Origin of the sequence: Microcoleus sp. AS-A8, from assembly GCA_039962225.1 — a bacterium.
Taxonomy (GTDB): Bacteria; Cyanobacteriota; Cyanobacteriia; order Cyanobacteriales; family Coleofasciculaceae; genus Allocoleopsis.
The window spans coordinates 1-57,671 of the sequence record JAMPKV010000009.1 but is presented as its reverse complement, the minus strand read 5'-3'; the positions used below and the strand labels follow the sequence as shown (position 1 = coordinate 57,671).

At 46.7% G+C, this 57,671-nt stretch carries 50 protein-coding genes (1 of these 50 running past the window's edge); 24 read left to right on the top strand and 26 right to left on the bottom strand.

All coding sequences use genetic code 11. From position 1 onward, the window contains the following. The 3 genes from NDI48_15800 to NDI48_15790 all read left to right on the top strand — a co-directional run. A protein-coding gene (locus NDI48_15800; protein ID MEP0832638.1) for a pentapeptide repeat-containing protein crosses the window boundary here: on the top strand, positions 1-3 show its end. The gene continues 1,080 nt to the left of window position 1, outside the view; only the last 3 of its 1,083 coding nucleotides appear in the window; its start codon lies off the left edge, out of view; it ends in the stop codon at positions 1-3. A gap of 419 nt (positions 4-422) precedes the next feature. Beyond that, positions 423-689 carry a hypothetical protein gene (locus NDI48_15795; protein MEP0832637.1) on the top strand — a complete coding sequence of 89 codons (267 nt, stop codon included), beginning with the start codon at positions 423-425 and terminating at the stop codon, positions 687-689. A 39-nt stretch (positions 690-728) separates the two neighbouring features. Further along, positions 729-2,108, top strand: coding sequence for an aminopeptidase P family protein (locus tag NDI48_15790; protein ID MEP0832636.1), 1,380 nt, complete (start codon positions 729-731; stop codon positions 2,106-2,108). A gap of 158 nt (positions 2,109-2,266) precedes the next feature. Here NDI48_15790 and NDI48_15785 read toward each other — a convergent pair whose 3' ends face one another. From NDI48_15785 to NDI48_15760, 6 genes are all read right to left on the bottom strand, one after another. Next, positions 2,267-2,893, bottom strand: coding sequence for a Uma2 family endonuclease (locus NDI48_15785; protein MEP0832635.1), 627 nt, complete (start codon positions 2,891-2,893; stop codon positions 2,267-2,269). A gap of 205 nt (positions 2,894-3,098) precedes the next feature. Further along, entirely contained in the window at positions 3,099-3,521 is a 423-nt protein-coding gene (locus NDI48_15780) for an FHA domain-containing protein (protein MEP0832634.1), read from the bottom strand. A 550-nt stretch (positions 3,522-4,071) separates the two neighbouring features. Next, positions 4,072-4,845 carry a PAS domain S-box protein gene (locus NDI48_15775; protein MEP0832633.1) on the bottom strand — a complete coding sequence of 258 codons (774 nt, stop codon included), beginning with the start codon at positions 4,843-4,845 and terminating at the stop codon, positions 4,072-4,074. A gap of 5 nt (positions 4,846-4,850) precedes the next feature. Continuing rightward, positions 4,851-5,378 carry a GTP-binding protein gene (locus tag NDI48_15770; GenBank protein MEP0832632.1) on the bottom strand — a complete coding sequence of 176 codons (528 nt, stop codon included), beginning with the start codon at positions 5,376-5,378 and terminating at the stop codon, positions 4,851-4,853. A 281-nt stretch (positions 5,379-5,659) separates the two neighbouring features. Then, positions 5,660-6,712, bottom strand: coding sequence for a pentapeptide repeat-containing protein (locus NDI48_15765; GenBank protein ID MEP0832631.1), 1,053 nt, complete (start codon positions 6,710-6,712; stop codon positions 5,660-5,662). After that, the gene (locus tag NDI48_15760) at positions 6,705-7,466 is read right to left on the bottom strand and encodes a hypothetical protein (GenBank protein ID MEP0832630.1); all 762 of its coding nucleotides are present in this window, start codon (positions 7,464-7,466) and stop codon (positions 6,705-6,707) included. Before NDI48_15760 ends, NDI48_15765 begins: the two co-directional genes overlap by 8 nt. Before the next feature lie 129 nt (positions 7,467-7,595). Here NDI48_15760 and NDI48_15755 point away from each other — a divergent pair, with 129 nt between their 5' ends. Beyond that, positions 7,596-8,048, top strand: a complete 453-nt coding sequence (locus NDI48_15755) for a DUF4332 domain-containing protein (protein ID MEP0832629.1) — start codon at positions 7,596-7,598, stop codon at positions 8,046-8,048. A 42-nt stretch (positions 8,049-8,090) separates the two neighbouring features. Here the strand turns inward: NDI48_15755 and NDI48_15750 are convergent, their stop codons facing one another. Further along, positions 8,091-8,705 (bottom strand): TetR/AcrR family transcriptional regulator, encoded by a 615-nt coding sequence (locus tag NDI48_15750; protein MEP0832628.1) that lies wholly within the window; start codon positions 8,703-8,705, stop codon positions 8,091-8,093. Between the two features lie 74 nt (positions 8,706-8,779). Beyond that, positions 8,780-9,385: a hypothetical protein gene (locus tag NDI48_15745; protein ID MEP0832627.1), complete on the bottom strand. Its 606-nt coding sequence runs from the start codon at positions 9,383-9,385 to the stop codon at positions 8,780-8,782. A gap of 68 nt (positions 9,386-9,453) precedes the next feature. Between NDI48_15745 and NDI48_15740 the strand changes: the two genes are divergently transcribed. Beyond that, on the top strand, positions 9,454-10,248 hold the full coding sequence (locus tag NDI48_15740) for an MOSC N-terminal beta barrel domain-containing protein (GenBank protein MEP0832626.1): 795 nt from the start codon (positions 9,454-9,456) through the stop codon (positions 10,246-10,248). Positions 10,249-10,293: 45 nt separating this feature from the next. Next, entirely contained in the window at positions 10,294-10,593 is a 300-nt protein-coding gene (locus NDI48_15735; GenBank protein ID MEP0832625.1) for a DUF3288 family protein, read from the top strand. 11 nt (positions 10,594-10,604) lie between these two features. On the opposite strand, the gene NDI48_15730 is transcribed toward NDI48_15735, so the two are convergent. From NDI48_15730 to NDI48_15710, 5 genes are all read right to left on the bottom strand, one after another. Then, a complete protein-coding gene (locus NDI48_15730; GenBank protein ID MEP0832624.1) occupies positions 10,605-12,074 on the bottom strand; it encodes an MlaD family protein in 1,470 nt (489 codons plus the stop codon). A 131-nt stretch (positions 12,075-12,205) separates the two neighbouring features. Beyond that, complete coding sequence (locus NDI48_15725; GenBank protein MEP0832623.1) at positions 12,206-12,988, bottom strand: ATP-binding cassette domain-containing protein; 783 nt, start codon at positions 12,986-12,988, stop codon at positions 12,206-12,208. 63 nt (positions 12,989-13,051) lie between these two features. Then, entirely contained in the window at positions 13,052-14,047 is a 996-nt protein-coding gene (locus NDI48_15720) for an RRXRR domain-containing protein (protein ID MEP0832622.1), read from the bottom strand. Between the two features lie 367 nt (positions 14,048-14,414). Beyond that, a complete protein-coding gene (gene bchI, locus NDI48_15715) occupies positions 14,415-15,485 on the bottom strand; it encodes a magnesium chelatase ATPase subunit I (GenBank protein ID MEP0832621.1) in 1,071 nt (356 codons plus the stop codon). Between the two features lie 61 nt (positions 15,486-15,546). After that, entirely contained in the window at positions 15,547-16,323 is a 777-nt protein-coding gene (locus NDI48_15710; GenBank protein ID MEP0832620.1) for a DUF429 domain-containing protein, read from the bottom strand. 175 nt (positions 16,324-16,498) lie between these two features. Here NDI48_15710 and NDI48_15705 point away from each other — a divergent pair, with 175 nt between their 5' ends. From NDI48_15705 to NDI48_15690, 4 genes are all read left to right on the top strand, one after another. After that, entirely contained in the window at positions 16,499-17,197 is a 699-nt protein-coding gene (locus NDI48_15705) for a hypothetical protein (protein ID MEP0832619.1), read from the top strand. Positions 17,198-17,261: 64 nt separating this feature from the next. After that, complete coding sequence (locus NDI48_15700) at positions 17,262-19,193, top strand: hypothetical protein (protein ID MEP0832618.1); 1,932 nt, start codon at positions 17,262-17,264, stop codon at positions 19,191-19,193. Next, a complete protein-coding gene (locus NDI48_15695) occupies positions 19,190-20,644 on the top strand; it encodes a DUF1802 family protein (GenBank protein MEP0832617.1) in 1,455 nt (484 codons plus the stop codon). The genes NDI48_15700 and NDI48_15695 overlap by 4 nt, the downstream gene beginning before the upstream one ends. Before the next feature lie 140 nt (positions 20,645-20,784). Continuing rightward, a complete protein-coding gene (locus NDI48_15690; GenBank protein ID MEP0832616.1) occupies positions 20,785-22,119 on the top strand; it encodes a PhoX family protein in 1,335 nt (444 codons plus the stop codon). 240 nt (positions 22,120-22,359) lie between these two features. Here the strand turns inward: NDI48_15690 and kaiC are convergent, their stop codons facing one another. The 3 genes from kaiC to NDI48_15675 form a co-directional block, all read right to left on the bottom strand. Continuing rightward, positions 22,360-23,919 carry a circadian clock protein KaiC gene (gene kaiC / locus NDI48_15685; GenBank protein ID MEP0832615.1) on the bottom strand — a complete coding sequence of 520 codons (1,560 nt, stop codon included), beginning with the start codon at positions 23,917-23,919 and terminating at the stop codon, positions 22,360-22,362. Between the two features lie 93 nt (positions 23,920-24,012). Next, the gene (gene kaiB, locus NDI48_15680; GenBank protein ID MEP0832614.1) at positions 24,013-24,327 is read right to left on the bottom strand and encodes a circadian clock protein KaiB; all 315 of its coding nucleotides are present in this window, start codon (positions 24,325-24,327) and stop codon (positions 24,013-24,015) included. A gap of 128 nt (positions 24,328-24,455) precedes the next feature. Further along, entirely contained in the window at positions 24,456-25,343 is an 888-nt protein-coding gene (locus NDI48_15675) for a circadian clock protein KaiA (protein ID MEP0832613.1), read from the bottom strand. A gap of 343 nt (positions 25,344-25,686) precedes the next feature. Between NDI48_15675 and NDI48_15670 the strand changes: the two genes are divergently transcribed. From NDI48_15670 to NDI48_15660, 3 genes are all read left to right on the top strand, one after another. Further along, positions 25,687-29,655: an ATP-binding protein gene (locus tag NDI48_15670; protein MEP0832612.1), complete on the top strand. Its 3,969-nt coding sequence runs from the start codon at positions 25,687-25,689 to the stop codon at positions 29,653-29,655. A gap of 285 nt (positions 29,656-29,940) precedes the next feature. Then, positions 29,941-30,297, top strand: a complete 357-nt coding sequence (locus NDI48_15665) for a DUF565 domain-containing protein (protein ID MEP0832611.1) — start codon at positions 29,941-29,943, stop codon at positions 30,295-30,297. 4 nt (positions 30,298-30,301) lie between these two features. Beyond that, positions 30,302-31,459, top strand: a complete 1,158-nt coding sequence (locus tag NDI48_15660) for a glycerate kinase (protein MEP0832610.1) — start codon at positions 30,302-30,304, stop codon at positions 31,457-31,459. A gap of 234 nt (positions 31,460-31,693) precedes the next feature. Here NDI48_15660 and NDI48_15655 read toward each other — a convergent pair whose 3' ends face one another. Both NDI48_15655 and NDI48_15650 read right to left on the bottom strand, forming a co-directional pair. After that, entirely contained in the window at positions 31,694-32,290 is a 597-nt protein-coding gene (locus NDI48_15655; GenBank protein MEP0832609.1) for a cytochrome b/b6 domain-containing protein, read from the bottom strand. Between the two features lie 74 nt (positions 32,291-32,364). After that, on the bottom strand, positions 32,365-33,006 hold the full coding sequence (locus NDI48_15650; GenBank protein ID MEP0832608.1) for a TMEM165/GDT1 family protein: 642 nt from the start codon (positions 33,004-33,006) through the stop codon (positions 32,365-32,367). A gap of 829 nt (positions 33,007-33,835) precedes the next feature. Between NDI48_15650 and gap the strand changes: the two genes are divergently transcribed. Both gap and pyk read left to right on the top strand, forming a co-directional pair. Beyond that, the gene (gene gap, locus NDI48_15645) at positions 33,836-34,834 is read left to right on the top strand and encodes a type I glyceraldehyde-3-phosphate dehydrogenase (protein MEP0832607.1); all 999 of its coding nucleotides are present in this window, start codon (positions 33,836-33,838) and stop codon (positions 34,832-34,834) included. Positions 34,835-35,309: 475 nt separating this feature from the next. After that, a complete protein-coding gene (gene pyk / locus NDI48_15640) occupies positions 35,310-36,731 on the top strand; it encodes a pyruvate kinase (protein ID MEP0832606.1) in 1,422 nt (473 codons plus the stop codon). A 200-nt stretch (positions 36,732-36,931) separates the two neighbouring features. Here pyk and recG read toward each other — a convergent pair whose 3' ends face one another. From recG to rpsB, 4 genes are all read right to left on the bottom strand, one after another. Beyond that, on the bottom strand, positions 36,932-39,427 hold the full coding sequence (recG, locus tag NDI48_15635) for an ATP-dependent DNA helicase RecG (GenBank protein ID MEP0832605.1): 2,496 nt from the start codon (positions 39,425-39,427) through the stop codon (positions 36,932-36,934). Between the two features lie 106 nt (positions 39,428-39,533). Next, a complete protein-coding gene (locus NDI48_15630) occupies positions 39,534-40,436 on the bottom strand; it encodes a hypothetical protein (protein ID MEP0832604.1) in 903 nt (300 codons plus the stop codon). Between the two features lie 308 nt (positions 40,437-40,744). After that, positions 40,745-41,404: a translation elongation factor Ts gene (gene tsf, locus NDI48_15625; GenBank protein MEP0832603.1), complete on the bottom strand. Its 660-nt coding sequence runs from the start codon at positions 41,402-41,404 to the stop codon at positions 40,745-40,747. A 39-nt stretch (positions 41,405-41,443) separates the two neighbouring features. Further along, on the bottom strand, positions 41,444-42,247 hold the full coding sequence (gene rpsB, locus NDI48_15620; GenBank protein ID MEP0832602.1) for a 30S ribosomal protein S2: 804 nt from the start codon (positions 42,245-42,247) through the stop codon (positions 41,444-41,446). Between the two features lie 219 nt (positions 42,248-42,466). Here rpsB and NDI48_15615 point away from each other — a divergent pair, with 219 nt between their 5' ends. Continuing rightward, on the top strand, positions 42,467-44,134 hold the full coding sequence (locus tag NDI48_15615) for an ATP-binding protein (GenBank protein MEP0832601.1): 1,668 nt from the start codon (positions 42,467-42,469) through the stop codon (positions 44,132-44,134). Here NDI48_15615 and NDI48_15610 read toward each other — a convergent pair. Next, complete coding sequence (locus NDI48_15610) at positions 44,131-45,096, bottom strand: glycosyltransferase (protein MEP0832600.1); 966 nt, start codon at positions 45,094-45,096, stop codon at positions 44,131-44,133. The genes NDI48_15615 and NDI48_15610 overlap by 4 nt on opposite strands. Positions 45,097-45,308: 212 nt before the next feature. Continuing rightward, positions 45,309-45,509 (bottom strand): hypothetical protein, encoded by a 201-nt coding sequence (locus tag NDI48_15605; protein MEP0832599.1) that lies wholly within the window; start codon positions 45,507-45,509, stop codon positions 45,309-45,311. Positions 45,510-45,560: 51 nt separating this feature from the next. On the opposite strand from NDI48_15605, the gene menB reads away from it, so the two are divergent. Next, positions 45,561-46,394, top strand: a complete 834-nt coding sequence (gene menB, locus NDI48_15600; GenBank protein MEP0832598.1) for a 1,4-dihydroxy-2-naphthoyl-CoA synthase — start codon at positions 45,561-45,563, stop codon at positions 46,392-46,394. Positions 46,395-46,699: 305 nt separating this feature from the next. Here menB and NDI48_15595 read toward each other — a convergent pair whose 3' ends face one another. Then, positions 46,700-47,017: a hypothetical protein gene (locus tag NDI48_15595; GenBank protein MEP0832597.1), complete on the bottom strand. Its 318-nt coding sequence runs from the start codon at positions 47,015-47,017 to the stop codon at positions 46,700-46,702. 967 nt (positions 47,018-47,984) lie between these two features. On the opposite strand from NDI48_15595, the gene NDI48_15590 reads away from it, so the two are divergent. The 7 genes from NDI48_15590 (at position 47,985) to NDI48_15560 (ending at position 55,916) form a co-directional block, all read left to right on the top strand. Further along, positions 47,985-49,430, top strand: a complete 1,446-nt coding sequence (locus NDI48_15590; GenBank protein MEP0832596.1) for a hypothetical protein — start codon at positions 47,985-47,987, stop codon at positions 49,428-49,430. Positions 49,431-49,525: 95 nt separating this feature from the next. After that, entirely contained in the window at positions 49,526-50,287 is a 762-nt protein-coding gene (locus NDI48_15585; GenBank protein ID MEP0832595.1) for a PspA/IM30 family protein, read from the top strand. Between the two features lie 427 nt (positions 50,288-50,714). Further along, positions 50,715-51,485: a PspA/IM30 family protein gene (locus NDI48_15580; protein ID MEP0832594.1), complete on the top strand. Its 771-nt coding sequence runs from the start codon at positions 50,715-50,717 to the stop codon at positions 51,483-51,485. Between the two features lie 377 nt (positions 51,486-51,862). Next, on the top strand, positions 51,863-52,198 hold the full coding sequence (locus NDI48_15575; GenBank protein MEP0832593.1) for a thioredoxin domain-containing protein: 336 nt from the start codon (positions 51,863-51,865) through the stop codon (positions 52,196-52,198). Between the two features lie 182 nt (positions 52,199-52,380). After that, the gene (locus NDI48_15570) at positions 52,381-53,586 is read left to right on the top strand and encodes an LL-diaminopimelate aminotransferase (protein MEP0832592.1); all 1,206 of its coding nucleotides are present in this window, start codon (positions 52,381-52,383) and stop codon (positions 53,584-53,586) included. Positions 53,587-53,727: 141 nt separating this feature from the next. Continuing rightward, positions 53,728-54,942, top strand: coding sequence for a transposase (locus tag NDI48_15565; GenBank protein MEP0832591.1), 1,215 nt, complete (start codon positions 53,728-53,730; stop codon positions 54,940-54,942). Positions 54,943-55,025: 83 nt separating this feature from the next. Further along, positions 55,026-55,916: a hypothetical protein gene (locus NDI48_15560; protein ID MEP0832590.1), complete on the top strand. Its 891-nt coding sequence runs from the start codon at positions 55,026-55,028 to the stop codon at positions 55,914-55,916. A 119-nt stretch (positions 55,917-56,035) separates the two neighbouring features. Here the strand turns inward: NDI48_15560 and NDI48_15555 are convergent. Beyond that, positions 56,036-57,671: M3 family metallopeptidase (locus NDI48_15555; protein MEP0832589.1), on the bottom strand; the 1,636-nt coding region annotated here is incomplete at its 5' end.

Below are 57,671 nucleotides of genomic sequence, written 5' to 3'. Positions count from 1 at the left end.
TAAAAATTAGAAGATACGGGAACATGGAGCTATTAGATTGAGTCTCAAACTCTGAAGTTGAAAATCTCTGGGTTTCGGTTAGGATTCATATTGAATCTGTTAGTATCGGAATATTATTTTTTTAACACAGAGGGATACCGAGGAAGGCGCAGAGGAACGCAGAGTTTTTAAAGGACAATTCCTGTTGATTGTTATTGCTTAGGAATTGGTATCAGTTAGCAAAAATAATAGACTAAGGACAACTCACTGGAGAGAGTGCATCTTCCACCGGACTGAAGATTAAACTTGAGTTCCCTATAAAAGACGTAACCTGAAACAAAAAGGAATTTTGGCCTTCAATGGGGGAGGAAAAAATCAGGCTATCAGTCTATCTCGAACTTAGGTATATAGGAAGTTAAAAATTTTAAGAGTAAAGGTGGCTGATGTTGGAAGCAAATAGGAAAATTCAAAAACCAATTTGGGCTAATTTAGTCGTTTTTGTCTTGTTACTACTCGTTAGCGGATTAACTCTTTCTGGTTGCCAAAAAATCTTTCCAGGGGGTAAAACCACTGAGAATACAACCCAAAAGAAGCCTACCCAGGTTGAGCAGCAAAAATCTAATAAACAACTCAAAAAAAAGCAGCCTGCTAAGTCTAATCAAAAGACAAACCCGGATGAGGATACCCAGAATGATGACGATCCGGAATAACTGCTGCTCTTTTTAGCGTCTCGTGCTACCCTCCTGATTATGGAGACTCTACAGCATAACAGTACGCTTGCAACAACCCTGCGAGAGCGCCGTCAACGCCTCGCTAAAGTGATCGATTTCCCCGCTATTCTCTGGTCGGGGCAGCGCAGTTCACGCAATTTTCCGGCCAATCTTTACCCGTTTCGGGCGAGCAGCCACTTCCTTTATTTTGCGGGTCTACCGCTAGAAAATGCGGCAATTTTCCTGCATGGTGGAAAGCTAGAACTGTTTATGGACGAGGCACCTCCAAGCAGTGCTCTCTGGCATGGGGAGATGCCCAAGCGAGAGGAAATCGCTCAAGAGATTGGGGCTGATGCGGCCTTTCCTCTGTCAGAACTGCCATCACGGGGCACAGAGGCGGCGACGATTGCCGTTCAAGATGCCATCACTTATGGGCAACAAACTCAAATCTTAAATCGATCCGTAGCACTAGCCGATGCGGCTCAAGGGATTGACTTGGAGTTAGCCCGTGCGATCGCATTTTTGCGATTTTGTCATGATGCAGGTGCTCTCTCCCAACTACGACAAGCCGCCGCCGTCACCGTAGAAGCTCATCAAGCGGGAATGAGGGCAACCCCGACGGCCAAGTTAGAAGCCGAAGTCAGGGGTGCGATGGAACAGGTAATTCTGGCTCACAACATGACAGATGCCTATGGTGGCATTGTCACGGTTCATGGTGAAGTATTACATAATGAGCAGTATCACCATCCCTTGCAACCGGGAGATTTGCTACTGGCTGATGTTGGGGCTGAAACATCGATGGGCTGGGCGTCTGATGTAACGCGCACTTGGCCTGTTACAGGAAAGTTTTCCTCCACTCAACGCGACCTCTACGATATTGTTTTGGCAGCCCATGATGCCTGTATCGACAAAATTCGCCCAGGAATCGAATATTTAGACATCCATCTGTTGGCGGCATCGGTGATTGCCCAAGGCTTGGTGGATTTAGGCATTCTGCAAGGGCAGGTGTCAGATTTGGTCGAAATGGATGCTCATGCCCTGTTTTTTCCTCACGGTGTGGGTCATCTGCTGGGCTTGGATGTCCATGATATGGAAGATTTGGGAGATTTAGCGGGTTATGAAGAAGGAAGAGTGCGAAGTTCGCGCTTCGGCTTATGCTACCTGCGACTCAATCGACCCTTAAAAGCGGGAATGCTGGTCACGATTGAACCAGGGTTCTATCAAGTCCCGGCAATTTTGCATGACCAACAACTACGCTCAAAATATCAGGAGGTGGTCAATTGGGAGCGTCTTGCCCAGTTTAACGATATTCGAGGCATTCGCATTGAAGATGATGTTTTGGTCACTGAGGAGGGTAGCGAAGTACTCACAGCCGCTTTGCCAACTCATGCGGATGCGATCGAGGAATTAGTCCAGTAAAGGATGAAGTCTAAAATTTTCTTCACCCTTCATAAGCTAATCGGCATTTAAATTGCATTATCGAGGAGGTAAGGCAGAGGGCAGAAGGCAGAAGGAATAAGAGTTTTTATCTCATCACCAAGGTATGCAATTTAGATGCATCTCAGCTTACTTCTTGATTATTGTTGTCGAATCTGGCTTTTAACCCAGCGTCGAAAGGAGCTAACTAGCTCTAAATAGTCCACGACTCCAGCCTGAAGCAGAAAATGGTCAACTTTGTCTATATACAAAGTTGGAAAACTAAGACTTTGCTGGGATGGAACATAGGTCTTATTTTGCAGCTTGTAGAGGGTCAGAAATATGCCGTCGTAGCGCCAGATTTCCGGAACACCGATATGGGCAAAAACTTCTAAGCGGCTTTTGGCACTACTGGTGATATCGATTTCGATCGCCAAATCAGGTGGCGGATCTTGAGTCAGGTCAATTTTCCTTTTGCCTTTAACCGCACTTTGATTCTGAATGTAAAAACATTCATCCGGTTCTAGACCCATAGTCAGGTCTGAACGGTTGAACGTCATGGAACCCAGAGGATAGATACTAATCCTCAGTTCTTCAGCGATGGTTTCGACAAAGCGACTAGCTAACTTTTTGTAAAGCTCATGCTCTGGTGAGGGAGCCATGATTTCGAGGATGCCACGATTGTAAGTAAGGCGTAATCGACGTTCGCTCAGTTCCGCTAACAACGTTTGATAGGTCTGCCAACTAATACCCGATAGCTGGATACATTGTTCTGGTTGCCTGAGCATGTTGCTGGTCATACCCTTATTTTCGGCGATGTGGGATCACGTCGTTATGCGGGTTCACATCCTCTAATCTCAAAATTGCTCCTCCCACGGTCACGCTAGCGTCACACCGAGCTGCGCTAATGCTACAACCGTGGGATACTCTATTCTACGTCCTGCTTGCCCTACTAGGGTTTCCTCAGCCGCGTAGAGACTAAACCTAGGTTTGTTAATCTTCAAACTCGTCTATCATTCCAGGACTGATCAGGGTAATGTCAAACTCATCAAGTGGCCCCGTTGGATTGATAGTTTGTCTGAGCAGGTAATATTTGGCACTCACCTGCGGACCAAACACAATCTCGTCCTCATTTTCAAGATCGTGGGCTTGGAGTTTGCGACCATTAATCAAAAGTCCGTTGGCACTGGGTTTCCCTTTGAGATTGCCATCCACAATCTGATAGTAGTGACCGCCATCTTCGCGCTGCCGTCGCACCAAAGTCGCGTGATGGCGAGAGACAAACTGAGAGAATAGACGGATATCAGAACTGGGGTCTCTGCCGATAGAATATACGGCCTCTTCTAAGGGAAATTCTCTACGTCCCTTCTCGTCTTCAATAATCAATAAATGGTTTTGATTGGGTTGTGTAGGCATCGAAGAATAATAAATAGTTGAAAAACGCTCACTGGGAGATTACTCAAAGATTACCCCTTGTTGCTTCTGTTGAAGTGAGAAGCTTCAACAGGAGTTCTCTTCCATTCCCTGAACAAGCCTTTAGGGTAATCATTCTCAGGCTCTGGCAACGGTGTTGCGGGGAGAGGATGTAGCATGGTTAAGATGGGAATTAGGGGTTCAGAGATTGCTTTCGCTACAAAGCTAGGCTAGCACGAGGCTTCAAGCGGTTGCCTAGGTATATGGGTGTAATGCCTCACCCTGACCTATTCCTAAATTCTTTCTAAGTTAGACACAGCAAAACTGGAATTAACCTGAGGGAAGAGATAAGTTAGCAGCCTAAGAGAATGCGCTCAGGCTTCGGTTGCTATGCTACGCGCTCCCCCTAGTTCATACCAGGACAGGTTTTGTTTTCCGTACCATCGCTGTAGCTTATGTATTTTCCCCTGCTCACCCGTTGCCCATGTTGATCAAGTCAAAATGATTCAGGGGATTAGGGGGCGTACTGTGCTGCTCTGGAATGCTTTTGGTTTCACTGGCGTTTGCTAATCTTCCGACCCACATAAATGTAGTCTGGGATGTTCTCTCTATTAGTTTGAATGGCTGAGCAGGAGAATGTGAGCGCGACCTGTGTTCCCTGTTTGGTCAGACCGACCACTTCTACCTCCCGCGAAAATTCTTGGGCTAAAAAATATTGTTGACTGGCTTCTAATAATAGATTGTATTCAATGATCAGCTTAGAAAGTTGCGTGCCAATCAATTCCTCTTTGCTATACCCAAATAAGTTGTTAGCCGATTGATTGACCATTTTAATAATTCCTGATCGGGTCGTTACCAATAAAGCATTAGCCAGAGATTGGAGGATTTTATTTAAATATTCATTGGAAGAATCCCAAGCCTCTAACAAAAGGGTGACTTCATTCGATCTTTGAACGAATTTTTGTTCCAAAACCATTCTGTCAGTAACGTTTTCAATAAAAATAACTAACCGATTCCCTAAATCTTGTATATTTTGAGGTTTAAGTACATAAAGATCCAGATACAATGAGTGGCCTTGTGGGGAGAAGCGTCCAATACCTTTTAACTCAAAACTATCCTTTCGCCCTTCCAGGATAGCAAGGAGAATATCTTCGACTCCAACCAGTTCTGGAAAGCCGAGACAGACAGGTTTTGTCGGTTTAACTTCCTGAGGACAATCGGCAAACTTCTTGACTCCTAAGGATGTCTCTAAAATATTCAACTCCCGATCCACAACCAAATATTCAATTTGGCGAAGAGATAATAGTTGCTGCAAGAGAGAATTCATTCGGATTAGAGCATTTGGTAGGCTAGTTTTTGGAAAATTTCATCAACGCATAAACCTGTCTTAGCTGAAGTTGAATAGGTGGCTATTATTTTATCGGGAGCCTTCATCGCAATACTTTCTAAATATTTTTTTCGAGTTTCTTCATCTATTAAGTCTGATTTGTTTAAAGCAACGATGACAAAACCCTTAGGGTTAACCGATAAAAAGCATTGGATATGATCGGAAATATGATCGATAGTTACCTGACGGTTAATATCTGCAACAACCACTGCACTACTAGCGCCCTGCAAATATGTAGGAGTCACTGCCTTAAATTTAGTATTTCCTTCTAAATCCCAGATTAGAAGTTGTATATTCACCTGTTTTTTCTGTTCAAATAATTGGCATTCAACCGTCTTTCTAGAAATTTTCACACCGACTGTGGAAAGATATTGATCACTAAATTGACGATCTACAAAACGGCGAATCAAGCTGGTCTTACCTACACTAAAATCGCCCAACATGCAGATTTTTTTTGATATTGTTGAAGTCATCGTAATTGCTCATTTCGGCTCGAGGAGAAACCTCTTGCTGCTATGCCTATAACAGCAAACAATTGCAAGTCTTCGCCAGGATACTCACGCTGTAAAACTGCGAAAAATAAAGCGTGTCCTCAGTCCTAGGGAAAACCTAGAATAACATTACCATGTAATATCTAACACTTCCTTGTGCAGAGAACAGGATGTCTGGTGGGGGGTTGAAGAATCAGGGATTTAATGAGCATAGGCATGAGTGTGTACCATGAGTTACACGCCATCGCCTCTGTTATGGATCTTCAACAAGGAGTCACCACCTGCGAACAATCGCCTGTCCTATCTTCAAAAATGGCTCCTCGTTGGATCAAATCCCGCCTCATTGCTTCTGTAATCCCCAAATTGTAAGCAAAAACGGTCTGGTTCACATCCGCAAGGGTCAGATTAGCAAGGCTGAGATTAGCCAGCTTAAAATCAGCACCACACAAATTAGCATTACTCAGGTTGGCACGGTTCAGGTTAGTGCTGCGGAGATTGGCACCATGGAGTTTAACGCCACTGAGATTGACACGGCTCATATTTGCGCCATTCAGGTTAGTGTTACGGAGATTGGCACGAGTTAGATTGGCCTTAAGCAGGTTAGCACCACTCAAATCTGCTTCACTCAGGTCGGCACCACTGAAATCAGCTCCGATTAGGTTAGCATCCCTTAAGTTGATACGGTTAAGGGTAGCGCTAATCAGAGTGGCACCCCTTAAGTCAGCCTCGTTCAGGTTGGCATCCCTCAGATTGGCACTGATGATCTTGGTATGAATTAGACTGGCATCTCTCAGGTCAGTATGGCTGAGGTTAGCGCCACTTAAGTCAGATCCGTTCAGCTTAGCATCCCTGAGATTGGCATTACTCAAGTTAACGCTGCTTAAGTTAGCCCCGATTAAGTTGACATTGATCAAGTTGCTACTGATTAAGCTCGCACCACTGAGATTCGCACCCCACAGATTGGCATCTCTGAAGTTGGCACCTCTGAGGTTAGCACCGCTTAGATTAGCATCCCTCAAATTAGCACCGCCCAAGTCGGCACCGCTCAAGTCGGCACCGCTCAAGTCCGAATGCTTAAGATCTGCACGATTGAGATTAGCACGGCTCAGATTGGTACCACTCAAATCGGCGCGGCTCAGGTTAGCGCCGCTCAATTTATCCCCACTCAAATCTTCACCGCTCAGATCAACGCCCACAAAATCTTCGCAAAGATTGACACCAGCAATTTGTGCTAATCGGGATAAGTCTTCTGTTCTCGCTCCCATAATTTGCTGGGTCAGGTGGTGAAATTGCAAAGCAAATGCTTCCTTAGTCATATCGCAGTTCGTATCGACTCAGATAGGACTTTAATTTTCGCTTGAGTAAGCGACGAACGAGCGCTCTTTCGAGAACTACCCTCTTCTTTTTACTGAGCGTGTGGGGTAACAGACCTGTAGCATCTGTGATACGTATATCTTGTAGCGATACAGAAAAAAAGGCTTCCACACGGCAGGGCTTGGCTGTTACCTTCAACGTTCCCAATAAGGTAGGCTGGAGTGAGCCTTGTAAAATACAATGATTCTGCTCTGCAAAGACAGCCCAGGTTAAGTTTTCCTGTGAACCCTGAGTGCTGACCTGAGAAATAGACAAGGGGTTTTGCTCTGCTTTTTCAGCTATTTTCTGGGTACCAAGACCCCCCTTGATTGCAGGTTTTTTCTCTTTTACAGAGACGGTTACACAGCTTTGTTCGTCACTGCCTTCCTGGTTTTGTCTTCCTTGTTGTCCAGACAGTTCAAAAGCTCCATTCAGTCCTGGGGATGCCAGGGAAATTACCCCATTTTCTACCCTTAACTGGAGTTCTCCCCCGGTTAGACCAAACTTAAGGCGAGCAAAGGGTAACGGCTGTTCCTGTTCCTTAAATTTTAGAGTCAAGTACAGTTTGATTTGGTCTGTTTGAGCCGATTGACGCTTGAGGTTGAAAATGCCCTGCTTTTCTGCTTGAACAAGTTTTCCTTCCAACTTGATGGATACGCAGGTTGGACATTTGTCCTCAGACAGAGTCTGAGAGGATGAGGGGAGAGATTGTGGCATTGCCAAACTGCTATCAGTCCTCAGGGGAATGACTATAAAGTTATCATGACTCTGAAACTATTTCCTCTTCCTAGATTGACTTTTTGTTTAACCTAACCTAGTACAAGAAAAATTTCCGAGGTCATTGGGATGTATTCCAAACCCAAAATTCAGCGTAAGGCAACCCAAAGCTGTAACTGGTCGATTGATCAACTACCGGGATTAAGCCCCCAGGATCACACCAAACTCAAAGGATTGGGCATTACAACCACTGGGCAACTCTTACAAACAGCGAACACTCCGCAACTCAGGCAATCACTGGCTAATCAGCTACAAATCAAGACTCAGTATGTGAACAAGTGGGTTGCCCTGGCTGATTTGGCTCGTATACCAGGGATTGGTTACCAATACTGCGGACTCGTACTCCATGCCGGTGTCTGTTCCGTGCATCAACTGGCTCAGACTCCTATCCACCGATTGCATCAACAAATTTTACGTCTGCAAGTGACCATGATGCAGCGCAAAGACCTCTGTCCTCATGTAGACCAAGTAGCATCTTGGATTAAGCAAGCGCGTGATTTAGCTCAAAAGCATGAAGTATAACCATAAATTGTATACTTCATGCCTTTGAGCCTTCATCGGTTCCTAATCTTTGGTTAACACGCCATTAAGGAAAATATCTGCAATCCCTTCTGCCATTTCTTGCATCTGTTTGGGGGATGCTCCTGGCTCCATAATCGTCTCATGACTGAAACCTGCAACGGCAAACATTCCCAAAAAGACCTGCGCGACTATTTTGGGGTTGACACGTCGATAAATGCCTCGATCCATTGCGGTTTGGAAAAAGGCTTCAGCAACATCTGTCATTTTAATAATCACTTCTGACTGAATGCGATCGCGCAACTCCGGATGAAACTGCGCCTCCATGAAGCAAACCTTCATCATATCGGCATTCTCATGCATTCGCATCATCCGCCGCCGCATCACCTGTGCCACCGCTTTATAGCTACCCATTTCGCTGAGTTCTGTCAGCAAATCGGTAAGAATTTCTATCCAGCCTTGAGTGGCTACCTCAATTAAGATTGCCTTTTTGTTCTCAAAATGGCGAAATAGGGTACCTTCTGCTACTCCTGCTGCACTTGCTAAGTCACGGGTTGTTGTACCGTCATACCCCCGCTTCGCAAATAAATGCTGTGCCGCTTGGAGGATGCGCTGCCTTGTCTCTGTTTCTGACTGAGGAGGCCGATTTAAAATTCGCATTTGAAGTCCCAACAAAAGCTGTAGCGCTATTGTCCAACAGGATAGCTAATAATTGACAAAAGTTTTATAGTTTCTCACAAATTCCTCTGAGTCAAACCAGCTAACCAGGTAGGATATGCAAAAGAGCGATCGCATTCTAACGTTGGCCCTCGATAAGTTTGGCTGACTTGGCTGACTTTCGCCTCAAAGCGATCCACGGCTTGCGCCGCCTTACGGCTATCACGTGTGTGACGCTCTGGTATGACCATTTCCAAGGCTATACTCCACCAGACATCATTCGTAACACTCAGTTGGGTGAGTTCGTAAGTCATGCCTTGATAGTGGCGCTGCGATCGCATCTTTTTCACCCCAACCCACGCTTTTTCCCCAACAACATCAGCTGGCATCATGCTCTGTTGATCGGAGTCCTGACAAACCCACTTCAGCCATTTTTCGGCTTTCCCCTGCCAACAGTCGCCAAATCTTAAAATCCCCACTTCTGCCTTACGCCACTTCACTTCCAAACTTCCCTGGCGCAGTTTGATATTGAGATAATCGCACTCTGGTGTGTATAAATACAGGTCTTCCCGTTCTTCTGGCGAACCCAAGAGTTCACCGGGACAATCCACATTAAACCAGTGTTCCACCTCATTTGTTGGTGTACCGCGAACAAACCAACGCAATTCTAGAGTTGTGAGCATTAACGACTATGGAGTGCGAACGACATTGTACAAGGGTATTATCTGATCCAATTCTCTTCGTCTTCTCCATGCCTGATCTTGCCTGGATTTTCATTTATCCCATCAAGTCCTTAGATGGTGTTGCCGTCACCCAAGCCAGGGTGCTCAAAAGTGGTGCTCTGCAATATGACCGAGAGTTTGCCATTGTTGACGAGCAAGGGCGATTCGTCAATAGCAAGCGTAATCCTAAAGTTCACTTACTGCGATCATCTTTTGACCTCGATGCTCGGACTGTTTCCCTACAAATCCAAGGTACAGAGCAAGCGCAAGTTTTTCACCTCGATGACGAACGAACGGCACTAGAAGCGTGGTTGAGTCACTATTTCGGCAAAACTGTAAAGTTACAACAGAACATTTTTCAAGGGTTTCCTGACGATACCAACGCTCCTGGGCCAACTGTAATTAGTACCGCCACGATAGAAACAGTAGCAGGTTGGTTTTCTGAAATCAGCACAGATGAAATGCGACGACGCCTACGAGCCAATGTTGAAATTGCCAATGTTCCGCCTTTTTGGGAAGACCAATTATTTGGCGAAGCGGATAAGATCATTCAGTTTCAAATCGGCTCGGTTCGGTTTGAAGGCATCAATCCTTGTCAGCGTTGTGTCGTACCCACACGAGATTCAATCACGGGCGAAGCCTCTCCAGAGTTTCAAAAAATCTTTGTCGCCAAACGTCAAGAAAGCTTACCTTCATGGGTAGCCGCCTCTCGCTTCAATCACTTCTACCGCCTCAGTGTCAACACACGCATACCAGAATCCCAAGCCGAACAGATTTTACAGGTAGGAAATGAAGTCAAGATTCAAGGTACAGTAAAAGCCTAATCAGGATATGTGGAAAACTCGACTGAAACGCAAGTGATATAACGTATGGCTTCAGCCGCAGAAAATAAAGACCAGCAACATCCTCAACAGAAGAACGACCAAGAAATTGTTGAGCGTCTCTTACGAGAAGAACCTAGTGAACGCCATTATGCAGAACTCGCCCGATTACGGATTCGCTATTGTAGTTTTCCAGGTGCGAGAGAGATTCAACAAAACTTGGACGCTATTCTCCAACGTTGGCAGATGACGGAAGAACAGCTATTTGAGTTGACCCGTCAGATCCATGCAACGGGTCAAGTTTACAAACGTGGTAACAACTCACAAGGGCAAGATGATTGGAGTTAGAAACCAAGCTTCTAGTTCGGCGGACGCTCACCTTTAATCTCAGCTAATGGCTGGGAGGTGGCTTGAGGTAAAGGCAGCTTCTTCGGTGCTGGGGGAAATAGGGGGGGTAAATCCTTCTGGCTATTGAGCGGCATAGTGGGAGCTGCTAGCTCAACGTTAGGTTGGGATTGTGTATTTTCCGCAGCTTTGGAAGTCGCGCTGTCGGCAGTTGCGTTAATCGCGGTACTGACGGGTTCGATGGTCTGAGCCACCTGGACTTGCTGTTGCAATTGCTCTGTGGAGGAAACCAGTTTACCCAACCCATTCACTAACTGTCTCAGATTGTCGCGAAAGGCTGGATCACCGGTTAAATCATCTAAATCCGACGTAATTTTTTGGGCATTTTCAAACGTTGCCCGTGCTGAGTCCAGAGTTTGTTGCAAGAGGACTACGCTATTGGGATTATTCAGGGATGTGGAAATGTCTCGCAGATTAGCGGACGCGGTTGCTGCATTGGCGGAGAGGGTGTCTAAATTCTTCAGCAGTCCCCCGACGTTAATCTCACCCGCGGTGGTGTTAAGCTTACCAGCCGCTGAGCTGAGCTGGGCTGATATAGGTGTGAAGCCAGCTACAAGTCCACGCAGTTGATCGCTGGTTTGACGGACGCTATCTAATGTTCCGACCAAACCAGCTCGATTTGTAGCCACCAAATTATTGGCGGTAGCAACCAGTTGTGTCAATTCGCCAGCGGTCACGCTATATTGATTGGCTGTGTTACTTAAGCTATCCGCCGTGTTCCCAAAGCGATTCGCCGCAACACCAACTTGAGCCATGGTTTGATTCGCTGTGCGAGAAAGGGTATTGGTAGCCGTCGAGAAGCTACCTAATTCTTGTCGAGCAGAACGAGACAAAAGAGTCAATTCGTTGGTCAGTTGCGTGACACTGGTTGCAGCAACCGCAGCGTTTTGAGTTAGAGTTTGGACGTTACCAAAAAACTTGGGGTCGGTATAAACTTCAGCGAGGCGAATGGTGTTGCGTAGCAGTTCCTCAAAACTGACACCAATCCGACCCTGGAGACGATCGTTGTCACAAATTACTAGAGTGGAATTGCATTGACGACTCCGAGGATTGATTGACTCTGCTCCCACTGGTAGCGTTGTTCGGGGCGTGATGTCAATTGAGGCTTCGCCAACTAAACCGGCTTGATTGGCTTCAATGACCACATCTTTAGGGATTAACAACTCAGGGTTCGTAATTTCAACAGTGGCATTAACGCCATTGGTTTCCGGTGCAATCTCCGTGATTCTCCCTACCTTAACACCGCGATAGCGTACCATCGCACCCGTTTTCATGCCAGCAACATTGGCAAATTTCACGCTGAACTGGTAGTTACGATCGCCAAATGTTTGGTCTCGTATCCATAGTACTAAACCAACAAATACAGCAAGTCCTACCAGGATTAACAATCCAACAGAGCCTTCTCGAACTGTTCGCGATCGCATAATTTTTCTTCCTTCGCTATTAGCTGTTAACTGTTAGCTTTCTGCCCTCTACCTCTTACCCAGAACCAATACTGAATTACAAATAACAGCTAACCGCCTGTGAACTGATCGCTATTCACTATATAGGTATCCTACCCAATTGCCTGAATGGGTCCAGTGATACTAGCACTAAAAAATTGTCGTACTAGAGGATTATCCGTCGTATCAATCTCGTTAACCTTACCTTGCCACTGTATCTTGCCTCTGTAGAGAAACACAACCCGGTCAGTCGTGCGGCGAATCGTACTGTCTTGGTGAGTTACCATGACGTAGGAACCGCAACCCTCATCGGCAAACTGGAGTTGACGGACTAAATCCTCAATCACGGTGGAAGCGATCGGGTCAAGACCAGCCGTTGGCTCATCATAGAGTAAAACTTGCGGGTTGTCCTTGGCATTATCGGGGTTAGCCATGATGGCACGAGCAAAGCTGACGCGCTTGCGCATCCCTCCGGATAACTCAGATGGGTAGCGGTTGCCGATACCTGGTAAACCGACCTTCTCCAGGCTGCGAGCAACCAATTCCCGAATCCGCTTGCGCGGTAATTTTGAGTGCTGGTAAAGCAAGAAACCGACATTTTCTTCCACCGTCAACGAGTCGAACAACGCCGCCTGTTGAAACACCATGCCAATACCAATGGGGTCTTGGGCATCCTCGATTAAACCTTGGCGCTGTTGCCCTGCCACATAAATTTCCCCAGTCTCAACGGGAGTGAGACCCGCAATAATTCGCAGAATGGTTGATTTTCCGGTACCAGAAGGACCAATAATCCCCAGCGCCTCGCCCCGATAAATGGTCAAGTCAACATGATCCAGGATGATATTATCACCAAAAGACTTGCTAACTCCCTTTAGTTCAATCAGGGGTTCTGTCATCGAAATTCCTGGGTTAGAAACTGCTCACTAAAGCTCCGCGTCCTTTTAGGACGGCTTTACAAATCAATTTGCTATGCGCCACGAGTTGTAAGACAAAAACTTGCAATCCATAGGCACTGCGTTTTGAGTTAGCCGCTTGCCAGTATTCAAACTGTGCAAGCTAATTGTTTTCCGGCCTGGATCTTTCTTTGTTGGAGACAATGCCCAGCCGCCAACGTAACAGAACCCGTATTTAGGATGTTTAACGATTGAGCCACGCTTGAATCCAGCACTAATGGTTCCACCATATCGAGAACGTATGTGTCCAGGAGCATGTTGTAAACGGTGCAATTGTCTACGATGGAACTCTAGTGGGACAACCTCAATCAGTTTGATATTGTCTGATTCGGTGTGTCCTCCCACATACCAATTAGCTAGCACCCAAGAATCAACACAATGCGCTTCAAACTTATTTGACAGCTTCTGCTTGGACTTATGAAGTCCTAAACTTTGTCGCAGCTCGTAAGTATCGTTTCCAGATTTAGTCTCAAGATGAGCAATTTTTCTGAGTTCAGAATAGAACCAGTGCTTGCCTACCTCTAGGGGACTGAACGAAACATTCCACTTACGTCCGTTCTTCCATGTGCAGGCTTTAATGTCCTCCACAACAAAAGCCGATACAGGAAACATCTTGGTTAGCCAGTTAACTATCCTTAGCTTCCACTGCCATCGTGCTTTGGTAGATGGAGGAATGCGGGTTTTATTGACTAATCTGTTAGCTCGGTTTTGACGACAGGGGGTATTGCGAAAGCGTCTTGCTCGTCGCATATTTCGTCTCACCTCAACATGGTCTTTCACCCAGTCAACAGCATGGGTTTGCACATTGAGGTAAGTGTGAGCTTGAGATTTGACTGTAAATGCTTCTCGCTTTGAACCTGGGTCAATTCCTACCGCTATTGGCTGACGATTTGTGTTAGAAGGTTCTACGTTGAGTCGAACACAAAACACTCCTTTCTTCCAGAACGGTGTTGCTTTACCTAACTTAATCCAACGCTTTGCACGGCTTGGAGTAGTCGGCATTAACGGTCTGTTTTCACTGTTTACAACGGGAACAAACATTGACGATAAGTCCTATTGCTAGGTATATATTTCCCTTCGCCGCTGACCCCAGAGGGGTTAAAAACTAGGGAGGCATTCTTAACGTCTTGCGGGATACCACTCCCAGGTAGTTCAGCAATTGGCTAGACACTGTTTTAGTCCTGAATTAAGAAGGTGGTGAGTCTTCCTCTTTCAAGCCTCCGCGCTCTACTCCGGAGGTCAGTGACGTCGAGTTGCAGGCTAATACGTTGAAGGTTAACAGATTATTGGTTAATAGATTAACAAGTTGCAGGTTAGAACGTTTAACCTGCCAACGTTCCAACCTGCCAACGTTCCAACCTGCGTTGAATTAACGAACTCCATTGGCTGTAGCGGCTGAATTTTCCGCTGACGACGCCTCCAAGCCAAAAACGCGGCTAAAGACTTTTTCTACTTTGTAACCGGAGTCAATGGATTCGAGTGGGTCTTTGCGTAGACGGTGACGCAGACATAAGGTGATCACACGGCGGATATCATCAACGGTGACTTCGTTGCGTCCTTCCAAGGCCGCCAGTGCTTTGGCAGCACGATTGGTCACAATATCACCTCTAAGTCCATCTACATCGAGTTCTGAGCAGACTTGAGAAATTTTTACCCGCAAGTCGTAGTCTAGCTCGACTTGAGGCAGTAGCTGTTGAGCGGCAACAAGCTTTTGCTGCATGGCTTCTTGCTCAGGCTGATACTGCTCCATGAATGCCTGGGGATTTTGGTCAAATGCAGCCCGTTGTTCCACAATCTCGACACGCAAGGCTGGCTCTTTGACGGTGCGGATTTCTGCGTGCATCCCAAAGCGATCAAGGAGTTGGGGTCGCAGTTCGCCTTCTTCGGGGTTGCCGGAACCGACGAGAACAAAGCGGGCTGGGTGGCGAATGGAGATGCCTTCTCGTTCAACGGTGTTCCAACCACTGGCGGCGGAGTCTAGGAGGACATCGACTAAGTGGTCGTCTAATAGGTTGACTTCGTCTACATAGAGGATGCCACGATTGGCTTTGGCAAGCAGTCCGGGTTCAAAGGCTTTCACGCCTTCGGATAAGGCTTTTTCAATATCAATGGTGCCGCAGACTCGGTCTTCGGTTGCGCCTAAGGGGAGGTCAACCATCGGGACTTTTTTCTTGACAATTGAGGGATTTTGTGATGAGGTATTATCACTTATCCCGTCAGGGTCGTTGGGGTCGCTGTTGAAGGGGTCGTCGGCGATTACGTCAATTTCTGGTAATAGGTCAGCCAACGCCCGAATGGTGGTGGATTTGCCGGTGCCGCGATCGCCCATGATCATGACTCCGCCAACTTTGGGGTCAATCACATTCAGCAGTAGCGCCAGTTTCATTTCTTCCTGACCCACAATGGCAGTGAATGGAAAAACCATGCGGCGAGCGGTCATTGGTGCTGGGGCAGTTGGACTCACTTCAATTACCTGATAGTTAATCTTTTCTTTACGCTTATCATTTTGCCACAAAGCGATCGCTGAGCTTTGAGTTATTGATTGTGGGGGCTGGAATGACGATATAGCCGGTGGTGCTGTCGCCGAGTACCCAGTTGCGATCGCTTCCCCAGTACCACCAGTGGGCGGCGACATAGGCGCAGATCAGGCTATCGAGTTGGTCTTCGATCGCTTTGAGGGCGATTCCGGTGGGAAGAAACGAACCACAGAGGCGCAGAGGGCAGGGAGAGGGGAGGGTTAGGGAGGGGGTGAGGGTGGGTAGGATGGTGAGGATGTATTGGTGGAGTTTGAGGAGTTCGGAGTGGCGATCGCTGAGTTTGCCTTTTTTGTATTTTAGGATGCGGGTGAGTCCGAATAGATGGACGATCGCAGGATGGGGATAGACTTCGATTTGGTAGCGTCCTGGAATTTGGGGGGTAATGATGGGGGCGTGGACAAATCCTCGTGCTTCTAGGATTAGACCAAATTCGATGGTGTGTTGGGCAAAGGGGCGTCCGAGATTGGCGGGGTAGCAACCGGCGTGATAGTGGCGGAAGTGCTGGTGGGTGAGTTTGTCGGGTAGACGCATCCCTGTGGTGTTGGGAATGAGGGTGGGGGCATCGACGGCAATCATGGCGGGTTCGCTGGGTGCCGTCCATTTGTCTACCCAATTTAAGATGTCTGTGGTTGTTTGCTGTCGGTCTAAATCTAGTAGATGTAGGCTGCCATCTGACCATTCTAGGCAACATAGACCACTTGCTCCAGATGTCCAGCCGAGGTCAATTCCTAAAAATTTCATCACTGATATTGCAACCTCAATTCACGGATAAAAGATTTCAGATTTCCGTAAATTTACGGAAGCATTATATATTGCCGTTCCTGATTATTGTTTTTAATCGACGTAGTTACAATAACTTGAGGGATTAGTTTGTAAATCTTTTATCTTATCACTCAAATTACTGAGAATTATCAACATGTCAGCAAAAAATAAAGCCAAACCTAATGATTCAGGGGTTAACGAACAGCAATCCAAGATTCGCTTGCTGCTTGCCTTGTGGGACATGGGCAGAGAAGGGCACGAAGTCAAGAAGAGTGAATTAATTAAGCGAATTCTACAGACAAAGGAGAAGGCTGGAGACTATCAGGTTTTTTTTGAACAATTAGAAAAAGAGGGGGCGATCGCGAGTGCCACAAAAAACAGATCGGTCAAGCTTTCCCTGACGGATAAGGGTTTGCACATGCTAGACGCTGGGCTGAAAAGCCCTGATTTTGAGTCTAACGCCAAGCAAGTTAGAGCAAAAGATTTCAATACTTTGCTCAAGTGGATTCGTCATATGGATGGTGCTGTGAGTACGTCAAATGGTCAAGCGAAACCAACAGCCACTGCGATCGCATCTTACGACGAGTTTAAGCCTATGGCGTTGGATGTCTACGACCAACTTAATCAGGACTACAACCTGGATAGCTTGGTACCGATTTATCGAATCCGGCGGGCAATTGGCGATCGCGTCACTCGCTCTCAGTTCAATGAGTGGCTGCTGGAGATGCAAGCTGATGATATTTTGCAGCTACTCGAAGGCAGCGTGGAAGACAGTGCCCCAGACAAGCTTGAAGATTCTATCACAACCAAAGTGAGTGGGTTACGCTGCTATGCCAAGCGTCTAACCCCATAAACTAACTCATTCAAACTGTTCCCATACTCTTTTACTTTTCTACTGTTTAACTCTCACACGACTTATGAATAGCGTACCTTCTGCCATTACAGATCTCAACCATGCCATCAAGAGTGAAAACCCATTTGACAGGCCATTGGTAGTCAGAAGCCATGATGTTTGGGAACAGAGTTTTCCTGATGTACCTTCCATAAATGCTCATGCCTCTAACGGTGTTTTTCAGGCAATCGAACAAATTCGTGCCAGACAACTTTCAGTTCTCGGTATCACGATCAAAGCTGAGAGAGGACTAGGAAAAAGCCACCTGCTCAGCCGAATTCGTCGCCAGCTTAAGGTTGAGGGTGGGTCTTTTTTTGTCTACATGAGTGAGTATGGCGATTTAAATCGAATTAATTCTAAGTTTCTAGATACTTTGGCATCCAGCCTTAAACAGACTGGTAATCAAGGTGTTATGCAGTGGCAAGAGTTAGCTACTGCTTTAGTAAATGAGGCAATCAAGAAAGAGTATACGCCTCAGCAATTAATTAGCCGATTTCCTGGAGCATTAGCTCAAAATCCCAAATTGGTTGATAATTTGACAGCCAAGGTACTTCAACTCAAGTCGAATATTGAAAATCCTTATTTAATTCAGGCTCTCCTATGGACACTTTCTCCAGATAAAGTATCCTTCGCAATCAACTGGCTATCTGGAAGAGATTTAGCACAGTCACAAGCTGACGCAATGGGATTACCAAGTCAGAGTCAAGAAGATAAAGAAGCTGAAGCATTGCAGATTATCTGCCAAATTTTAGACTTAATTGGTGACTACAGAACGCTGGTAATCTGCTTTGATGAGCTAGAGAGTATAGATTGTAATGAGCGAGGTTTTACAAGGGCGCAGGTTGCGGCTCTTTTAGCAAAAGACCTGTACGGCAAAATCAAGCGTGGCATTTTAATGATGGCTATGTATCCTCTAACTTGGACAAACCAAATCAGAGCCGTGCCAGAGGCACAAGCCGTTACTGATAGGATTGGTAATAAAACCTTTGATTTAAGTCCTCTCAATGCTGATGGTGTTGTGGCTGTTGTTTCTCAATGGTTAAAAGAGTTTTATGAGAAAAAGGGTTTGACTCCACCTACTCCTGTTTATCCCTTTAATGAAGGTGAGTTGAGAGAGCTTGGCAAAGAAAAGCCAATTATAAGGGCAGTTTTGAACTGGTGTGCAGAGAACTGGAAAGTAGGCAAGGGTGATGCTCCACTAAAAGATCCACTACATAAAGTTGGAATTGCCTTTAACAAGGAGTTGGCTGCACTGGAGAAGTCAATCGATGACTATTTAGAGGATAATGCTACGCTGGCTGATGCTCTGCGTCTAGGTTTCCTCACACTAGCAGGAGAGACTATAGAACGAGTGCAAGTTGAACGTATTGAGGATATTCAAGCTAAAAGTGCAGACAAAGGCTACCTCCACTTCAGAATTGTTGGCAAAGAAGATGGAAAAGTCGTCAAGATAGTAGTAGCAGTTGTTCAAAATTCTGGTGCAAAGTTTGTAAGTGCTACCTTGAAGCGATTGATTGACTACCAAAAATTTGATATGACTCGCGGTTGCTTAGTTCGTACTAAGGCAGTTAATCCCAAGACAAAAGGACAAGAGTATTTAGATCAACTTTTGTCTAAAAAGTTAGGCGGAGAATGGGTAATGTTGAGAAGTGAAGACATCAAGCCACTTTTAGCGATTCGAGCTGTTAGCAATGCGCCGGAAGATTTTGAGGTGAGTGAAGAGCAAATAAAGGCTTTTGTCAGTCGTGAAAAGATAGTGTTCGACAACAATCTTATCCATGAGATATTGAGCGATCCATCTGGTCAACTTCCAGAGGGAGTAGTTGATGAGGAGATTACTAGCCCAGTGCCAGAAGAAGAAACAATCAACAACATAAGCAGCTCAATACCAGATTTACCTGAAATAGATGATTTTGAGGTGGCAATAGATGATTTACTCAAGAAACTGAGTCTATGACTAATTTAGTTTCAATTCCAACGGCTCTGTGTCTACCTGCTCCAGATATTGAGGCTTTAGTGCAAGGTCGTATGGTTGCAGTTATGCCTCGGACGTTTATCAATCCAGGACAGCAATTTGTCCTTCATCCATGCGATGTCTCAACTAATTTACTACCAGTTGAGCAGTACTATCGCTCAAATTTTTTGCCCATTGCTCAAACAACTCTTGCCCAGTTAGGTTCCGAAACAGTTTCAATAAAAGTTTGGGCTAGATGCGAATTGTGCCAAAGCATAGGTGATACTGACGTTTTACCTGCCTTGTCGCGATTAACCGTCTGGACAACAGAATGCTTACAGGAGGTACTTCGGCAAAGACATCATATATTCCTAGCTTACTTGCGCGTCTACCAACTACCTCAGCCGATTGAGGTGGCGGTAAATCTCAACAGTCAGGAAAAGATAGGAAAGTTTGTTGGTTTGCTTAATTCCCTAACTGTTACTCAATCTTTGCCAGTATTGAGCGATCGCATCTTCACCCAACGCCGCCGCCAGCTAGAAAACCTAGAGCCACCTTTACATCCTGAGTTGGAAGAGTTGGAGAGTGCGATCGCACAGTTAGCTCTTAGTAATCCAGCCGCTGAAAGCTTGAATCACCATATCCAGAAATTTTTAGGGTGGGCGACTAATCAACCTAACACGCTCCCAGAAGACTTGGCTTGGATATATACCATCAATGATTTAGGCACTGCTACTATTGGCGGCAATTACGAAAAAGGGACAGCATTTGAACAAATCGTTCATAAAAGTCTAGCTTTTCTCGGCTTTGGCGTTGACCCTACAGCAAAAGGGGGTGCTGGTGGCATGGACTTATACTGTACAACGCCTTATCCACTAGTTGGAGAGTGCAAAGCAGGTAAAAGTATTCCTGATTCGACAGTTGAGCAGTTGGACAGGATTGGCAAAAGGCATCTCGGTAAAGAAGACTATGACATTGCTGTCAAGTTGATTATTGGTCCCGGTGAACCGACCAAATATCTTAAAGAATCGGCTGATGTATCAATTATCAGTATTATCAATCCTATGACTCTCCAGAAGTTAGTAGAATTACAAGCCAAGTATCCAGGTTCAGTCAACCTCATTGAACTTAAGACTTATCTAGGAGCTGGACAAACTGACCCTAGAATTGATGAATATATTGAGAAAGTTCAGAACAACATTAAGCTGCGATCGCACATTGTTCAAGCCGTGAAGCAGCTTGGCGAACCAGGAAGTGGACACCTAACAGTTGAAATTCGCGTTCAATACAATGCTGTTTTTGCCAAGGATTTAAGCTCTAAGCTAGACGATTTTAAAGTGTACAATTTACTAATTGAGCTTTCCTCACCTTTAACAGGTTACTTGGGACGAAAAGAGGGAACTGATTGGAAGAGCGATCGCTTCTACTTCCTCCGTAACTTGCAAGTTGAGTGACGAGCAGATTGAAGAAATGCAAATCGCAATTAGAGACTTTACTAAAACTTTATTTGATTTAACTAGAGATTAATCAAACCTTTCTCCAGGGTTGATGAACGATTGATAGCCTGTTCAAGCGTTCAATTATGGAAGGCATAATGGCTTTATCACGCCGCCAATTTTTCACCCTAGCAGGTGCGGGAGCCGCAACTGCTGTTCTTGCATCCCCCTTAAAGGCACTTTATGCCCAACAAGCGAATGGTCAATTAGTCCGTGGAGGAGGTTATGGAGCGCTTGTACCTGACCCTAAAGGCTTATTAGATTTACCACAAGGATTTCAATATCGAGCCTTCTCTCGCACAGGCGACATTATGAGCGATGGCAATCCAGTGCCAGCCGATCATGATGGGATGGCGGCTTTTCCGGGTGCCAACAACACAGTAATTCTTGTCCGAAATCACGAACTTGCTCCCACTGAAACTAACAAGCCAGGATTAATTGCACCCGCAAACAAGCAGTATGACTCCAATAATCGAGGTGGCACCACTACCCTAATCATTGGACCCAATCGCGAATTAATTAGCCACTATGCATCATTAGCAGGTACCAATCGCAACTGTGCTGGTGGACCCACCCCTTGGGGTTCATGGATTAGCTGTGAAGAAACCACTGAGACTCCAACCTCGCACCCAATCAATTTAAAGCCTCACGGCTATAACTTTGAAGTTCCAGCTAATGCACCAGGACTTGTAGACCCTGTCCCCCTCATAGCAATGGGTCGCTTCAACCACGAAGCCATTGCTGTAGACCCCAAAACAGGGATTGTCTATCAGACAGAAGACAGAGGAGATGGACTTTTTTATCGCTTTATTCCCAATCAGGCTGGAAACCTCCAAGCCGGGGGTATTCTTCAAGCATTAAAGATTCAGGGCAAGCCTGGGGTAGACACCAGTAATAAATCTACCGCCACTATCCCTGTGGGTCAGCCGATGGCGGCAGAGTGGGTCACCATCGACAATCCCAATCCTGCCACAGATACCGTGCGGGTTCAAGGCTACGGTAAGGGAGCGGCCCGGTTTACACGCGGAGAAGGGATATGGTACGGCAAGGGTGAATTTTACTTTACCTGCACAAATGGTGGTTCTGCTGGCGCAGGTCAGGTCTGGCGCTACGTTCCCGGTCAAACGGCTCAACAGGGTGGCACTATCGAACTATTTGTCGAACCCAACAACGCGGAGATATTAGATGCACCAGATAACATTGTCATAGCTCCTACTGCTGATCTAATTCTTTGTGAAGATGGCCCGAATAACCAATATGTAGTCGGGGTAACTCCAAACGGTCAACTCTATCAGTTTGCGCGTAACGCGCTTAATAGCAGTGAATTCTGTGGAGCCTGCTTCTCACCCAGCGGTCAAACAATGTTTGTCAATATTCAAGACCCTGGCATTACCTTTGCTATCTGGGGGCCTTGGCCGTCAAAAGTCGGCTAGTGTTGCCTTGAAAGCAGCATTAGTCTGGAAAAAATTCAAGACTTTTTAGGTAACATCCTAGTACAAGAAGGCAGAAGGCAGGAGGCAGAAGGAAAGAAAGTTTATACAGTAAGCTTTTTAACCTTTTTCAACTGGATAGTTATTTCTGCCATGCTGCACTAGGGGCGATCGCATTGTTATTTCTCCCGCCTAGTTGAAGATGCGATCGCTTCCGCCAAAGCTACCTTAAGACGAGCATAACTATTCCTCTGACTTGCCACGAACTCCTTGAACAATCCGGGAAAGTTCACTCTTTTCATCCACAGCAATACGAGTGGGAGAACCACTGATAATTCGTTCATAATTGCGGAACGAATCTTTAATTTCTGGCCCCTCTTCACTGATCTTATACTCGCGAATCGCTGTATCGTGCCAGGAACCTCGCATTTTAAAGACGTTAATGGCACGAGACATTTCTCCTCTAATTTCCACGTATTGCAGCATCAAAATTGTGTCCGTAATCGTAGAAATATGGGAATCTGTAATTGAGTGGGAACCCATAAACTGGTCAGTTGTATTCGTGAAAAAGCCAGTAATTTCTTCTTGCTTAGCGTAGCCAGTTACACCAATTACAAATTGCCGAAAAGCGTTATTACTGACTCCCCGTGCCAACGCCGAAAGCGAATCAATCGCAATTCGTGACGGTTTGAACTCGGCAATCTCCGATTTAATGATTTGTAAATGGTCTTCTAAGCCTGCTGATTCGGGATAAGTACAGAGGATTTTGAGTAAGCCTTTGTGTTCCAAATCTTCAAAATCAATACCCCAAGAATAAGCATTCCGAGATAGCTGAGCTCGTGATTCTTCGTAAGCGAAAAGTATAGCGCGATCGCCTCTTAAGCAGGCATCTTCAATAAACTTGCTAACTAACAAGGTTTTGCCCGTACCCGTAGCACCCGTTGCCAGAATAATTGAGTCTTTGAAAAAACCACCGCCGCACATTTCATCCAGAGTTTTAACCCCTGAAGAGACACGGGTATTAGAAGAGCGCTGAGTCAATCGCATCGCTCCTAAGGGGAAGATATTAATACCCTGATTCGTCATCGTAAAGGGGTATTCCCCTTTCATGTGAGTTGTACCGCGCAGCTTGAGAATTTCCATAGTACGACGGCGACGCTCTCCTTCTAGAACGTTACGCACAATCACCACATTATCTGAAACAAACTCCTCTACCCCAAACCGCGCCACCGGCCCATACTCTTCAATTCGTTCTGTCGTCATTACTGTGGTTACGCCAATTTGTTTAAGGCGTGCCACTAAGCGAAAAATTTCTCGCCGTACTACCGAGGCAGCGTCATACTGCTGAAATATCGCGGTAATTGAGTCAATAGAAACTCGCTTGGCTTTGTATTTGCGAATGCCATACTGAATCCGCTCAATTAAAGCAGAAAGGTCAAAATTTCCAACAACTTCTTGTCCCTCTGGATCAGGTGAAGCGTCTAATATAAACAGCTTGCCATCATTAATTAACTTTTGTAAGTCCCAACCAAAACTATATGCATTTTTAATGATATCTGTAGGAGATTCTTCAAAGGTAACAAAAACACCGGGGTCGTCAAAGTAGGCAATACCGTTATAAAGAAACTGAACGGCTAACAATGTTTTACCCGTGCCTGATGTCCCACTGACTAATGTGGTTCGACCAACCGGTAGGCCCCCATGACTGATATCATCGAAGCCTTCGATCAACGTCCGTATTTTTTGGACTCCCATCAATGCAGATTCGTCTGGCTTTGGCTCAGTGGGGTTAAGTTGACTCATATTTATCGATCTAAAACAAGATATTACTCAAAGAAAAAGAAATCTATGTATTTTACCCTATACAGACGCCCAGTCTGTTAATATTGCTATTTTCTAATCGTCGGCTTCTCCTTCCTGTAACTCTTCGTAAAGTAAATCCAATCCGATCAAGACTTTTTCTCGGTCTGAAAGATCACCAATAATTTTGCGGACAGGAGGCGGCAAGACTTTCGACAGAGTGGGAGTCGCCAAGATTTTATCTTCCTCAGCTAACTGTGGGCTTTTTAAGACATCAATTACCTTGAGAGCATAAACTCCTTGAAATTCCTGTTCGAGAATCGTTTTTAGTGTTCTCAAAGCCCTGACGGAGTTGGGTGTGTTTCCAGCCACATAGAGCTTCAAAATATAAGTTTTCTTTAATGGACTCATAGGGAAAGTAAAGAGCAATGAGCAATCAGTAAGGAGATGGAGCAGAATATAAGAATGACCTGGAATAAGCTCCCACTAAAACATGTATAGTTAGGAGCCTCACTAAAGCTTATCGCTAAATTCCGCTTTTATGACTCTCTGGGGATAGACCGACGATACATTTCGCCTAAGTGAGCAATGACATCAATCAGGGTCAGGCGGTAGTCTAGTAAAATCTCCTCACTTCTCCCTTCTAGCTTCAACTGTTTAGAAAATTCCTCCATCAGTTCCATATGAATTTCGACAATCCTCGATACTGAAATATCGGCAAAAAAGGATTTATCAACAAAGTTATCAATTCTTTGATTGAGAGTATTGTCTTGAGAAAAGTACTTCAGAACAATCTGACGATACTCTGATTTTAAATTTTCTAAGATCTTTTGCCTCTCGTGAGGCGGTAAGTGGCGTAGAAACAGCTGCGGGTTTCGTTTGTAGTACACACCTAGGTATCCGAGTCGCTCCTTGAGTTTTTCAGATAATCGACGCTGCTGCTGAAGCAGGAAACTGCGGTTTGATAGCTCAGTAGCGATCTCATCCGTGGTAAATAGATGGGGTAAGCTAAACACAGGAGACAGAGTGACAAACTGGGCGATCGCCTTGTCAATAAAGCTCGTGAGTTCAGGCAATTGGCTAAGACTGAGACGAACTTCAGCAGCGTGGAACAAATAATTGGTCTGTGCTGAGGAAGAATTATTGGTTGTCTGATCTGGAGGAAGTGGGCTGCTGTTCGTTGTGTACAAAGAAATTTCTTTGGATTCTTTGGGCAAAATAATCACAGGGAGCAGCGTTCCTTGTTCACATAAGTGGTGAATCACGTTCCTTAAAGAACCACTATCCTCTAAGACTAAGCAATCGATCTGGTGTTTATGTTGCTCAATCACATCAAGAAAATTAGATTCTGAACTAGCGGCGAGCCAAATATAGCGATCGCCACTCAGAATCTGACTCAATGACTGAGCCAGGGGTTCAGAATTCACAAAGGTACAGACAGTTAGTTGGGGAGGCAAGACAATATAGTTTAAAAAACGAAGGATTGCTTTACAGCGTTACATCAGTCTTATGGGGTACATTTTAACAATTTCTTTAGAAAAATACTTAACAATAATTTAAGCCATCTGTGAATTGTAAGTAATTGTAATTGCTATGCCATCCATGCCCCCGATCGGGAGCAATAATTGAGCAATACCTATTCCTTCTGCTTTAGCCTAAAATTTTCTGCTTTAGCTGATTTAGCTATAAACAGCTTCATTTTCAGTTCAGACGAGGAGGTGCTGCGTTTTTAGCCATCCTCTTCGTATTTCAGCAAGATTGGTCATATCCATGCCAACTCCCAGTCTCAAAAAATTTGCTCAAGCCGCTCCTGTTTGCTCACAAACATCTGGTCTTGCTGACGTGCTGGAGATTTTTGCCTCCTCAGGGTGTCATGCAATTGTTGTGGTCAGCCCACAGCATTGTCCCTTGGGAGTCGTCAACCTGTCCCAAGTGATGCCTCACCTAATCTCCGCACGGCAGTCAGGGGAGTTTCCCCTCGCGATGACAACTAGAGATAGCAACAGATCTATCTCTGAGCTAGAGCCGCCGATTATTGAACCCTTGGCAATCCTACCAGCTCAGTTGAGTTTAAGCCAATTCTGGCCCTATCTCCAAGAGTCAGAAAATAGCCTGACGCGGAACTGGGGAGGTTTGGCACAGGGGAGCCAAAGCTTGAGTGATAGCCTGAGCAGCCCAGCCCCACAGGAGTTGGCGGGATGTAGCCCGGATGGCAGAGAAGGAGAATTTCACTCCCGAACTCAGTGGGGGTTCCACAACCCCTACGGAGACTCCCCCCCGACCTCATCCTCTTGCTACACGCTCACCCCTTCAGCCCCAGATCGGATGACCCGCTACGCGCAGGCTCCGCCAACGCCCCGTTCCGCCAACGTCCCCTTGAACTCTCACCGATTTACTCCAGATCCGGTTCCCTCCTCCTATGAATGTCGGTCATCTCCTCAGCACTGGGCATTAGTAGACGAGGAGGGTAAGTTCCTAGGATTGCTCAATAGCTGGCGGATCTTAAAATCCTTAGCGCCAAGCTCTGCCCAGCATGAAACTACGGGTCGGGATGAACAGCCCCAACCCACGAACCTCAAACCGTTAGTGCAACTGTTAGAACACTTGCCCTTACCCTTAAGCATACAAACGACAACAGGGCAAGTGCTGGCTCAAAATCTCATTTGGCGTCAACAGATTGGAACATCGCCAAACTTAGACTGGGTCAGACGCACGACGGCTGCCATGTTGGATTTTGGAGCGAGTGAGCCATGCTCTACGGGGGAGAGTGTTTCTAGATCGGATGGTGCCACCACCCGACCGAATGAAGCCAATCAGGCACCGTGTGAATCCCTCTCGTCTGTTCCTAGGAGGGTTAAACAACGAGGTAAGACTGGCGAACAAGCAGGAGTTCAGTACTTCTGCGCCATGGATACCCCTCGCTTGCCAACGAGCGTTTCTACACAGCAGGTCATCTTATCCGCACCACGGATGAGCCAAACCCAAAAACCCTCGACGCTAGGGCAAGCCTCTTCCCAAACACCGGAAGCGCTGAAAAACACTCAGGAGCGAGTCTTCTCCTTTGTCAAAATTCCCCTATCGTCTGCGGTGTTTGAGGGAGAAAAAGCCCAAGCGTGGGAGGATGTATCAAACCTTACCTCTTCCTCCTATCCTGCGAGCCTCTCCGACCTGTGTGTTGTGCTGGCTCAAGACACCACAGAGCAGCAGCAAGTGGCCAAAGAACTGGCTGCCAAAAATGCAGATTTAATCCACCTAAACCGACTGAAAGATGAGTTTTTAGCCTGTATTAGCCATGAGCTGAAAACACCGCTCACCGCTGTGTTGGGTTTATCAACGCTGTTGAAAGACCAAGCCTTGGGAGAACTCAATGAACGTCAAGCCCGTTATGCTCGGCTGATTTATCAAAGTGGGCGTCAGCTCATGACACTGGTCAACGATATTCTGGATTTGACGCGGATGGAAACCGGTCAACTGGAATTGACCTGTGAGCCAGTACAGATTCAGAGTGTATGCGATCGCGCCTATTCCCAAGCCGGTCAACTCCAGCAAGAGAAAGAGCAACAGGAAGACCCCACAACAGAAACCAAATTTACCCTAGAGATTGAACCCGGTTTAGACACGCTTGTTGCCGACGAGCTACGCCTACGCCAAATGCTGGTGCATCTACTGTCCAACGCCCTCAAATTTACAGATGTCGGCGGTGAAATGGGCTTGAGAGTCAATCTTTGGGAAGGCTGGATTGCTTTCACCGTCTGGGACACCGGCATTGGCATCCCACCCGAAAAGCAGCACTTGATCTTTCAGAAATTCCAACAGCTAGAACAACCTCTGACTCGTCGCTTCGAGGGAACGGGTCTGGGATTGGTCTTAACTCAACGCCTTGCACGCTTGCACGGCGGAGATGTCTCGTTTATTTCCAAACCGGGTGAAGGCAGCCAATTTACCCTACTCCTACCCCCCTGCCCCCCTCAATCCAGGGGAGTCGATGGGGAGATTTACCCCTGCCCGATGCCTAATGCCCAATGCCCCATCCGCAACCGTTTGGTGTTAATCGTCGAAACCGTCCCTCGCTACCTGGACAGTTTAACCGAACAACTGAAGAGTCTGGGCTATCGGGTGGTGATTGCCCGTTCCGGTACGGAAGCGATCGAAAAAGCCCGTGGCTTGCAACCCCGTGCCATCTTACTCAATCCCCTCCTTCCCCAACTTTCCGGCTGGGATGTCTTGACTCTCCTGAAGTCAGATGCCCAAACTAGTCACATCCCAGTGTTGGTGACCGCAACACAGGCTGAAAAACAGCAAGCTTATCAAAACAAAGCGGATGGCTTCTTAAGCCTACCCGTGCAAAAGCCAGCCTTGCTCCAGAGCCTCACGGGATTGGAAGAGCCGGAGTCTCCGACCAGCAGCAAGGGTTTGACGATTCTGCACCTGAGTCCTGTAGAGACGTACCCTCAAACCCCTGTCGATTTGCCAACATCCTCTGACTCCTCTAACCTCAGTTATGGAATCACTGAGATCTTGAGTCTTCAGCATTCAGACCTCAATTACCGAGTTCTCGAAGCCGATGATTTAGAGCAGGCCGAATTATTGGCTCGTGTTTGGCAGCCTGATGTGGTCTTGCTTGATGCGGCGAAGATTGCAGATTCGCTCTCATACTTAAAACAGTTCACGTTATATCCGGGCCTGCTCTCTATACCCCTGGTAACGTTGGATCACCAGACCACAGAGGCGGCTAATCAAGTCACAGGTCTTTCAGTCTATCCCTGTTTAGCACCCGATAACGCTTCAAAAATCACGGCTTTGCTGCAAGTCCTGCAAGTGGCGGCTGGGATGAGTTACATGCCCAGCATTTTAGTGATGGATATTGGGGAGCGGGGGGGTATGGAGGTAGAGGAGAACTCCTTATCTCAACTTTTACTCAGCCAAGACCCCACAATCAACCCTATGTCTTTCTGTTCCTCCGGCTGTGCAGGAAGCGATCGCGAAAGCGTTGCGGAACCTAACGGTTCCCCATTGCTGGGTTTGAGTCAGCCGGGTGCGAAAGGGTTGCAGCACGAAGTCCCACAGGAAAGCGCAGATCGCACACAGACGGAGTGTTATGCCTTATCCTCAGGAGGACAAGAATGTCTTCCCTGCCAGACGTTTCAGCGATGCCTTCACGCAACGGGTTCTTCTGTCAGTCACGTTGAACGGGAAACGCATGTGATTCACAGCAGGGTCACTCCGCAGGAGCTAAATCACCCACAAGCGAGGCAGAGTCGAAGGGTACGAAGTGCAGGGGGTAAGGGGAGATATTCCCAAATGGCCACACCTTTAAAACCTCAATCTTCTTGGCTGCAAGCCCTGATGCAATATCTCCAAACCGCCGGGTTTAGAAGCGTACTTTCCTGCTCTTGGACAGAAATATATCATCAACTCCAAGAGCAAAGTGTGGACTTACTGCTGATTCGGATTAAGGATATCAGTGATGCTTCGGGGTTGGTGAGCGGACTCCTGGCTCTGACTCAGCTACAAAAGCAAAAGCTACCGCCAATTTTAGTGCTGGATCATCGATTAAATGCCGATAGTCCAGTGGTAGGGGCGCGATTATCACTAAGGGAGCAAGCGATGATGGGGAGGGGTGACTCTACATCTAATCTGGACTCGCTACTCACGGCTGTCGCTACTCAAATTCTGCGTGGACATTCCCTGTCAATGACTCAGTTATTGGAGCAGATCAATCAGGCTTTAGGGATGTGATTTCGCATTCGTTAGCATCGGAGTACTATGATTTTTTAACGCAGAGGGTCACAGAGGTTTCGCCAAGGGACGCACAGAAGGCGAGGGCGAGTTTTTTGTTAATTCCTATTGGATAGGAAAGAATAGGATTCCCTGATTGTTCAGTCCTATAAGTGCGATCGCGAATTCCCCATCTAAAATGTATGATTCAGGTGGGTCGGTTCACGAGTCAGTCGTCGGCTGGTTTGGATAAGTGAATATCTGATTAGTATGATAACTATCGGTTTGTCGTAGCCCGGTCTAGCCATGCAAAATACCCGTCTCAATAATCTGGTGAATGGAGCCTTGGCAAGATTCGGGCGATGGTTTGCTAATCCTTGGCGACACCTTTCGCTGGTGTTAATGAGCCTGTTGTTGGGGACTTTCCTCGGCTCGGCTATTCCATCTACAGCAGGGCAAGCTGCTAAGTTGGATTTGGTGGGAGCTGGAGTTTTAATTCTTTTTACCGAAACGATTAGTTGGATTGTGTATGGTAAAAGTCTGCAACGGGGGCTATCGACTGAAAATTCTACTGGGCGTTCTCTGTTGACGGAAGTCCTGAACGCTCTGAAAATTGGTATGACTTACAGCATGTTTGTAGAAGCCTTTAAACTCGGCTCTTGAGAGTATGTCGCAAGCGGATAGCTCACTGGTTCAAATCCTCAATCACTGGACAGCAGGACAAACACCAAGCCATGTGGAGTGGCAACATTTAGCCACTGAAGCCCTAAAATCACCACAATGGACAAAGGCTTTTGGCCTCACACCTGCCCGTGTGGCAGACTTGATTCAAGTGCGATCGCCTCTACTGATGCCAGAAGCGCAATCGCCTCTGGAAGACACGTCACTATCGCATCTTCTCCAAGCCGTTTACACAGATCTTCTCTCTCTGCCGTCTTTTCATCCTCCGACAAAACTCACTGGGGAAGCCGCAGAAATTTCCCAATCCAAAATCCTTTTATCCCTCCTATGCCTCTGGCTCCCCTTTGCCTTACAACTGGCGACCTTAAAGCAACAACTAGGGCGTCCTGTGATCCAGGGAATAGTAGGGGGACAAGGAACTGGCAAAACTACTTTAACAGTGGTTTTAAGTTTAATTCTTGCTCAATTAGGCTACCGCACCCTTAGTCTTTCCCTGGATGACCTCTACAAAACTTACGCCGAACGGCAACAACTCCAAGAACAAGACCCCCGCCTGATCTGGCGCGGGCCACCCGGAACCCATGATATTGATCTGGGTATAGAGCTATTAGACCAACTGCGTCAACCCAACCAATCCAACCCCATCCTCGTCCCTCGCTTTGATAAATCTGCCTGGGGAGGTGCTGGCGATCGCACGACTTCCGAACCGGTAGAAGGGATAGATATTATCCTGTTTGAAGGATGGTTTGTTGGGGTTCGACCCATTAACCCAGCGCTCTTTGACGCTCCCACACCCCCACCGATTCAAACCCTTGCTGATCAAGCATTTGCGCGTGATATGAATCAGGGACTCCAAGACTATTTACCCTTGTGGGAACGATTAGATCGCTTGATGCTGCTCTACCCAACTGACTATCATCTCAGTCAACAATGGCGGCGTCAGGCGGAACAGCAAATGATGGCGACGGGGAAATCGGGAATGACAGCATCACAAATTGATCGATTTGTCGAGTATTTCTGGAAATCACTTCACCCAGAATTGTTCATTACGCCACTCACTCACAATCCTAGCTATGTAGATTTAGTTGTGGAAATTTATCCCGATCATACCCCTGGTGCCATTTATCAACCAGGTAATCCTTAGAGGTAATTGCTCAAGTAAATATTAATTGAAAGTAGTAACAGACTCTCAAAAGGCGGTGCGTTATACTTCGTTAACGCACCCTACTGTTGCAATTAACCAACTTCGCTAGATTCATCGGAAGGGAATACAAGGGGTGCAATGAAGGCTGTGAAAATGCCTCCCATCACCAAGATTTCAGCAATGATTAGGACAGTATTTCGTTTCATCACGCTAGTGTGGTTAACTTCTTGAGAGTCAGGAACGACTAAAAAAAGAACGTATTTGCTGAAGCCAGGTAGCCGGTGAATCTTCGGGACGATATTTAAATTCAAAGATTGAAACGATGAGTGGCAAACCACCGACCTTAATACTCATCAACAGGTGCATGATTAAACAAACCATCAGTATTACCCAGCCTGTGAGGTGCAATTGATACCAAATCTGGTCTAATTCCCTAGTCGGAAGCCATTCTTCTTTCATCATTCTGCCAGTGATTAACGCCCAGGTTGCAGCGAGTAACATTAGCGTATTCACGATACGGTGCAGGCTATACCACCAAATCGGTTTACCTATTTGTGTGAGTTTTGCGAATGAGTCGGATTGTACCAAACGTTTATGACCCACATGAAAACTGTATAAGGCAAAAGCAGGCATCATCAGAAGCAAGGCTAAACCAAAGGTGCCATGAATCCCAATAATGTCATTAATTTCTGGTAGTGGTAGCTTAATCAATCGTCCATCGAAGGTGTTATATACCCAAAATGAGGTGATAATGGCTAACAAAGCAATCAGAGCATTAACTCCATGAAGGAATCTGAGTAATGAAGGCTGATAAGGTTTAGAGTCGGGCATTCTCATCTCCTTGCAGACTGTAAACCAGAACTTTGTACTTTCCTATTAGCATGACAGCAAGCAAATTAATTCTCTTAAACGCCTTCTAAGATGGCAACATATCCGAAAATGAGAAATAATAATCCACCGATTGCCGTAACCACCCGTTCAGAAATTCGACCGGCGATTAAACGTCCCCCAATCACAGCGATCGCCGTACAAATTCCATGCCCCAATATCGCTCCAGTGGTGACGCCAAATGGCTGATAAGAAGCAGCTAAAGCAATCGTACTAATTTGAGTGCGATCGCCCCACTCGGCTAAAAATGTCATCACAAAAGCTTGGAACAAAATTGCCAGATTGGGAGACAATGACCACCCCTTAGCAGGCATCGTGATTGTTCCTCCCTCGCTCTGTTGAGCTACCGCACAGGCCGCTTCTTTTGCTCCTGAGTTTTCTGATTTAATCGGCATTCGACTAGCATCGTAAATCAGTTTTAACCCAAAGCCGATAAATAAAGAAATTTCACCAAAATGAATATAATGCTTGGGAAGCAAGGATACTATCTGCCCTAACATTACAGATAGCAAGGTCATGGCAGCTAGGGCGGCTAAAACACCCAAAAAGACCAAGCGTCGTGAATGGCGCATAGCCAAAATAACAGCAATAAAAAAAGTTTTATCGCCTAACTCAGAAATAGTAATCAGTAATAGACCTGCCGTAAAAGCTGCTAACATTCTCTCAAGCTCCTCTCAATTTCCAGCTGACCGGATAGAGCTTGATGAGACGCCTAAAACCTCACCAAGCTCACATCCGATGTGAACTCAGTGAAAGTCTCGCTCCCAAGTTTTTGCAGTTTCAGCCCAGAACCCTGCCTCATGCTGAACTGAGAGTTAAAACTTGTCACCTGAACCAGGCTTTTCGCCAGTATGTTGATTCAGGTGTCCTGGTCAATTGGCTACCAGGAGCTACTCCCTTTCAATACTATTTTTTTTATATCATAAATTAACGGTTAAAGGAAGAGGCTATTGGCTGAATGACTAAGTCAATCTTTTTCATTTTTGGTTCATTTTTAATTCATTTTCAATTCATTTTTTTTGAATGAAGTGGGGATAAATGACTTTGCGCTCAACAGTTGTCTAGGGGCTTAATAACTCAAGTCAGTTCAGTAAGGTTGCTCCAAATGTTCTTATTTCATGATTAAAGATGACTCAGCAATTCCTCGCTAGGGCATCCGTCCTTTGTGTATTTACTTAGAATTTGACACTTCCACAACTAGGCTTCCCGCTCATTCGTGGGACTTGTGATAGCCATGGAAAAAGCGTCTGTGTAGCAACAAAACTATGACTTGGTATCACTTTGATACTTTTAAACGAATGCCTGGATTGGGCCACTAGACCATTGTGACGATTCAACCAAATTTTTTGTTAAGTTTCAGGTAACTTGAAATAGGTGTAGTTAAAGTTGGTTGGGAACCTAAAATTGACGAAAGTTGACTAAGGCGGGAAGAAAGAGCAGTTATTTGGGAAAGCTCGAAAAACGATCCACAGCCAAAGGAGTGTCACAATGGCAAAAGTAGCAATTAATGGATTCGGCAGAATCGGCAGAGCCGTTTTTAAAATCATTCAGGACAATCCCGATTTGGAACTCGTAGCGGTTAATGACCTCGTTCCACCGGAAAATCTGGCTTATTTACTCAACTACGACACCGTCTATGGTCGGTCTAAAAATAAGGTTGAGAGTGATGAAAATAGCTTGATTATAGACGGAAAACATTACAAAGTTGTGAGTGAAAGAGACCCGGCTCAATTGCCTTGGGGGAGCTTGGGAATTGATTTAGTCTTTGAATGTACAGGTCTTTTCACCAATAAGGAAGCGTTAGAAAAACACATTCAGGCGGGTGCAAAATCCGTGATTCTTTCGGCTCCCACGAAGAGTGAAGGAATCGAAACGGTAGTATATGGGGTTAACCATGTCCCAGAATCCGATAACATTTTCTCTTGTGCCAGTTGTACCACCAACTGTATTTCACCCGTAGTGGAAGTGATGGGGCGTCGAATTGGTATCAAGAAAGCAATTCTGACAACTATTCACGCTTATACTGCCACTCAGGCAATTGTGGATGGGCCAAGTAAAAAGCAAGTGCGTGAAGGACGAGCGGCAGCGGCTAACTTTGTTCCGAGTACAACAGGAGCTGCGATCGCAACCACCAAAGTGTTACCTCAGTATAAAGGGAAATTCGATGGTGTAGCCGTTCGTGCCCCGATTCCGGTGGGTTCTATCTCTGATATTGTCTTCGTCACCGAAAGACCCACAACGGTTGAGGAAATTAACACTATTTTCCGAGAAGAAGCCGAAAGCGATCGCTATAAAGGTATCATGAGCGCTTCTGATGAAGAAATCGTCTCCTCTGATATTGTGGGTGATGCCCACGCTTCAATTGTTGATTTAACCATGACCCAAGTTGTTGATGGTGACTTGGTCAAAGTCATGAGCTGGTATGACAATGAATGGGGTTATGCCAATCAAATGGTTCGCGCCGCGGTTGAAAAGGTGAAGGCTTAATGTTAATTGCCAAAAATCCCTTTTTAGCGTCGGCATGACCGGAAAAGTCCTCTCAAAAAGGGGATGAAAGATAGTAAAAATAGGGAAATTGAACCTCACCTATTTCTACAAGCAAAAACAAGGGTGGGCAATGCTCACCCTCTTTAATCTTGAATTTATGCTGAGAGTGTTAGAGAAAACATTCCTTTGGCAAGAATACGAGTATCATTGTGTGGGAGTTCCGTGCCAATGACGGAACATCAATCAACGCCGAACTTAACGGTAGGGCTAACATCGTGAGAGCTTAATTCTGCTAAGCGTAGATTGAAATTAAATCGAGATAACAGCTATTTCTCTAATCGAAATGTAAAGGAACTCTCAGGGGTCAACGTCATTTATTCAAGACTCTGTTAAACGTCCGGAAGGGCAGAACTATAAAAGGTAGAAGGCAATGGACACAATAAGTACAAAAACTCTTGACAGAGTAGACGTGTTTATGCGTAAAACCAAAATTATCTGCACTCTTGGGCCTGCCAGTTCTGACTATGACACCCTCAAAGCCATGGTCGAAGCTGGGATGAACGTGGTTCGGCTGAACTTCTCTCATGGCGAACACGCGACCCATCTAGAGTACATCCGCACCGTTCGCAAAGTTGCTGCTGACCTCAAACGCCCAATTGCCATTCTTCAAGATTTACAAGGGCCTAAAATCCGCGTTGGGGACATGGAAGATGGCGTCGTTCTTCAAGAAGGTGAGAAGACGACGATCACGATGGAAGATATCCTCGGCACAGCACAACGGTTTAGTTCAACCTACAAAAGCTTAGCTCAGGATGTGAAAGCAGGAGACGCCATCCTGCTCAACGATGGCTTACTCAAACTTAAGGTAGAGCAGGTGAGTGGGGATGAGATTCACTGCACCGTTATCTACGGGGGAGAGTTAAAAAGTCATAAGGGAATTAACCTCCCGACCGGTTCAATCTCAGCTCCTCCTCTAACCGATAAGGATAAAGAAGACTTGATGTTTGGCTTAGAGCAAGGCGTGGATTACGTCGCCTTGTCCTTTGTGCGGAAAGCCTCTGATTTGGAGCAAGTCCGAGAGATTGTGAGAAGCGCTGGTAAATCGACTCACATCATCGCCAAAGTGGAGCGTCACGAGGCGGTAGAAGATATGGAGGCAGTTGTGGCGGCTGCCGATGTAATCATGGTGGCGCGTGGAGACTTGGGCGTGGAAATGCTCTTGGAAGAAGTTCCTCGCATTCAGAAGACCTTAATTGACACCTGTCACAGCTATCAAAAGCCCGTGATTACTGCAACCCAGATGCTGGAATCGATGATTCAAAACCCTCGCCCAACCAGGGCTGAGGTTTCTGATGTTGCCAATGCGATTCTGGAGGGTACAGATGCGATTATGCTTTCGGGCGAAACCTCAGTGGGTCGCTACCCGGTAGAAGCGGTGAAGACGATGGCGAGTATTGCCGAAACCACCGAGGACCGTTTGGCGGCGTCTTCGATGTTCATCAATGGGAAGCGGGAACACACGATTTCCAACGCGGTTGGGTATGCCGCTTGTCAACTGGCGCAGAATATTAATGCTAAGGCGATTATTTGCTTCACAGAACACGGTTTCACCACACGCCTTCTCTCTAAGTATCGCCAGCAGATTCCGGTGGTTGCTGTCACACCAACCGAAGAAGTGCAGCGTCGGTTGACACTTTACTGGGGTGTTCAGTCTTTACAGTTGCAGGAAGTTCATAACACAGACGCCATGATTATTTTGGCGGAGCAAGCGGCTCTCCAACATGGATTTGTGGAGAAGGGAGATATTGTGGTGATGATTGCAGGTTTGCCCCTGGCAATTACGGGTGTTACGAATTTAATTAAGGCACACCGAATTGGGGAACAGGTGGCGATTTAACTGTTTTTGACTTGAGAGAAGAGCGTTTGGTAAAGAAAAACCCTGTAGGGGCACGACATGTCGTGCCCTTACCGTGTAGTACAGGCAACTGAGAATTGCTATAGAACCGGGTTCCAGATAAGCAATAACCTGCGGGAAAAATACCTCCAAGAACTCCACAAAGAAAGTGGAGACAAGTTCTTTGAATAAGCTGATCGCCTTTAAGTCAAAATAGCGCCACCCATGAGCTTAGAGTAACGATATTCCAACTCCTGTTTCATCAAAGGCCAACTCTCCAAGGTGTCATCCTGGATAATGATTTTCTCCGCTGCATCCCGTGCCAAATTTAAAACGTCTTGGTCTTCCACCAAACTGGCTAACGCAAAATCCGCTAACCCTGATTGTCGCTTACCCAATACTTCCCCCGGCCCCCGGAAGCGCATATCCATTTCAGAGATAAAAAAGCCATCCTGGGATTGTTCCAACACACCCAAACGTTGACGGGCTGTATCCGTTTTGGAACCGCTCATCAGTAAGCAGTAAGATTGGTGAGAACCCCGACCGACACGACCTCGCAACTGGTGCAACTGAGATAATCCAAAACGCTCGGCATTTTCTATCATCATCACTGTAGCGTTGGGGACATCCACACCCACTTCAATGACGGTAGTCGAAACGATGATTTGAGTTTGGTTGTCCCGGAATGCATTCAGCGCCTCATCCTTTTGGGCTGAACTCATGCGACCATGGAGCAAACCAACCTGACATTCTGGGAAAATACTTTCAGACAGTCGTTGATGCTCTTCAACCGCTGATCGCAAATCCAATTTTTCTGATTCTTCAATCAGGGGCAAGACAATATACGCTTGACGCCCTTGCACAATCTCCCGACGAATCAGCTCATAAGCATGGTTGCGTTCCTTCCCTGATAGTACGGTGGTGTGAATCTGCTGACGTCCGGGCGGCAATTCATCAATCTGACTCACGTCCAAATCGCCGTGTAAGGTTAGTGCGAGAGTGCGGGGAATGGGCGTTGCTGTCATCGTTAGAACATGAGGAGACTGGCCTTTTTGCTGTAAACGCGCCCGTTGCTGCACGCCAAAGCGATGCTGCTCATCAATCACGACTAAACCCAATTGTTGGAAGTTCACGGTGTCTTGAATCAGAGCATGAGTCCCCACCAACAGGGGTAATTCACCGGTTTCAAGCTGAGCATGAATTTGGCGGCGCTTTTTGGTCGTCGTGGAACCAGTCAACAATTCGACTGGCAAATGCAGCAGGTTGAACCAGCCGACGAGTTTACGATAATGCTGTTCGGCTAAAACTTCTGTCGGAGCCATCAACGCAGCTTGGTAGCCGGATTGAATCGCTGCCAGGATAGCGAGGACAGCCACGACGGTTTTCCCTGAACCCACATCCCCTTGCACTAAGCGATTCATCGGGGTAGAGGATTGCAAGTCGTTGAGGATGTCGTTAATCACCCGTTTTTGAGCATGGGTGAGCTCAAAGGGGAGGAGTTGATGGAATCGGTCAATGAGTTGACCCGTGGGAGCGAGGGCTGCACTGGTTTCTTGTCGCTTTAGAGCCTGACGGCGTTGGAGAAACCCTAATTGTAAATAGAAAAACTCATCAAAGACTAATCGGCGTCGGGCTGCCGCCAAGATATCACTATCGGCGGGAAAATGGATATTTGCGATCGCATCACTCACCCCTATCAACCCGTACTGCTTCCGCAAGGCAGATGGAAGCGGCTCTTTCAGTTGGGAAGCATAGGGAAGCACTGCAAGCACAGCCAGTCTCACAATATCCGCAGGTACACTCTCCACGAGCGGATACACCGGCACGACTCGACCAATTGTCAGAGAGTCTATGGTACCGTCTGTGTGGTCTAAAACTTCCAGTTCTGGGTCTTCTAAGGTCAAACCATACTTATTCTTCTTAACTAAACCCGATGCTGCCACTACCGCCCCAGGAGGATAACGATACTTGTGTTGTTCCTGCCAACCGCGATGACTGTAACGAGTACCCGCAAAAAAACGATTGAGTTTAATCTGACCCGTTCCATCTTGGAGTAACAGCTCGAAAATCGTTAATTTCTTATTTTTAGGGCTGGTGAAGCAGTTACAGCGCTTGACGGTTCCTACAATCGTCACAGTTTCGCCAGCTTCCAGGTTACAGATATTCACCTGACGCGCATAATCAATGTGGTCACGAGGGTAGTAGTAGAGGAGATCTCGTAGTGTTATTAAGCCCAGACGTGCTAAATACCCACTTCTTCTAGTACCAATTTCTTCTACCTCAGAGAGGGATTGGTCAAGATTCAGGGTCGGAATTGCCGTTACTTCAGTTTGAGGTTGAACTAAGGGAGTCGTGCGAGGGATTTTAAGGTTAGGGGATTGTGATGGTGATGTAGCGGCTGCACTCTCAGCGTTTAGGCGCTGAGTATCTTGCTGGAGTTGATACAGAAATCGGCGGGTATCGGCGACCAGATGTTGCCGTTGTTGCAGCGTCATCTGGGGATAAAGGGCAAACTTGGCAGCGGTTTCTTGCCACTGGCGTCTCTCCGTTGGCATGAGGTTGTCAGGCGTTTTGCCAAAACAGAGGCAAAGAAATTCACTGAAGCGATATTGGTTACCCACCAAGTCACTAAAACCTTTGTCCGCTTCTATGGTAAGAGCCTTTTGCAGTCGCAGCCAATCGGGTGATTCTATTGCCACAATTTCCCCCTCTTTCAAATTGACGGTGTGCCGGTTGCAGGTTGCAGGTTATTATCTTTAACTTTCAACCTTCAACTTTCAACCCTCAACTTTCAACCTTCCGCCCTTAATCCTCAAACCAGCTTGCTCGCCATGCAGCCTCGGCTTGAGCAACAGACCGTTCTCGCTGTTTTTTGTGATACTCTCGGTGGAGCGTATTTCTCTTGGCTGAAAGGTTCCGAATTTGATTGCGTCCAGCATTTAAGGCGGGGTCAGCGAACTCAATTTCTGACAAACGCAGGTTAATGGCAATGATACGGGTTAAGGTTGAGTCTTCTGAATCATCCTCACTTTCGGTTTCCATCAACAAGTTTAAGAGATTGGGGGAGCCAACTGTTACTGACTCCGTAGAACTATCGGCTTTGGTGGCTGCTTCTAAGACAGCGGCTGGTAATTTCCTGGGGATGATACCCGTTTGTTGCAATAAACGGTTGGTGTTCAAAGAGAGAGTTTCCAAGGTTTGTCCTATAGCTTCCTCCAACTCCTCCTGCCACTGCGCTAGTTGTTCGGGTTTCGTTAGTTCTGGGTTGGTTATGTTGATAGTCTCTGGCGCTTCTAAGTTGCCTGGTACCTGCTCAACGATAGATAAGGGTTCTGGAGTAACATCCTGTGGTGGTTCGCTATTCGTGAGTTCTGGCTGAGGTACTGGCTCATTGCTGTCCGTCACTTCTGCCTTGGTTACTTTTTTCGACGCTTCTAAGTGTGAGAGCAACTGTTCTTGAGCCTTCTTTCCCATTTGTTGGATGGATTGCTGCAATTTTTGCCGCTGATTGAAAGACAAACTCAAAAACGCTTCCGGATACCCATGAGTACAAACTTGATAGCTTGCCAAAATCAGCTGACGCCGCACAGCTTGTCCGAGTAACTGTAGGTATTGGGAATAAGTCTTATGTAGTTCTGCCCGTAAAAGGGCAGTCGCTTCCTCCAAGGCCGCTAAATCTTGCTCAATTCTCTCAATTGCTCTCGCCATACTGCATAGCTATTACTTCCCTACTCCAGGATAACGGCTGATCAAGAGGGATAGGTCAGTTTGAGTTTGATTGAGCTGTCTGGGAGTAACGCGAATTAGTGGGGAAGTTTAAGAGGCTGCTCACACGCTCAGCCAATTAGCTACTTTCTCACAACCCATGCCAAACCGTTCTGAAAGTTTGCAACGTCTACAAAGTGGGGCTTAATCACTAGCTTGCCCGTCTTATGGATGTAGCCCCAAAGGACAAGGGATAAAGATACATCTATGAACTCGACAGTTTTTAGCGCTTTACCCCTGTCCTCCCCTATTTACTTACCGCCCATCTGTGCGGCAACTTCCTCAGCAAAGTTGGATTCTTCCTTCTCAATGCCTTCACCGAGCACGTAGCGCGTAAAGCGACGGACTTGGATATTTTCACCCAACAGAGAAATGGTTTGCTTCACCAACTCTTCCACTGAGATACTTTGGTCGCGGATGTAGGGTTGATCCATCAAAGACAGCTCTTTCAGGCGTTTTTCAATCCGACCTACAACAATCTTTTCTTTGATGTTATCAGGCTTGCCCGCTAGGTCATCCCGACCCATCTCAATATCCTTTTCTCTTTGTGCCATTTCTGCGGGGATGTCCTCGACCTTCACGTACTCAACGTTCGGGCAAGCTGCAACTTGCATCGCGATGTTTCGCACTAACTCTTGGAATTCCTCGCGGCGAGCCACAAAATCCGTCTCGCAGTTCACTTCAACCAATACGCCGACTCGGCCACCGGTGTGGATATAGCTACCCACAAGTCCTTCAGCGGCTACGCGACCCGCTTTTTTCTCGGCTGAGGTAATGCCTTTTTGCCGCAGCCATTCAGCGGCCTTGGCGATGTCTCCCTCAGTCTCTTTGAGCGCTTTTTTGCAATCCATCATGCCAGCGCCGGTTTTGTCGCGCAGCTCCTTGACGAGTTTTGCCGAAATTTCCGCCATCTTGCTTTTGTCCCTACTCTATGAACCTAAATTACACACTTATGATTCTTCGCTACCCTCGTCATCCTCTGCTGCATAGGAGTCGACTTCGTCAACATCTTCCTCGTCAACATCGTCCATTGCGCCTTCGTAGTCTTCGTACTCTTCTTCGGCTTCGAGCTGACCGTGACGCCCTTCATAGATGGCGTCCGCCAATTTACCCACTATTAGCTTAATGGAACGGATGGCATCATCATTAGCCGGAATCGGAATATCGACGACATCAGGGTCACAGTTGGTATCCAGCATTGACACCAGGGTTAATCCGAGCTTTTCGCATTCCAAAATAGCGTTGTACTCGCGCCGTTGGTCTACGATAACCACCACATCGGGGACTTTCCGCATCAGTTTGATGCCACCCAAGTATTTCTGAAGCTTGCCGAGTTCCCGACGCAGAACGGAGGCTTCTTTCTTGGGTAGCAAGTCGAGTGCGCCACTTTCATCGCGCCGTTCTAATTCCTTTAAGCGCTCGACCCGCGTCTTAATGGTCTCCCAGTTGGTGAGCATTCCGCCCAACCAACGTTGGTTGACATAATAAGCTCCACAACGAGACGCTTCTTGGGCAATAATCCCTGCCGCTTGGCGCTTTGTGCCTACAAACAGAAACTTCTTCCCTTGCTCCGAAGCCGTCCGCATGTAGCTATAGGCTTCTTCCATTAACTGGGCGGTCTGCACCAAGTCAATAATGTGGACACCATTCCGCGAGGTGTAGATAAACGGCTCCATCTTGGGATTCCACCGTCTGGTCTGATGACCAAAGTGAACCCCTGACTCTAGCATTTCCGCTAAAGAGATAACTGGCATTATTTTTTTGAACTCCTGATTCGGGTTTACCTTCCATCCAGGCGGATTTCCAAGTTGTTGATACTTCTAGAAACACCCGAAACCCTGAATGTGCAGAATTAAACAACTTTTCTAGGGTAGCATAATTAGCCAATTTTTGATGTACGTTTTTTGATTGGTATAGCCTTCACGAATTTTTTTTAAACTCAGTACATTAATGAAACGCCTCGTTTTTAATTCATGCTTAAAAAGATTCTCAAAAAAGCAGTGAGGCTTCTCCGGCAGTGGATGTCAGCCTTGAACATGGGTTCTCGACAAAAAGGGGGTGGCTCTTTCAGGCCACCCAGGTGGTCGCCACAGCCGACAACTCAGGAACTTACACTAGACCAAACTACATCCTCGATTTCTCAAACACCCCCTAGCCATCGAGAGGCGCAGTCAGCCAAAGCCACACCCAAGCCGGATAACGAAGTAGCTAGGCTCAAGGCACTCGAACGCTATAACGTGCTTGATACATTCCCAGAAGTTGAATTTGATGATCTAACAGCCTTAGCCGCGCATATTTGTGGCACTCCCATTGCCTTAGTCAGCTTAATTGATGCTCATCGGCAGTGGTTTAAGTCAAAAATTGGCACGGAGGCAACGGAAACCCCCAGAGAAGTAGCATTCTGTGCTCATGCCATTGGGCAACCGGAGCAATTGCTGCTGGTGCCCAATGCATTAGAAGATGAGCGGTTTGCCACTAACCCTCTAGTTACAACTGACCCCAAGATTCGATTTTATGCGGGTGCCCCTTTGGTGACACCCGATGGCTTTGCTCTCGGTACTCTGTGCGTGATTGATCGAATTCCCCGCACTCTCAACCTAGAGCAGAAAGAAGCCTTATGGGCGTTGAGTCGCCAAGTCATGTCGCAGCTAGAACTCCGGATTCATCTCTCGAAGTTAGAACGCACGATGCTCAAGCGTAAAAAAGTGGAGGAGGTACTGCGTCGCCGTAATCAGCAACTACACCAAACCCTAGAAGAGTTGCGACACACTCAAGCCCAACTCATTCAAACCGAAAAGATGTCTAGCTTGGGACAACTGGTGGCTGGTGTCGCGCATGAAATCAACAATCCCGTCAACTTTATTCATGGCAACCTTCCTTACATTACTGATTATATTGAAGACTTACTAGAACTCCTATTTCTTTACCAACACCATTACCCCAGTCCAGTTTCTGAGATCCAACAGCAATTAGAAGCCAGAGATGTAGATTTTATCGCTGAAGATTTACCTAAAATCTTATCCTCTATGAAGTTGGGGACAGAGCGTATCCATCAAATTGTTTTGTCATTACGGAACTTTTCCCGGTTGGATGAAGCGGAAAAGAAGCCTGTCAATATCCACGAAGGAATCGACAGCACATTGTTAATCTTGCAGCATCGACTGAAAGCTACAGCAACTCGACCCGCCATTAACGTGGTTAGAAAGTATGGCGACATTCCGTTAGTGAATTGCTTCGCCGGACAGCTAAACCAAGTTTTTATGAACCTCTTGAGCAACGCGATTGATGCTTTTGAGAGTAGTCAGGAGTCAACGATAGAAAGTAAACAAGGAATAACTCCTTGTATCACTATTTGCACCAAAGTCGTTCACCCTATCGGTGAGATAACTCCATCGAGCAATCAACTCACAAGAGAGCGAGTCAAGATTAGCATTACTGATAATGGTTCAGGTATTTCTGATGCCATAAAAAGACGCATATTCGATCCATTTTTTACCACAAAAGCCGTGGGAGATGGCACAGGGTTAGGGCTATCAATCAGCCATAAAATTGTAGTCGAGCAACATGAAGGTTCCCTACAATGCGTGTCACAACCAGGGCAAGGAACAGAGTTTAGGATTGAGATACCCATTACGGATTAATGGTTGATCTGAGTTTCAGCATAAGCCGCATAAACACCTTGAACGTTATACCAATTGAGAAAAATTCGGGCAATTTCTAAGGCTAATTGGGGCTTACCTTGATTAATCAGCCATTGTAAAAAAGGAGCCATTGTTCGTTCATTCAGCCTGCCCCTCAGGGAGAGGATACCCCAAAGTAGGCGATGTAACCAAGTCATCTGAATCATCATCCGTACTTCCCAAGTGGGGTGCTTTTCATAAAACAAAACACCCATACGTCCCCGCTGAATTTCTCGGTCAATCATGCGGGGAATTTGGTCTAAAGCAAAAGGGGGATGCCAGTGGTAGCCTACAGCTTCGGGACATTTAATCAGTTTTAAATCGAGTTGTTTGAGTCTGACACCCAGTTCTAAGTCTTCCCAACCATAGAGTTGGAAGCGGGTGTCAAAGAGTCCGGCTTTTTCGAGCCATTTACGTGCGATCGCCACATTCCCGGTGGCAAAATAGGCGGCTGAAAAATCTGTGATTTTGTAGGGTTCCGATGTGGGATTGTCGAAATTACAGGTATTAATCACCCAGCCATAGGTGAAGCAGCGAGCCTCCTCTGGAGCCGCTTCGCTAACGCTCCCTAGTTGCTGCTGTCCCTGCACCAACGCATCGGCATGAGCCTGAAGGAACTGTTCCGTGACAACTAGATCGCTATCTATAAAGATAATGGTGTCACCCTTAGCCTGCTCTACCCCCAAATTTCGGGCGGCGGCTGGCCCCATGTGGTCTTGAGCGTGCGATCGCACATGGGGAAACTCGCTCTTGTGGGACTCTAACCACTCCAAGGTGCCATCGGTTGAGCCATCATCCACTAAGACAACTTCGTAGCCGGCAACAACACTACCATCCCTGAGTTGCTGATTTTCTATCGCTCTCAGGCATTTTTCCAGAATAGGTTTGCGATTATAGGTGGGAATGACGACGCTGAAAAACAAGGAAGCCTGCTCCATAAAACTGATACAAACCCGGAAATATCCGACTTTGTCCTCTGATTCTGGGATTAAGCTTTACTCTTACCGCAGAATCTGGTTCATTCCTACAGCCTATCAGGTGTCTGGGTCAGAAAGTTGACAGGGGTGGACTGAGGCAAGGGTGTCACACCCGCAAGCTGATTTACCTGAGTCCTCTAGGCTAGGTGATCTAGAGGTTAGCCCTCCAATCGTTCAATCAACGAATCCGCAATTCTCACAGCGCTTTCGGCTAATAATCCAGGCATGAGTTCGTAGTTGCCACGACTCTCTTTGAGTAGCAGCTTAACCGTGTATTGATTGTTTAAGAGTCCTTGTAAGGCCAAAGACGCCAAATACTCTCGCTTTGTCAAGGGTGGAATTGACTCTGGTTGTGTCATAGATTCAATTGAGTCCTAGTCATCACTTCTGTGTGGAAGTACCTAAAGTTTATGCAAATTGACTGGCAAACCGCCAAAACCTACGAAGATATCCTTTATCACAAAACCGACGGTATTGCCAAAATCACGATTAATCGCCCTCACAAACGCAACGCCTTTCGCCCCAAAACCGTCTTTGAACTCTATGATGCTTTCTGTGATGCTCGTGAAGATCCCTCTATTGGCGTTGTCCTGTTGACGGGTGCTGGGCCTCATACAGATGGGAAATACGCTTTTTGTTCTGGCGGTGACCAAAGCGTGCGGGGGAAGGCGGGGTATGTGGACGATGAAGGCGTTCCCCGCTTAAATGTACTCGATTTACAACGCCTGATTCGCTCCATGCCCAAGGTGGTGATTGCCTTAGTTGCAGGATATGCGATCGGGGGGGGTCACGTTTTACACCTGATTTGTGACCTAAGTATTGCGGCTGATAATGCGATTTTTGGTCAAACTGGCCCAAAAGTCGGAAGTTTCGATGGAGGGTTTGGCGCTAGCTATCTCGCCAGAGTCGTTGGACAAAAAAAAGCCAGAGAAATTTGGTTCCTCTGTCGCCAGTACACAGCCTCTCAGGCACTGGAAATGGGTCTAGTTAACTGTGTTGTGTCAGTCGATCAGCTAGAAGCGGAGGGTCTGCAGTGGGCGAATGAAATTTTAGCCCATAGTCCGATCGCCATCCGTTGCTTAAAAGCGGCCTTTAACGCTGACTGTGACGGTCAAGCGGGTCTCCAGGAACTTGCCGGAAATGCCACCTTACTCTATTACATGACGGAGGAAGGGGCAGAAGGGAAACAAGCGTTCCTGGAAAAGCGATCGCCCAATTTCCGTCAATACCCCTGGTTACCGTAACCACTCCCTACGTCATATCCTCCTGCTTTAGGCATTTCAGAAGCCTACACTGACCTGTCCTCAGGCAGTGTAGGTAGTTCACTACTCTACCTGTTTATTCCAAGTGACTCAAACGTTTGAGTTTTACTGGCAAGGTGAGAGGACATTTTTAGCCTTTAAGCGGGAAAGACTGGTGCAAAAGTTCTACCGATCCAACTCGCAAATCTTTTTTTAGATTTTTTACATGAATTTTCTCAAATGTCTTATTTATAATGACCGGAATTAACTCTTGCCAGACTGCTTATCGAGGTAATGCTGAAAAAGAATTAAGCAATTTCTACAAGTACTGGTTTAGCTTTCAGTGCTTCATCTGACGAGAGAGCGCTTTCTTCGGAGAGGTTCTGAGCTGAGACTGTCAACGAACAATTAACCGTCAAGCTTTCTTTGATCCCTAACAGGTCATTCCCCCAAATCGCTTCCATTCTCCTCCAAGCTGGTTCAAAAGGCGCGGTAGCTAAAGAACAAGCTTTCCAGCTTCCTCTGACGGGTACGCTAAGTTGCTGACACATCCCTCCACGCCGTCCCTCTGGTTGGTAATAGCGGCAGCAGCGACAAGCAGATGTGGCAAAATTTAAAGTCGTCATTGGATTTTTTTTGATAAGGAATTTTATTGCTTCTTGCCCTTTAATTTTCCGATCCCCCATTCAGGTATATTAAGGCTGGCAAGCTGTGAGCCAGTCTAGGTTAGAGCAATTCTTCAGGGAACTGAGAGTTTTAGATTTTCTTTAGTATCTTGTTATATATAGAAATATATATAGTTAAGAACTTTAACAGAAACCGATTTTTTCTGAGAAAATGTACGGAATTCCCTTAAAACCATACAGGGATCAAGCCAAACCAAAGATAGTAATAAACCTTGATATAAAATTTAGAGCAGGAATAATCGCCTAAACCGTCGGCTCAGGTAACAACCCTTAAAGGAATTAGTAATACTTAAGAGGGATGACGGTAACCAATTCTTATCCCTCGTTGCTGATTGTGGGAAGTGATCAAGCCGCGTAGAGCTTAGCAGCCAAGCTGAAATAGGTACTTAGTACTTCATGCTGGTCGAGCCATGAAATTATCGAGAATACCCCTGAATGCAGATGACAGGAGGATGTATCTAATGCGAAAACATTGGCGTTGAAACTGGCTAAATCTGAATTTCTGAAACCACTGACAGACAAGGCTTTCAGAATCCAAAATCATTGCATCCCAAATCCAAAATGGTATAACCTGGGGGCTTCCACTCTTTCAAGCCCATAATGGCTAAGCCTTGAAGCCGCTCTCGCCCTTGCCATTGTGGCTGATTTTGAGGCGCACCTATTATATGATCGAGAGATTTACGCTGATAATCTGTTTATCCCAACCCCATGGACTGTTTAGGAGCCATCCTCAAAAGGGGAACACCTAAGAGCAGAATCCTCGTTCTCGATAAACAACAGATGCAAAATCTGCTCTTGCTCTACCTCTGCCAAACTCAAAAGCTTGTAATAAACTGACAGCGAGAGTCATACATCGAAAGCTCTATACAGGCCCTTCTATTCCAATACTCACTCCCAAGCTTTCCTCATGAGCCAAAACACTACAATTGAATCCACAACTCCCTCCTCATCCAACCCGTCAATCCATCCAGTTTTGCAGGCGGCTCTGGGTAGCATAGATGTGCAGTTAGAAGAAGAGTTAGCTCGCTACCGACGCCAGCGCGCAGGACGACCCGTCATGCAACCCAGTGGTCTCGGTCGTCACCAGATTCGTAAACCGCTCGAATTAATTGCGGTCGATCAAGGAGCCAAGAAAACTCAACGACCCGCCTTGGGGATGAGTACAGCTCCCCAGATTTCATTTCCCTTAGTGATGGTGAACCCATCGCAGGCGGCGACATCGCCTCAGGAGACAAGTCACGAACCCATGGAGCAAATGGGCCAGCGAGAGTCTTCATTCTCAACGGTAAGGGAGTCGGGAGAGCCGTTAGTGGCGGCTTCGGGAACTAACACAGATGCTTGGGATGAAGCCGAAGATGTGACGGATCAACTAGCTCCTTCGGAAAAGCCAGCACAGGAGAATGGGGATTTGGTGCCGTTAGCGGCAGCCCAATCACAACCAGAAGATTATCTGGAATCCTCAGAAAAATTGCTGCGGAGTTTGGATCAAGAAGAGGTTCCTCCTCGCTCCCGCAAGCGTTTGATCGATAGAGTTCTAACTCCACTCGGTGTCGGCTCTCTATTACTATTGCTGCTTTCTGGCGCGACTCTGGCGTATATATTCAAGAATCCATCCACACTCAGTGCGCTAAATCCTAACCGATGGTTTGGCTCAAAGACGACGACCACGGCTCAAAAAACAACGCAACCGATTCCCGCGAAAACGACTCCCTCCGAGAATTCACCAACCATCAAAGGACCCAATCTTGCCGCTGAGGAATTTCCCGAAGTGGGTTTAGATACCTTAAGCCACTTGGAACCTAGCCCGACACAGACTCAGTCTGTAGTCCCCTCGCAACCTCAAGGGACTGACTCTGGGGCGACACAACAAGCTCCGCCTGTGATTCCTAACTCAGCCCTGCCTGGAAGCTCTTCAGATATATCTTCGGCACTCCTGCCCTCTCCAGGACAGCCAGAAACGATTCCGTCTACGGTGGCTCCTATAGCTCCCTTACCCCCGCTACCCACGGTCGCACCCAGAGCGAACCCATCCAATCTATCTTCTGTGAATTCCAGACCGTTACTGGCACCGACCACACCCGTTACCAAGCCGAACTCAAAAGCATCCTCTGCGGCAACACAACAAGCCGCCAGTCCTGCATCTGCTAAGGGCAATTTCTATTATGTGTTGATGAACTACAGTAGCAATCGGGATCTGGCGCAAGCCAAGACCATTGTACCTGATGCTTATGTGCAAAGCGTTCCAGAAGGTAAAAGGATCTATATGGGAGCGTTCAAGCTGGAGTCTCAGGCGAAAACATTAGTGGAGACACTCAAGAAACAGGGCATTAATGCCTCGATTTATCATCCTTAGGGCAGGTCTAATTCTAAAATCTCAAATCGGGTCTTGACGGTGAGGTACCATGATGTTAAAAATCCCCCGACCCGTGATGTGAATGGAGAGCTGCTATGGGATTGATTGATCGCATCCTGCGCGTAATTCGCGCCAACCTCAACAACCTGATCGGGCAAGCCGAAGACCCAGAAAAAGTGCTCGAACAAGCTGTTGAGGAGATGCAGCAGGATTTGATTCAGCTACGACAAGCTGTAGCGCAGGCGATCGCTACCCAAAAACGTACCGAGCGACAAGCCGCTCAGGCTGAAACCACTGCCCAAGAGTGGTATAACCGCGCCCAATTGGCTCTGTCAAACGGGGATGACAACCTGGCACGGGAAGCTCTAACCCGGCGGAAATCCTATCAGGAGACGGCTAAAGCCATGCGAACCCAGCTGACACAGCAAAGTACTGTGGTCAGCAAGCTCAAAGAAAATATGCGGGCGCTAGAGAGTAAAATCTCAGAAGCGAAAACGAAAAAAGACTTGTATATCGCTAGAGCCCGCTCCGCTCAGGCGTCCCAGAAAATTAACGAGATGCTGGGCAATATGGGGACGGGCACGGCGCTCAGTGCCTTTGAGCGAATGGAAGAAAAAGTCATGCAGCTCGAAGCCCAGTCCGAAGCCATAGCCGAATTGGGAAGCAGCGATTTGGAAAAGAGATTTGCCTCTCTAGAAGGGGGCAATGAGGTGAATAGCGAGTTGGCGGCGATGAAAGCCAACTTGATGACTGGCACCGAATCGGCCAAATTACCGTCTGCTCAGACATCATCTGCCCAAAATCCAGAAATTGAAGCCGAGCTGAAAAAACTACGCTCTGAAATAGAAGGTTCTTGAGTGAAGAGGAGGGGGAGATAGGGAGAAAGGTTGGTTGTTTAATTTCGGGATTTGAGTCGAGAATTTATCCCACTCTTTGTTCTCGCTTCCGCTGACAGAATCATGATTAATTTTTTTTTACTCTCCCACTTACTGCCCCACTCCCCCACCACCTGAGCCAAGGAGGTGAGTCATGCATCTTCTCATCCTTGACAATTGGAGAACCGGGCTATGATCTAGCGCTTTTGGGCTGGAAGTTTTTACACTGGATTAAAGCGTCTTGTCTCCATGGCTTGAGCCTATGTGTTTTGAGTGACTTCAAAGTTGTGCTTGATGACTAGAGATGGGATAGCCTTAATTGCTCAAACCGCAACGCATCAGCAGTCGGCTGATAGCGTAGAGTCTGCGTTAAAACTACTTTATACGTTCCAAGAGGATAGACAGCGTCATGGGATTATTTGACCGCCTTAGCAGAGTCGTCAGAGCAAATCTGAACGATATGGTGAGCAAGGCTGAAGATCCAGAAAAGATTCTGGAGCAAGCCATTATTGATATGCAAGAAGACCTGATCCAACTGCGCCAAGCAGTGGCTAGGGCTATTGCCACTCAAAAACGCACGGAGCAACAATACAACAAAAACCAATCCGAAGCCAACAACTGGCAGAACCGTGCCCAACTCGCGCTCAGCAAAGGGGATGAGACCCTAGCGCGGGAGGCACTTCTGCGCAAGAAGGCTGTTGCCGAAGCGGCAGCTACTCAGAAAACCATGCTGGATCAGCAGACTACTCAAGTAGACAGCCTCAAAAAGAACCTGATTGCTTTGGAAAGTAAGATCTCCGAAGCTAAGACCAAGAAGGATATGCTCAAGTCTCGTGCAGCCGCGGCTAAAGCCAACGAGCAGTTGCAAGGTACAATTGGTCGCTTGGGTACCGGCTCGGCAATGGCTGCTTTTGAGCGCATGGAAGACAAAGTTTTGGAGCTGGAGGCTCGTTCTCAGGCTGGCAATGAACTGGCAGGTAATAACTTAGAAGCTCAATTTGCCCTGCTCGAAGGCGGCAGCGACGTTGATGATGAGTTGGCGCAGATGAAAGCACAGTTGACTGGGGGTTCTGTATCACAGCAAGCGCTACCAGCCTCTCAGGAAAAAGCCTCTCCCTCGTCTAATGCAGCCGTTGATGCTGAATTGGAAGCCCTGCGAAAGCAAATCGACAATTTATAAGTGTCGGCAAGCTTTTGACCATACCCTCTGCGAACCAAGACCTTGATAGGCGACTCAACCTTAATCCCACTGACTCTAAAGGTGGAGTGGATGCAGAGAGTCTATCCAGGTCTTAATTATTGTTGAGCAGATTGGCGGCTGCGTGAAGCAGGAACATCACTGAATACAGTCGCACAGCTAGATAGCCCCAAAAAATTGATAGGTATATAGCTAATTGGAGATAATAAAGGCTCCTACCGCCAAAGGCTGGGACTGATTTACTGTATTAAATGTAAAGCTACAGGCAAACTTGCTCGCTTGCCAATCCTGGTTAATTTTTCCACAAGATAATCTGCTCAGTGAGCGAAATAGAAACAGTTGTATTGATGGAGGGTTTTGTGAGTAACGCTATTTCAATTACAGATTCTGAGTTTGAAACCGAAGTTTTAAAAGCCGAGCAACCTGTACTGGTCTACTTGTGGGCGTCTTGGTGTGGCCCTTGTCGCTTGGTAGCGCCATCCGTGGATTGGGTGGCTGATACTTATAGCGATCGCTTAAAGGTGTTCAAGATGGAAGTCGATCCAAATCCTGACACAGTGAAAAGGTACCACGTCGAAGGTGTTCCCGCACTCCTTGTATTTAAGAACGGTGAGATTGCTCAATCCCATGAAGGTGCAATTAGCAAGCAGAAATTAGTCAGCCTGATAGACACTCATTTATCCCCCGCTTCTTAGCAAAAACTCAACCCCCTTTTTTCAAGAGGGCAGGAGGCAGAAGGCAGAAGGCAAGAAAGTTTGTACAGTAAGCTTTTTAACCTTTTTCAACTGGATAGTTATTTCTGCCACGCTGCACTATTGATGCGGTGTTGGTTGTGGGTTGTTGGGAATCCTTCAAAAAACAACAAGCAACAAAAAAGATGCAGTTTGCCAAGCGTTTACAACCCCTGCAAGCCAATGTGTTTGCTGATATGGATCAGGCGAAAGCCAAAGCCAAAGCCTCTGGACAGAACATTATTGACCTCTCCTTAGGGTCTTCTGACCTCCCGGCATCAGAACACGTCCTAGGGGCGATTCAAGAGTCTTTGTCAGACAACAGTACTCACGGCTACTTGCTGTTTCATGGCACTCAAGCCTTTCGTCAGGCAGCCGCTGACTGGTACACCCAACGATTTGGCATCTCAGTTAATCCAGAAACTGAGGTGCTTCCCCTGATTGGTTCTCAAGAAGGTACCGCTCATTTACCGCTAGCCGTCCTGAACCCAGGAGATTTTGCCCTGTTGTTAGACCCAGGCTATCCCTCTCATGCGGGTGGTGTTTATCTGGCTAGCGGTCAGATCTATACCATGCCCATACTGGCAGAAAATAACTTTTTACCCGTATTTGAAGACATTCCCACACCTGTACTCGCTCAATCCCGGATGATGGTGTTGAGCTATCCTCATAATCCTACGACGGCGATCGCGCCCTTGTCGTTTTTCCGGGAGGCCGTCGCGTTTTGCCGTGAACATGAGTTAGTCTTAGTTCACGACTTCCCCTATGCAGATTTAGTGTTCGCAGAAGACACCGGGGAAACACCCAATCCACAATCCCTTGCTCCTTCAATTTTGCAAGCCGACCCAGATAAGGAAGTTTCGATCGAGTTTTTTACGTTTTCCAAGTCTTATAATATGGGCGGCTTTCGCATCGGTTATGCGATTGGCAATGCTCAGTTGATTCGAGCGTTGCGGCAGGTGAAAGCCGCCGTTGATTTCAACCAATATCGAGGGATTTTGAATGGTGCGATCGCAGCTTTACGAGGGCCTCAAGATAGCGTCCAGCAATCGGTAGAAATTTTTCGACAACGACGGGATGCGTTCGTCAAAGCCTTGCACCAAATCGGTTGGCAGGTTCCGACCCCAAACGCAACAATGTATATTTGGGCTAAGTTGCCAGAGCCTTGGACGAATGATTCGGTAAAATTCTGTACTCAACTCGTGGAAAAAACAGGCGTTGCCGCTTCACCGGGAGCGGGTTTCGGCAAAGCTGGCGAAGGATATGTCCGGTTTGCGTTGGTGCATGAGCCAGCCATTCTGGAAATGGCGGTGGAACGAATGGCTGGATTTTTGCGATCGCAAGATTCATGACCGAAACTAATGGGATTCAAGCTGCTCCCCTTCGCTCCGCTGTCCTTCTAGGACGGCTTTTCTTTGAAAGTACCTTGATAAATCGAGCTATCGATAGGTCAAACCGGATAAAATAAAGTCAAGAAGGAGGTGATGCAACAAGTGTTTACCCTCACTTACGAGTACAAACTTAAACCTACGTCAGCGCAAGTTGCCCTTTTTGAGGAGTGGTTAGAGCAGTGCAGGCGTGTGTATAACTATGCGTTAGCTGAACGCAAGGACTGGTTTAAGTCTCGTAGCTGTCAGGTGAATGCTTGCTCTCTCCAGTCCGAATACATTATTCCCGTGGGCACTAAAAGACCCACTTACGCTAGTCAGTGCAAAGGATTAACCGAAGCTAGGGCTAAAATACCTGCGCTTAATGCCCTGCAAGTTCACGTTTTACAGCAAACGTTAAAGCGTCTTGAGCAAGCGTTTGTCAGTATGTGGGAACAAGGACACGGTTTTCCCCGCTTTAAGAAAGTGGGGACGATGCGCTCGTTTGTGTTCCCCCAGATGGGAGTTAACCCCATTCAAAACAGTGCGGTCAAGTTACCCAAAATTGGTTGGGTTAAGTTCCGTCAGTCGCGTCCCATCAGGGATGGCGCAACCCTAAAACAGGTGCGAATCGTGAGACGCGCTAGCGGCTGGTATGCCATGTTGTCATTGCAGTGGGATGTAAACATCCCAGATGTCATGCCGCATGGCGAAGCGATTGGGGTTGATGTCGGAATTAGTCACTTGGCTGCGGTCTCTAACGGTAAATTGTTTCCCAATCCACGACCTTTCAAGAAGCTCGAACGCAAGCTTAAATTGCTGCAACGTAAGTGTTCGAGAAAGGTCAAGGGGTCAAACAACCGTAGGAAGGCACAACGCCAAGTAAGTCAATTACACGGACGAATTGCTAACACAAGGAAAAACTATTACTGGCTTTTGGCTCACAATCTCTGCGACTGGGCAGGGATGATATTTGTGGAAGACTTGAACCTTAAAGGTCTAGTTCGCGGCTTCTTAGGAAAGCATTGTCTAGATGCGGGTTGGGGTCAGTTTTTCCAGATATTAGAGCAATGTTGCCGTAAGCGAGGTGTATTTTTTCTCAAAGTGGATAGCAAAAAGACGAGTCAGATATGCCCTAACTGCTTTGTTGAAACAGGTAAGAAGGAGTTATCCGAAAGAGTCCATTCGTGCCAATATTGCGGCTACACAACCGATAGAGATGTTGCAGCCGCTCAAGTAGTTCTCGTGAGAGGGCTTGCAGCCGTGGGACACACGGTGAAGATGCTTTCTGAGGGTAAAGCGGTTGCGCTCCCCGTGAAGAAAGAATCCTCGTCCTTCTAGGGCGAGGAGTGTCAACTAATTGTGTTTCTTTCGGCCTAGCTGCTGAGGCACTCAAAACTTACACAAAAACAGGGGTAGCGACGATGACAGAACAGTGGATAGATCCAAAAGATACAACAATTGACGACGAAGAAACAGCTTGTATTCTTTGTTCACCCGTTGCTCAAGTTCCAACCCTAGCTAATTTAGCTAATTTTACAGCGCTCGATTATGCCGGGATGATTTCTACAACGGTTAACTTTAACCCATTGATAGTTGGGATAGTTGAAAATGAATTCACCGTAGAATTACCACTTGAGGTAAGCGTTAATCGAGATTTTCAAGGAAATTTTTCTGTTCCCAGTGACCTAGCCGAATTGCCGACGGGTGATATTTCTGATGGTGATATTACAATAGATTTTCCTTTAATTAGTCAGGTCTTCGGCATTAGTCCTGATACTCCAGTTCTGGATTTATTAAGTGATTTCGGTATTACTGTTCCCAATTCAGTTCTGGAAATTTTAGATGCTTTAGACATTACAGATGCCAATTCAGCCATAGAAGTTGTCGATAATTTATTTGACTTGGAGTTGACAGGAAGTGGCACCCTCACTTCGGAGGCAGGAACCACTGGCTTGAACTTTAACTATCTGGGTGAGCAAAATACTTTTGTTATTGATGGGTTCGATCCTACCGTGGTAGAGGGAAGCTTGGTCGGGCCATCTACAATCACAGCAGAAGGAGATTTCAGCGTAGATTTAGTATTAAGTGAGTTCGTCAACGTCACTAATCTATTGGAAATAGACCTGCCCTCTAACGTGGATTCCTTCCTGGCCTGGGCTCAGCTTTTCAACATTAATCAGATAGAAGTAGCCTCTGGTTCTTTCAGTTTAGATGCTACGACAGTTCCCGTTTCCGCTCCTATGGCGGGCTATACCGACCTAGTCTCTGCTGCTGGCGATCCAACTCTATATCCAGTTGCTGTTTCTGTCTAATCCGAAATTAATATCGTGAAACGGAAGGGGCACGATCATATCGTGCCCTACAAACGACTGTGTTGCAATCAATTGAAGTTCACTAGAAAATCGCTTAACTAAGCAAAATTAGCTGATTCTCAAAGCATGGCCTGTAGCTGCTCAATCAACCCTTCAACGTAATAGAGAGCGCCATTAAAAGTTGCTGGGTCTTCCAAATCGACTCCAACGGTCTGGCGTAAAGCCTGCACTGGATTCATACTACCCCCGACAGCGAGGAAATCAAAATAGCTAGGGATAAAGTCTTTTCCAGCTACTTGGTATTGCTGGTAACAAGCCAAACTGACAATGCTGGCTGCTGCATACTGGTAACTAGAGAACGGCTGAGTGAAAATATGACTCATTCCTGCCCAGTCATATTGATTTCCTGGCAAAACTTCTACAGCCTCACCACAGAGTTGGCGATAAAATTCCAGCCACTGCTCGTTAACAAAGGAGTGATCAAAACTACCTTGAGCCGCCCGTTCATGGAGTGCGAGTTCCAAACCGCTAATGGTAGTTTGATAAAAGATTAGATTGAGTTGATCGTCCAGCAGCCGCGTCAGCACGGCTTGCTGGCGGTGCTGATCATCAGCAGCTTCTTTAAGCAGGTAGTCGAACAACAGCAGTTTATTGAAAATTGAGGCAACTTCGGCCAACAATAGGGACGATTGACTGTTGAAATACGTTTGGCGATCGCATGTTTTAGCGAAATGTAATCCCTGCCCAACTTGGTGAGCCAAGGTAAACAGCGCATGATAATCTTCTGTGTAAGAGAGCGACAAGTAAGTGTGCTTGGCAAAAGTCGGAAAACTGAAGACTCCGCTAGCCTTGCCAGGACGCACTTTGGCATCAACCCACCTCTTGGAGAAAAAGTCTGATGCCCTGTTCGCATAAAAGACATCAAACGGCTTCAAAGCATTGAGCAGCGTTTGCACACCCGTTTTATAGTCCACCTTCAGCAATGGATCATCCGCTGTCCAAGGAGCATCAAGATCGCAAGTACGGATTTTTTGCCCGATCGCTTTCCCCTTCAACTGGTAATAGCGTTGGAATAAGTCGATGCGATCGCCTGTGCTATCCATAATGGCGCGGAATACCGACTCCGGCATATCCGCCGCCAATAACTGCTTATGGAATGTGGAAGGATACCCCCGCATCTGGCTCTCAATGTGGTGGTCTTGGCAAATCGCATTCAGAATAAAGCCATACAATCTATTCTGTTGCTCCATCTCCTGGCGCAATGAGCCGTAGGCGTCATAACGCACGTCATGCTCTGAGTGAAACAGCAGAGCCTCCAGTTCGGCTTGAGTCTCAACCTTTTTGCCATCGGGCGTTGCTACGGGTTCATAGTCCTGCTCACCCCGATGAACCGAGTACAGATGAAGAAATGCCAGCCGTCCTGTGAGCATATCCCGGTTTCGGGTTCGCTCTGCTTCTTCCGGGAGCCTATGGGGGCTAAACTGGGCGATGCGATTGAGGTAGTGGCTGTACTCTTGTAGAGCTGGTGATGCTTGTAATTCGTCAAATTGGGTACTGTCTAAATCTTGCAATTCCAGATTTAAGAACAGCAACTGGTTATAAATGCGGGTGAGAGTTAGTTTCGTGTCGTTGAAAAATTGCTGGGAGCATCCCACTTTGGCAGATATACCCGAACAAGCAAGATATGGAGTTCTAAAAGGACAATCGAGGAGTAGTCTTTGACGCGATCGCTCTCCAAAAAAAGTCTTGGTCACA

What these genes read in the sequence shown, in the direction of transcription:
- NDI48_15795 (MEP0832637.1), top strand. Translation starts at nt 423, where the DNA reads ATGTTGGAAGCAAATAGGAAAATTCAAAAACCAATTTGGGCTAATTTA.
- NDI48_15790 (MEP0832636.1), top strand. Translation starts at nt 729, where the DNA reads ATGGAGACTCTACAGCATAACAGTACGCTTGCAACAACCCTGCGAGAG.
- NDI48_15785 (MEP0832635.1), bottom strand. Translation starts at nt 2,893, where the DNA reads ATGCTCAGGCAACCAGAACAATGTATCCAGCTATCGGGTATTAGTTGG.
- NDI48_15780 (MEP0832634.1), bottom strand. Translation starts at nt 3,521, where the DNA reads ATGCCTACACAACCCAATCAAAACCATTTATTGATTATTGAAGACGAG.
- NDI48_15775 (MEP0832633.1), bottom strand. Translation starts at nt 4,845, where the DNA reads ATGAATTCTCTCTTGCAGCAACTATTATCTCTTCGCCAAATTGAATAT.
- NDI48_15770 (MEP0832632.1), bottom strand. Translation starts at nt 5,378, where the DNA reads ATGACTTCAACAATATCAAAAAAAATCTGCATGTTGGGCGATTTTAGT.
- NDI48_15765 (MEP0832631.1), bottom strand. Translation starts at nt 6,712, where the DNA reads ATGACTAAGGAAGCATTTGCTTTGCAATTTCACCACCTGACCCAGCAA.
- NDI48_15760 (MEP0832630.1), bottom strand. Translation starts at nt 7,466, where the DNA reads ATGCCACAATCTCTCCCCTCATCCTCTCAGACTCTGTCTGAGGACAAA.
- NDI48_15755 (MEP0832629.1), top strand. Translation starts at nt 7,596, where the DNA reads ATGTATTCCAAACCCAAAATTCAGCGTAAGGCAACCCAAAGCTGTAAC.
- NDI48_15750 (MEP0832628.1), bottom strand. Translation starts at nt 8,705, where the DNA reads ATGCGAATTTTAAATCGGCCTCCTCAGTCAGAAACAGAGACAAGGCAG.
- NDI48_15745 (MEP0832627.1), bottom strand. Translation starts at nt 9,385, where the DNA reads ATGCTCACAACTCTAGAATTGCGTTGGTTTGTTCGCGGTACACCAACA.
- NDI48_15740 (MEP0832626.1), top strand. Translation starts at nt 9,454, where the DNA reads ATGCCTGATCTTGCCTGGATTTTCATTTATCCCATCAAGTCCTTAGAT.
- NDI48_15735 (MEP0832625.1), top strand. Translation starts at nt 10,294, where the DNA reads ATGGCTTCAGCCGCAGAAAATAAAGACCAGCAACATCCTCAACAGAAG.
- NDI48_15730 (MEP0832624.1), bottom strand. Translation starts at nt 12,074, where the DNA reads ATGCGATCGCGAACAGTTCGAGAAGGCTCTGTTGGATTGTTAATCCTG.
- NDI48_15725 (MEP0832623.1), bottom strand. Translation starts at nt 12,988, where the DNA reads ATGACAGAACCCCTGATTGAACTAAAGGGAGTTAGCAAGTCTTTTGGT.
- NDI48_15720 (MEP0832622.1), bottom strand. Translation starts at nt 14,047, where the DNA reads ATGCCGACTACTCCAAGCCGTGCAAAGCGTTGGATTAAGTTAGGTAAA.
- bchI (MEP0832621.1), bottom strand. Translation starts at nt 15,485, where the DNA reads ATGACCGCTCGCCGCATGGTTTTTCCATTCACTGCCATTGTGGGTCAG.
- NDI48_15710 (MEP0832620.1), bottom strand. Translation starts at nt 16,323, where the DNA reads ATGAAATTTTTAGGAATTGACCTCGGCTGGACATCTGGAGCAAGTGGT.
- NDI48_15705 (MEP0832619.1), top strand. Translation starts at nt 16,499, where the DNA reads ATGTCAGCAAAAAATAAAGCCAAACCTAATGATTCAGGGGTTAACGAA.
- NDI48_15700 (MEP0832618.1), top strand. Translation starts at nt 17,262, where the DNA reads ATGAATAGCGTACCTTCTGCCATTACAGATCTCAACCATGCCATCAAG.
- NDI48_15695 (MEP0832617.1), top strand. Translation starts at nt 19,190, where the DNA reads ATGACTAATTTAGTTTCAATTCCAACGGCTCTGTGTCTACCTGCTCCA.
- NDI48_15690 (MEP0832616.1), top strand. Translation starts at nt 20,785, where the DNA reads ATGGCTTTATCACGCCGCCAATTTTTCACCCTAGCAGGTGCGGGAGCC.
- kaiC (MEP0832615.1), bottom strand. Translation starts at nt 23,919, where the DNA reads ATGAGTCAACTTAACCCCACTGAGCCAAAGCCAGACGAATCTGCATTG.
- kaiB (MEP0832614.1), bottom strand. Translation starts at nt 24,327, where the DNA reads ATGAGTCCATTAAAGAAAACTTATATTTTGAAGCTCTATGTGGCTGGA.
- NDI48_15670 (MEP0832612.1), top strand. Translation starts at nt 25,687, where the DNA reads ATGCCAACTCCCAGTCTCAAAAAATTTGCTCAAGCCGCTCCTGTTTGC.
- NDI48_15665 (MEP0832611.1), top strand. Translation starts at nt 29,941, where the DNA reads ATGCAAAATACCCGTCTCAATAATCTGGTGAATGGAGCCTTGGCAAGA.
- NDI48_15660 (MEP0832610.1), top strand. Translation starts at nt 30,302, where the DNA reads ATGTCGCAAGCGGATAGCTCACTGGTTCAAATCCTCAATCACTGGACA.
- NDI48_15655 (MEP0832609.1), bottom strand. Translation starts at nt 32,290, where the DNA reads ATGCCCGACTCTAAACCTTATCAGCCTTCATTACTCAGATTCCTTCAT.
- NDI48_15650 (MEP0832608.1), bottom strand. Translation starts at nt 33,006, where the DNA reads ATGTTAGCAGCTTTTACGGCAGGTCTATTACTGATTACTATTTCTGAG.
- gap (MEP0832607.1), top strand. Translation starts at nt 33,836, where the DNA reads ATGGCAAAAGTAGCAATTAATGGATTCGGCAGAATCGGCAGAGCCGTT.
- pyk (MEP0832606.1), top strand. Translation starts at nt 35,310, where the DNA reads ATGCGTAAAACCAAAATTATCTGCACTCTTGGGCCTGCCAGTTCTGAC.
- NDI48_15630 (MEP0832604.1), bottom strand. Translation starts at nt 40,436, where the DNA reads ATGGCGAGAGCAATTGAGAGAATTGAGCAAGATTTAGCGGCCTTGGAG.
- tsf (MEP0832603.1), bottom strand. Translation starts at nt 41,404, where the DNA reads ATGGCGGAAATTTCGGCAAAACTCGTCAAGGAGCTGCGCGACAAAACC.
- rpsB (MEP0832602.1), bottom strand. Translation starts at nt 42,247, where the DNA reads ATGCCAGTTATCTCTTTAGCGGAAATGCTAGAGTCAGGGGTTCACTTT.
- NDI48_15615 (MEP0832601.1), top strand. Translation starts at nt 42,467, where the DNA reads ATGCTTAAAAAGATTCTCAAAAAAGCAGTGAGGCTTCTCCGGCAGTGG.
- NDI48_15605 (MEP0832599.1), bottom strand. Translation starts at nt 45,509, where the DNA reads ATGACACAACCAGAGTCAATTCCACCCTTGACAAAGCGAGAGTATTTG.
- menB (MEP0832598.1), top strand. Translation starts at nt 45,561, where the DNA reads ATGCAAATTGACTGGCAAACCGCCAAAACCTACGAAGATATCCTTTAT.
- NDI48_15595 (MEP0832597.1), bottom strand. Translation starts at nt 47,017, where the DNA reads ATGACGACTTTAAATTTTGCCACATCTGCTTGTCGCTGCTGCCGCTAT.
- NDI48_15590 (MEP0832596.1), top strand. Translation starts at nt 47,985, where the DNA reads ATGAGCCAAAACACTACAATTGAATCCACAACTCCCTCCTCATCCAAC.
- NDI48_15585 (MEP0832595.1), top strand. Translation starts at nt 49,526, where the DNA reads ATGGGATTGATTGATCGCATCCTGCGCGTAATTCGCGCCAACCTCAAC.
- NDI48_15580 (MEP0832594.1), top strand. Translation starts at nt 50,715, where the DNA reads ATGGGATTATTTGACCGCCTTAGCAGAGTCGTCAGAGCAAATCTGAAC.
- NDI48_15570 (MEP0832592.1), top strand. Translation starts at nt 52,381, where the DNA reads ATGCAGTTTGCCAAGCGTTTACAACCCCTGCAAGCCAATGTGTTTGCT.
- NDI48_15560 (MEP0832590.1), top strand. Translation starts at nt 55,026, where the DNA reads ATGACAGAACAGTGGATAGATCCAAAAGATACAACAATTGACGACGAA.